Origin of the sequence: Heyndrickxia camelliae (assembly GCF_002844575.1) — a bacterium.
Taxonomy (GTDB): domain Bacteria; phylum Bacillota; class Bacilli; order Bacillales; family Bacillaceae_C; genus Margalitia; species Margalitia camelliae.
Genome location: NZ_PIQO01000027.1, coordinates 1 through 52,206 on the forward strand (window position 1 = coordinate 1; position 52,206 = coordinate 52,206).

At 35.5% G+C, this 52,206-nt stretch carries 45 protein-coding genes, 1 tRNA gene, 1 pseudogene, 1 riboswitch and 1 other annotated feature; of the genes and pseudogenes, 5 read left to right on the plus strand and 42 right to left on the minus strand.

Annotated features, from left to right (window positions below; translation table 11 throughout):
- Nucleotides 1–35: 35 nt before the first annotated feature.
- The 4 genes from CWO92_RS22220 to CWO92_RS22230 all read right to left on the minus strand — a co-directional run bounded on the left by CWO92_RS22220 (nt 36) and on the right by CWO92_RS22230 (nt 1,490).
- Nucleotides 36–200 (minus strand): YqaI family protein, encoded by a 165-nt coding sequence (locus tag CWO92_RS22220; RefSeq protein ID WP_101356397.1) that lies wholly within the window; start codon nt 198–200, stop codon nt 36–38.
- A gap of 127 nt (nt 201–327) precedes the next feature.
- Nucleotides 328–459: a hypothetical protein gene (locus CWO92_RS26395; protein ID WP_268877616.1), complete on the minus strand. Its 132-nt coding sequence runs from the start codon at nt 457–459 to the stop codon at nt 328–330.
- On the minus strand, nt 456–1,217 hold the full coding sequence (locus tag CWO92_RS22225) for a phage antirepressor KilAC domain-containing protein (protein WP_101356398.1): 762 nt from the start codon (nt 1,215–1,217) through the stop codon (nt 456–458). The genes CWO92_RS26395 and CWO92_RS22225 overlap by 4 nt, the downstream gene beginning before the upstream one ends.
- Nucleotides 1,218–1,241: 24 nt before the next feature.
- Entirely contained in the window at nt 1,242–1,490 is a 249-nt protein-coding gene (locus tag CWO92_RS22230; protein WP_101356399.1) for a helix-turn-helix domain-containing protein, read from the minus strand.
- A 156-nt stretch (nt 1,491–1,646) separates the two neighbouring features.
- Here CWO92_RS22230 and CWO92_RS22235 point away from each other — a divergent pair, with 156 nt between their 5' ends.
- Nucleotides 1,647–2,279, plus strand: coding sequence for a LexA family protein (locus CWO92_RS22235; protein WP_101356400.1), 633 nt, complete (start codon nt 1,647–1,649; stop codon nt 2,277–2,279).
- Between the two features lie 64 nt (nt 2,280–2,343).
- The gene (locus CWO92_RS22240) at nt 2,344–3,738 is read left to right on the plus strand and encodes a recombinase family protein (RefSeq protein WP_101356401.1); all 1,395 of its coding nucleotides are present in this window, start codon (nt 2,344–2,346) and stop codon (nt 3,736–3,738) included.
- 30 nt (nt 3,739–3,768) lie between these two features.
- On the opposite strand, the pseudogene CWO92_RS22245 reads toward CWO92_RS22240, so the two are convergent.
- The 7 genes and pseudogenes from CWO92_RS22245 to CWO92_RS22275 all read right to left on the minus strand — a co-directional run.
- A pseudogene (locus tag CWO92_RS22245) lies at nt 3,769–4,143 on the minus strand (UPF0758 domain-containing protein); the annotation flags it as partial.
- Between the two features lie 42 nt (nt 4,144–4,185).
- The gene (locus CWO92_RS22250) at nt 4,186–4,749 is read right to left on the minus strand and encodes a Maf family protein (RefSeq protein ID WP_101356402.1); all 564 of its coding nucleotides are present in this window, start codon (nt 4,747–4,749) and stop codon (nt 4,186–4,188) included.
- 118 nt (nt 4,750–4,867) lie between these two features.
- A complete protein-coding gene (locus CWO92_RS22255; RefSeq protein ID WP_101356403.1) occupies nt 4,868–5,857 on the minus strand; it encodes a hypothetical protein in 990 nt (329 codons plus the stop codon).
- Between the two features lie 106 nt (nt 5,858–5,963).
- Nucleotides 5,964–6,722: a prepilin peptidase gene (locus tag CWO92_RS22260; protein WP_199256922.1), complete on the minus strand. Its 759-nt coding sequence runs from the start codon at nt 6,720–6,722 to the stop codon at nt 5,964–5,966.
- Between the two features lie 134 nt (nt 6,723–6,856).
- Nucleotides 6,857–8,557, minus strand: a complete 1,701-nt coding sequence (locus tag CWO92_RS22265) for a sensor domain-containing diguanylate cyclase (protein WP_101356404.1) — start codon at nt 8,555–8,557, stop codon at nt 6,857–6,859.
- Nucleotides 8,558–8,670: 113 nt separating this feature from the next.
- Nucleotides 8,671–9,951, minus strand: a complete 1,281-nt coding sequence (locus tag CWO92_RS22270) for a bifunctional folylpolyglutamate synthase/dihydrofolate synthase (RefSeq protein WP_101356405.1) — start codon at nt 9,949–9,951, stop codon at nt 8,671–8,673.
- A gap of 73 nt (nt 9,952–10,024) precedes the next feature.
- Entirely contained in the window at nt 10,025–12,670 is a 2,646-nt protein-coding gene (locus tag CWO92_RS22275) for a valine--tRNA ligase (protein WP_101356406.1), read from the minus strand.
- Nucleotides 12,671–12,726: 56 nt separating this feature from the next.
- Nucleotides 12,727–12,964: a binding site (T-box leader), on the minus strand.
- A 194-nt stretch (nt 12,965–13,158) separates the two neighbouring features.
- Between CWO92_RS22275 and CWO92_RS22280 the strand changes: the two genes are divergently transcribed.
- Nucleotides 13,159–13,350: a YszA family small membrane protein gene (locus tag CWO92_RS22280; RefSeq protein ID WP_101356407.1), complete on the plus strand. Its 192-nt coding sequence runs from the start codon at nt 13,159–13,161 to the stop codon at nt 13,348–13,350.
- 86 nt (nt 13,351–13,436) lie between these two features.
- On the opposite strand, the gene ysxE is transcribed toward CWO92_RS22280, so the two are convergent.
- The 8 genes from ysxE to hemA form a co-directional block, all read right to left on the minus strand.
- Nucleotides 13,437–14,468, minus strand: coding sequence for a spore coat protein YsxE (gene ysxE / locus CWO92_RS22285; RefSeq protein ID WP_101356408.1), 1,032 nt, complete (start codon nt 14,466–14,468; stop codon nt 13,437–13,439).
- A 259-nt stretch (nt 14,469–14,727) separates the two neighbouring features.
- Nucleotides 14,728–15,960 (minus strand): LysM peptidoglycan-binding domain-containing protein, encoded by a 1,233-nt coding sequence (locus CWO92_RS22290; RefSeq protein ID WP_101356409.1) that lies wholly within the window; start codon nt 15,958–15,960, stop codon nt 14,728–14,730.
- 408 nt (nt 15,961–16,368) lie between these two features.
- Nucleotides 16,369–17,658 carry a glutamate-1-semialdehyde 2,1-aminomutase gene (hemL, locus tag CWO92_RS22295; RefSeq protein ID WP_101356410.1) on the minus strand — a complete coding sequence of 430 codons (1,290 nt, stop codon included), beginning with the start codon at nt 17,656–17,658 and terminating at the stop codon, nt 16,369–16,371.
- A 21-nt stretch (nt 17,659–17,679) separates the two neighbouring features.
- A complete protein-coding gene (hemB, locus tag CWO92_RS22300; RefSeq protein ID WP_101356411.1) occupies nt 17,680–18,657 on the minus strand; it encodes a porphobilinogen synthase in 978 nt (325 codons plus the stop codon).
- Complete coding sequence (locus CWO92_RS22305; RefSeq protein WP_101356412.1) at nt 18,658–19,443, minus strand: uroporphyrinogen-III synthase; 786 nt, start codon at nt 19,441–19,443, stop codon at nt 18,658–18,660. It lies immediately after the preceding gene.
- Complete coding sequence (gene hemC / locus CWO92_RS22310; RefSeq protein WP_101356413.1) at nt 19,440–20,375, minus strand: hydroxymethylbilane synthase; 936 nt, start codon at nt 20,373–20,375, stop codon at nt 19,440–19,442. Before hemC ends, CWO92_RS22305 begins: the two co-directional genes overlap by 4 nt.
- 12 nt (nt 20,376–20,387) lie before the next feature.
- On the minus strand, nt 20,388–21,221 hold the full coding sequence (ccsA, locus tag CWO92_RS22315; RefSeq protein WP_101356414.1) for a cytochrome c biogenesis protein: 834 nt from the start codon (nt 21,219–21,221) through the stop codon (nt 20,388–20,390).
- Nucleotides 21,222–21,226: 5 nt separating this feature from the next.
- Nucleotides 21,227–22,579 carry a glutamyl-tRNA reductase gene (gene hemA / locus CWO92_RS22320; RefSeq protein WP_101356415.1) on the minus strand — a complete coding sequence of 451 codons (1,353 nt, stop codon included), beginning with the start codon at nt 22,577–22,579 and terminating at the stop codon, nt 21,227–21,229.
- 258 nt (nt 22,580–22,837) lie between these two features.
- Between hemA and CWO92_RS22325 the strand changes: the two genes are divergently transcribed.
- Entirely contained in the window at nt 22,838–23,320 is a 483-nt protein-coding gene (locus CWO92_RS22325; RefSeq protein ID WP_101356416.1) for a LiaI-LiaF-like domain-containing protein, read from the plus strand.
- Nucleotides 23,321–23,455: 135 nt separating this feature from the next.
- Here CWO92_RS22325 and yihA read toward each other — a convergent pair whose 3' ends face one another.
- From yihA to CWO92_RS22420, 19 genes are all read right to left on the minus strand, one after another.
- Entirely contained in the window at nt 23,456–24,037 is a 582-nt protein-coding gene (gene yihA / locus CWO92_RS22330; protein WP_101356417.1) for a ribosome biogenesis GTP-binding protein YihA/YsxC, read from the minus strand.
- The gene (lon, locus tag CWO92_RS22335) at nt 24,034–26,358 is read right to left on the minus strand and encodes an endopeptidase La (RefSeq protein WP_101356418.1); all 2,325 of its coding nucleotides are present in this window, start codon (nt 26,356–26,358) and stop codon (nt 24,034–24,036) included. Before lon ends, yihA begins: the two co-directional genes overlap by 4 nt.
- 363 nt (nt 26,359–26,721) lie before the next feature.
- The gene (lonB, locus tag CWO92_RS22340) at nt 26,722–28,389 is read right to left on the minus strand and encodes an ATP-dependent protease LonB (RefSeq protein WP_101356419.1); all 1,668 of its coding nucleotides are present in this window, start codon (nt 28,387–28,389) and stop codon (nt 26,722–26,724) included.
- A gap of 230 nt (nt 28,390–28,619) precedes the next feature.
- The gene (gene clpX / locus CWO92_RS22345) at nt 28,620–29,882 is read right to left on the minus strand and encodes an ATP-dependent protease ATP-binding subunit ClpX (protein WP_101356420.1); all 1,263 of its coding nucleotides are present in this window, start codon (nt 29,880–29,882) and stop codon (nt 28,620–28,622) included.
- Between the two features lie 442 nt (nt 29,883–30,324).
- Nucleotides 30,325–31,611, minus strand: coding sequence for a trigger factor (gene tig / locus CWO92_RS22350; RefSeq protein ID WP_101356421.1), 1,287 nt, complete (start codon nt 31,609–31,611; stop codon nt 30,325–30,327).
- Between the two features lie 168 nt (nt 31,612–31,779).
- Nucleotides 31,780–32,787, minus strand: a complete 1,008-nt coding sequence (locus CWO92_RS22355) for a tetratricopeptide repeat protein (protein WP_101356422.1) — start codon at nt 32,785–32,787, stop codon at nt 31,780–31,782.
- Between the two features lie 889 nt (nt 32,788–33,676).
- Nucleotides 33,677–34,621, minus strand: coding sequence for a glycoside hydrolase domain-containing protein (locus tag CWO92_RS22360; RefSeq protein WP_101356423.1), 945 nt, complete (start codon nt 34,619–34,621; stop codon nt 33,677–33,679).
- A 968-nt stretch (nt 34,622–35,589) separates the two neighbouring features.
- Nucleotides 35,590–35,666, minus strand: a tRNA-Arg gene (locus tag CWO92_RS22365).
- A gap of 173 nt (nt 35,667–35,839) precedes the next feature.
- Nucleotides 35,840–36,349, minus strand: coding sequence for a metallophosphoesterase (locus CWO92_RS22370; RefSeq protein ID WP_101356424.1), 510 nt, complete (start codon nt 36,347–36,349; stop codon nt 35,840–35,842).
- A 15-nt stretch (nt 36,350–36,364) separates the two neighbouring features.
- Complete coding sequence (locus CWO92_RS22375) at nt 36,365–36,982, minus strand: XTP/dITP diphosphatase (protein ID WP_233270098.1); 618 nt, start codon at nt 36,980–36,982, stop codon at nt 36,365–36,367.
- Nucleotides 36,969–37,727 carry a ribonuclease PH gene (gene rph, locus CWO92_RS22380; RefSeq protein ID WP_101356425.1) on the minus strand — a complete coding sequence of 253 codons (759 nt, stop codon included), beginning with the start codon at nt 37,725–37,727 and terminating at the stop codon, nt 36,969–36,971. The genes CWO92_RS22375 and rph overlap by 14 nt, the downstream gene beginning before the upstream one ends.
- 258 nt (nt 37,728–37,985) lie before the next feature.
- Nucleotides 37,986–39,026: a GerMN domain-containing protein gene (locus tag CWO92_RS22385; protein WP_437177571.1), complete on the minus strand. Its 1,041-nt coding sequence runs from the start codon at nt 39,024–39,026 to the stop codon at nt 37,986–37,988.
- Between the two features lie 105 nt (nt 39,027–39,131).
- Complete coding sequence (gene racE / locus CWO92_RS22390; protein WP_101356426.1) at nt 39,132–39,941, minus strand: glutamate racemase; 810 nt, start codon at nt 39,939–39,941, stop codon at nt 39,132–39,134.
- A gap of 10 nt (nt 39,942–39,951) precedes the next feature.
- Nucleotides 39,952–40,410, minus strand: a complete 459-nt coding sequence (locus tag CWO92_RS22395; RefSeq protein ID WP_101356427.1) for a MarR family winged helix-turn-helix transcriptional regulator — start codon at nt 40,408–40,410, stop codon at nt 39,952–39,954.
- A 168-nt stretch (nt 40,411–40,578) separates the two neighbouring features.
- Nucleotides 40,579–40,803 carry a helix-turn-helix domain-containing protein gene (locus tag CWO92_RS22400; protein WP_055739090.1) on the minus strand — a complete coding sequence of 75 codons (225 nt, stop codon included), beginning with the start codon at nt 40,801–40,803 and terminating at the stop codon, nt 40,579–40,581.
- 181 nt (nt 40,804–40,984) lie between these two features.
- The gene (locus CWO92_RS22405) at nt 40,985–41,431 is read right to left on the minus strand and encodes an acyl-CoA thioesterase (RefSeq protein WP_101356428.1); all 447 of its coding nucleotides are present in this window, start codon (nt 41,429–41,431) and stop codon (nt 40,985–40,987) included.
- A gap of 185 nt (nt 41,432–41,616) precedes the next feature.
- The gene (sdhB, locus tag CWO92_RS22410) at nt 41,617–42,384 is read right to left on the minus strand and encodes a succinate dehydrogenase iron-sulfur subunit (RefSeq protein ID WP_101356429.1); all 768 of its coding nucleotides are present in this window, start codon (nt 42,382–42,384) and stop codon (nt 41,617–41,619) included.
- An 89-nt stretch (nt 42,385–42,473) separates the two neighbouring features.
- Nucleotides 42,474–44,225 carry a succinate dehydrogenase flavoprotein subunit gene (sdhA, locus tag CWO92_RS22415; protein ID WP_101356430.1) on the minus strand — a complete coding sequence of 584 codons (1,752 nt, stop codon included), beginning with the start codon at nt 44,223–44,225 and terminating at the stop codon, nt 42,474–42,476.
- Between the two features lie 164 nt (nt 44,226–44,389).
- Nucleotides 44,390–45,019, minus strand: coding sequence for a succinate dehydrogenase cytochrome b558 subunit (locus tag CWO92_RS22420; protein WP_101356431.1), 630 nt, complete (start codon nt 45,017–45,019; stop codon nt 44,390–44,392).
- Nucleotides 45,020–45,344: 325 nt separating this feature from the next.
- Between CWO92_RS22420 and CWO92_RS22425 the strand changes: the two genes are divergently transcribed.
- Complete coding sequence (locus CWO92_RS22425) at nt 45,345–45,809, plus strand: YslB family protein (protein WP_233270096.1); 465 nt, start codon at nt 45,345–45,347, stop codon at nt 45,807–45,809.
- A 37-nt stretch (nt 45,810–45,846) separates the two neighbouring features.
- On the opposite strand, the gene CWO92_RS22430 is transcribed toward CWO92_RS22425, so the two are convergent.
- The 4 genes from CWO92_RS22430 to CWO92_RS22445 form a co-directional block, all read right to left on the minus strand.
- Nucleotides 45,847–47,079 carry an aspartate kinase gene (locus CWO92_RS22430; RefSeq protein ID WP_101356432.1) on the minus strand — a complete coding sequence of 411 codons (1,233 nt, stop codon included), beginning with the start codon at nt 47,077–47,079 and terminating at the stop codon, nt 45,847–45,849.
- Nucleotides 47,080–47,204: 125 nt separating this feature from the next.
- A riboswitch (Lysine riboswitch) is annotated at nt 47,205–47,389 on the minus strand.
- A gap of 65 nt (nt 47,390–47,454) precedes the next feature.
- Entirely contained in the window at nt 47,455–49,227 is a 1,773-nt protein-coding gene (uvrC, locus tag CWO92_RS22435) for an excinuclease ABC subunit UvrC (protein ID WP_101356433.1), read from the minus strand.
- 57 nt (nt 49,228–49,284) lie between these two features.
- Nucleotides 49,285–49,599, minus strand: a complete 315-nt coding sequence (gene trxA / locus CWO92_RS22440; RefSeq protein ID WP_101356434.1) for a thioredoxin — start codon at nt 49,597–49,599, stop codon at nt 49,285–49,287.
- A gap of 216 nt (nt 49,600–49,815) precedes the next feature.
- On the minus strand, nt 49,816–52,020 hold the full coding sequence (locus CWO92_RS22445) for a heavy metal translocating P-type ATPase (RefSeq protein WP_101356435.1): 2,205 nt from the start codon (nt 52,018–52,020) through the stop codon (nt 49,816–49,818).
- Nucleotides 52,021–52,206 lie beyond the last annotated feature (186 nt).

A 52,206-nucleotide genomic window follows, 5' to 3' on the forward strand; every position in this document is an offset into this window, starting at 1 on the left:
TTGTTCATTAACTGTAATATCCATCATTTTCCCTCCTATTCCGCAGTTTTAAATTCAAATCCACATTTTTCAATCAAGTAATCTTCCAAATGTTCCTCTAAAATTGTTTCACCATTGACTGGATCGATAACTATTGAATCACCAACAAGGATTTCATTTCCGAAATAATCTATACCGGCATGTTCTGGTTGCTTGTCCAAAGACTCCTATAATTTGAGAAATAATCTCTGGTTTATTCACTTTCCTCACCTCCTAAAAATTGATCACTTACCATAATGCTTATCAATGCTACTAATAATGTGAAGAAATATAGAGTAAGGAAATAGTTCATTTTGGTACCACCTGCTCTTTCTTCTTTTTTTCCTCTGCTAAAATACGAGGAATGGAAGTTCTTAAAAAGAATTTTGCCATTTCTTTTTTAGTTTCTTCGCTAATCTGTGGTGGAATGACTTTTATCATGCAACATCTTCTCTTTCAATGAGTGGTAAGATCCCAACGCTCCTTAATAATTCATAAATGAAAAGTCTACCTTTTTGAGTCCATTTTGTATGAATTTTTGACTTTTCTTCATCGATAACATGTGTAGTAGTTTGCGTATATCCTTTATCTTGATATTTGGAATAAAGCAACCAGACTCCACCTTGTTTATATTGGACTCCCAATTCATGAAGTTTTTTGTTTAATGTTGGTGCCCCCAAACCATAATCCTTTGCAATCTGGCTTACAGAAAGTAATGATTTATTTTGTAAAACTAAATCATAATAAGTTGCTTTAGGTTTCAATTCGTTTACTTGTTGAGAAAGAACAAGATTTTCTGTTTGAAGTTTTTCGTTTTGTTCCACTTGTTCCACCAATTGTAAAAGCGCTTCTTTATAATTAGTTGGTAGTTTATAAGAGTTATAAAGTTGCTTTTCCATTTCCTCAAACTTAGTTACGTATGCAGCTGTAAAAAGAACACCTTTTTCGCCAGTAAGTTTGTTTGCTACCATATCGCACCCTTTTCGAGTAAGAAAGTAACATGGTAATTCTCGACCAGTTGAGTCTTGATAAGTATTTTTGATAAAAAAATCCACTGAACGCATTTTTGCGTTGAGTAAAATTTCCACATATCCATCAATGCTTCTTAACAAATCTGAATGGCGTTTACCTATCATTTTCGCAACATCTCGGCTATTCGCTAAGAGGTTACCTTGTATGTTTACAACATTTAAACCCATAGTATTCCCTCCGATATAATACCTTTAAACGGTAGTGTATCTCAAAAATTTTTCATCCTCATCATAATTTCCATCATCCACATTTGGAAGGCGAATTAAATCCTCAGGTACTCCATAAATTTTTGCTGCCTTTCTTAGAATGTGACCAGGTATTGCTGTCTTCCCTTGTTCGTAATTTCTGAGAGTTTTTGCAGTGATTCCTATTTTCTCTGCGGCTTCTTCTTGTTTTAATTCTGCATTTACTCTGGCTGAAGCAAGTGATATTTGAAACATTTTATCAACTCCTTTCCTTATTTCTATGTTCCAAATATACTACCGTTAAACGTTAGTGTCAATACTAAAAAATAAAAAAATACTTTAAAACGGTACTTTTTATCTTTACATTCCTACCGAAAAACGGTATATTAAATAGGAAAGGAGGTGGACAAATTGAACGATTCACAAAAATTAAAGAACGTTATGTCACAAAATCTAAAAAAACACCTAAAGAGAACTGGAAAAACTCAAACTGACTTAGCGAAGGACTTAAATTTTCCTGAAATGACCGTATCAAATTGGATTAATGCTAAAACATATCCAAGAATCGATAAGATTCAATTAATGGCAAATTATTTCGGGATATCTCGATCTGATTTAACAGAAGAAAAGCCTGAGAATATTTATACGACTAATCCACAGTTAGTGTCTATCCCTATTTTAGGAACAATTGCTTGCGGCGAACCAATATATGTTTCTGAGAATTTCTCAGGATACAGATATGAGTCAGCTGAATTAACGCCAAGTGGTAATACCTACTATTTGGAAGCAAAAGGAAATTCCATGGAACCTACCATCCCAAACGGAGCTTTAGTTTTAATACGTGAACAAAGCGATGTAGAAAATGGAGAGATTGCTGCGGTTTTACTTAATGGTGATACAGAAGCTACGTTGAAGCGTATAAAAAAACAGGACGGCTTTATTATTCTAATGCCAGATAACCCTACTTATGAACCGATTATTGTCTCTGAATTGAATCCAGCAAGAATAATTGGAAAAGCCATAAGGTTCACAGTAGATCTTTAAATTTCTAACGTTAGCAATTTAATTGGCGGGTAGCTCCCGTCTTTTTAATTAGGAGTGAATAAAAATGACAGTTGGTATTTATGTTCGAGTTAGTACAGAGGAACAAGCTAAAGAGGGGTTTTCTATTTCCGCACAGCGTGAAAAATTAAAAGCGTTTTGTAAGGTGCAAGATTGGAATGAATATAGGTTTTATGTAGACGAGGGAATATCTGCAAAAGATATGAATAGACCCCAGCTCCAATTAATGTTAGACCATATAAAAAAGGGGGTTGTGGATGTTGTATTAGTATATCGTCTTGATCGACTTACAAGATCTATTATAGATTTGTACAAGCTACTAGATATATTCGATAATAATAATTGTAAGTTTAAGTCGGCTACAGAAATGTATGACACTACAACAGCAACCGGTCGAATGTTTATTTCGTTAGTTGCATTGATGGCTCAATGGGAGCGAGAAAATCTAGGTGAACGAGTTCGCATGGGTCAAATCGAAAAGGCTAGGCAAGGAAAATATAGTGCTAAGGCTCCATTTGGTTTTGATAAAGATAAAAATGATAAATTAGTTATTAATGAAGATGAGAAACAGATTGTGGATGACATGGTTGAGAAAATCAAACAAGGATACTCTATTCGACAGTTAGCCGATTATCTTGATAATAGTGGGTTTCCTCCAATCCGAGGATATAAATGGCACATAGCCTCAATATTAACTATCCTTAAAAACCCTGCTTTATATGGTGCTACTAAATGGAGAGATGAAATTATTGAAAATACTCACGAGGGAATTATGACAAAAGAAGAATATGAACATCTTCTTCAAATATTAAGCGAAAGACAAAATAAAAAGAAACGAAAAGTAAATTCATTTTTTGTGTATCAAATGAAATTGATTTGCCCCAACTGTGGTAATCACCTGACAAGTGAAAGGCAAACTTATACCCGTAAAAAAGATGGTCACATAACTGAACATAATCAATACCGCTGCCAAGCATGTGCTTTAAATAAAAGAAAGGCCATTAGTGTGAGTCAAAAGAAAATAGATGCAGGCTTTATCAAATATATGAGGGATTTATCCTTTACTTCTATGCCAAAAGTAGAGAAAAATGAAGAGTCAGAAAAGGGCGTTTTAATAAAACAAATTGAAAGAATAAAAAGACAAAGAGAAAAGTACCAAAAAGCGTGGGCAAATGAATTAATGACTGATGATGAGTTTGGGGATCGAATGAAGGAAACGAAAACTGCATTAGAAGAATTTGAAGAGCAACTAAAACAGATTCAACCAGTAAATCAACAAGTTGATCATGAACATATAAAGGAAATTGCAAACAACTTTAATTTAAACTGGCTGAACCTAACAGATAGAGAAAAACATCAGTTTTTAAATTTATTTGTTAAGGAAATACACTTTGAGAAAGATGGATTAAACGTTGAAATAACAAGGGTTTTCTTTTACTAATTTTTTTAGTATTTATGTAAAGTATAGTCAGACAAAATGCTCCTGTGCTAAAAATCTCATATCATTCATCACAAAATTAGCCCCATCTTCAGGGCTTCTTATGACGTACCTATCATCATAGGAGAGGTTAGCAATACGTCTGCCTAATTCAAAAGCAGCCAAAATCTGAACAGCCTTGGCCAATCCAATGCCTCTTATGTTCATTATTTCCTCAAGTGATGCATCTTTGAGAAGGTGCAGCCCCTCGAATTTCTTTAACAAACGATTTGCCATTTGGATGACTGATTCTTGTTTTGTGCCAGTTCGAAGCAAAATTGCAAGTAACTCTTGATTCGATAAACTGCTTGCACCATTTTGAATTAGTCGCTCTCGCGGCCTTTCATCTTGCGGAAAATCCCGTATCATTATTTTTACCTCCTTTTAGACGAGCGTCTATGGAGTTAAGTTTCAAAAAAATTTATTTTCTTTTAAAAAACGATTCAATCTGGAAATAGGTAATCCAACGACATTAAAGTAATCCCCGTTAATTCTCTTTACCAAGAGAGAACCTAGTCCTTGAATACCATAGGAACCCGCTTTATCGAATGGTTCACCGCTATCCAAATATTGATCAATTTCTTCTGAAGTTAACTCCCAGAACATTACATCTGTTTTTTCATAAAAAGAATATGGTTTCTCCTCATACATAATTGCTACACCTGTATAAACGGAATGTTGGCTTCCAGATAAACTCTCCAGCATTTCCTTAGCCATTTTTCTGTCCTTCGGCTTTCCAAGAATTTTTCCGTTATTTACTACAATCGTATCTGCTCCTATGACAATTTCATTTTTGTATTGATTCGCAATGACAACAGCTTTTCGTGTTGCTAATTCCATTACAGCTTCTTCGGGCGATAATTTTTCAGTAAGTTGTTCATCGGCATTACTAGCGATAGTTTCAAAGGGGATTTGTAGTTTTTGGAGAAGTTCCTTTCTGCGAGGTGATTGTGAGGCTAATATTAGTTTTGGCATGACTCTTTTCCCTTCGTTATGAATTTTGGAGATACATCCATTTTTATCCTATCAAAAAAGAAGGTCATTCTCAATGGGATTGTCCATTAAAAAGGAGGATAGAAATAATCTATCCCCTTTACAACTCACTATATTGTTTTAAAAATGATAGCAAGGCTTGTTGCGCACTTATTATTTCATTTTTATCTCTACTTTTTTGAAAACTCAATAGATGTTGATAGCATTCTTTTTGTGCAGTAAGCAGTTTTTTCAACTCGTTACTTTTAAAATTCTTAAGTCCTGCTACTTGCTTATATTGTCTTTCAATTTTTGATAGATTATCTGAGTTCATGCTAGAGGTCAGATAAGCATTAGAGGCTTCTCTCGCTAATAATTGAAATAGAGAACCGGTTTGTTCAGCAAACGTTTTTTCATCCTGTGAGGAAACCTCTATTTTTTTTTCTGGAAATGTTAATTGTTTCGCATATACTTGTACATCTTGTTTTTTTTGCTCCACAGCTAATTGTTTAGCTGCTGCTAAGTTATCTGCAACCCCAATAAAAACATACTGCTTGCTTTCAAGAGGAATAACAACCGTTGGTAATCCCTTGCTCTTTATTTCATTCGCTGGTTCTGTTGCATCATCATATACCCCACCTTGAATAATGGAGGTCGATAAAGCAGGAAGATTAACATTTTTCTTTTGTTCTGCGGCTGCTCCAGTAGGGATAGCACCCGAATTATTTCCAATAGATTTTTGTGAAACTCCTTCCGTCTGGTGGGCAATCACCTTCAACATAATAAATCCAAATAAGATGCCAATCGAAATGGCCGTTGCAGCAGAAATAAAAATAGTTAGATAATGAGAACCGGAATTTTTTTTGAATAGTTTACCTGTTTTTGTCTTCTCAGGAGATGGTTCATAATATATTTTTTTAAATTCGGGAATTGAATTTTCTTCTACTTCAGGCAATACCCACTCAAATTGATCATCCTCTGAAACTTTTTCCGTTGCCGCAGCCGTTTCCGCCTCATTTGCATTCCACTTATGTATCGCAACCTCCTCTTTAAATGGACGCTCATCACCATTAATTTTAATTTTTATTTTGTTTGCTGGTTGCTTGTCCATTTTTGTCCCTCCCGCTCACGTATTTGTTAAATGCTAACACATACCATATAAAAAAGAACAAGACTTTTGTCGTCTTGTTCCAGAAGGTTTTCGTCAAAATTTTTATTTATACTATTTTAAAGAAATTTAAATATAAAGATATGATTGAATCAGAATATAATAGACTTATAATTGCCCCAACACCTATAAAAGGTCCAAAAGGAATCGCTTTTCTTTTGGAAAAACCAATTATCATTAAAATTATTCCAAATATCGCACCTAAGAATGTCGATAATATAAAAGTTGTAAAAACCCCTTTTACTCCCAATGCTAATCCAACAACAAAAAACAGTTTGATATCTCCCCCACCCATTGCACCTTTACTAATGACAGCAATGATGAGAAGCAATAAAAAAGCAATAATTGCACCAACATACGGATTCCACCACGGCTGCATTGGGTAAAGAATTCGAAGGATGGTAAACAAGATAGAAAATATTATCAGAATTCTATCTGGAATAAGCATGTAGACGATATCTGTTACAAAAATAATCACCATTAATGAGACTAATAACAATGCAAATAGTAATTGAACACTTAAACCGAATTTAAAATATGAAAGTAGAAAAAGAAAAGAAGTAACCATTTCAACAAACGGATACAAAAATGAAATTCTAATTCCACATGAATGACATCTTCCTTTCAGAAAAAGATAGGAAAAAATCGGGATTAACTCAAACCATTTAAGCCGATGCTTACACGCGGGACAGTGTGATCCTGGAAACATGATTGATTCTTTTTTCGGAACCCTTATTCCCACAACATTAAAAAAAGATCCTAAAATAAGGCCGAATACAGTTAAAAATGTTATTATGATTCCATTCATGTAATATATCATTTACTCCTTTTTAATAGCTTCATAATCTTATATGTATATTTACATGTAAATATTTATTCTATTATTACTTATTTTTCAATTTGAATAAAAAAATCAACTCTAATTCCAAATGAGTTGATTTTTCATTTCACATACTCCGCAACTCGGTTCTTCCCTGCTCTTTTCGCGCCAATATATAATGCTCGATCGGCGTGGCGAATCAGTGCTAAAGCTTCGTCAGCGTCGAAAGGGGCCACAGCTACTCCGATACTAACGGTGATTGGCACCTCGACTTCGTCCATATTTTCATCTAGAGAATTTTTAAAAAGAAATGGGCGATTAGCAATCGTTAAACGTAACAATTCTGCAAGACGTAATGTATCATTTTTATTCGTATCTTTTAGTAGAATAACAAATTCCTCGCCTCCGTAACGTGCAACAATTCCACGATTGCCGATCAAGCCTTTTATACGCTTAGCCATCATTACGAGAATATCATTTCCGCTTTGATGTCCGTATGTATCATTAATCTTCTTAAATGAGTCAATATCCAGCATAATCAAAGACAATTCTTTACGAATGCCTTTATCAAGAAGTTTAAATTCATCTGTTAATAAATTATCAAAATAACGATAATTGTAAAGCTTTGTTAGTGGACAATGCTCGCTATTTTTCCTTGTTTGCTCATAATGTCTCGCATTGGAAATGGCGACAACGAAATACGAACAAAGGATATCCAATATTGGCAGCTGATATTTTTCATATTGCCCTGTTTTAGTGGAGGCCAAGAAAAGAACAGCTTCCACTTTCTTATTTTTAAAAATTGGTACGCATAAAACACTTTCTACATTTTCAGGCATATAACCGTCGGCAATATTTTCCCATTCTCCTTTACTATTAAAGAAAACAGGTTTTTCAGTTGCCCACACTAATCCGCTAATACCCTCATTTTTCCTGATAGGTGGAATCATATTGGGCATTTGAATCCCATTTTCCATTCCGCGCAAAAGCACCAATGTATCGTCCTTTACATCCAAAATGTACGCATAGTCGACCGTTAAAGTTTGTGAAAGCTTTTGAATAAAAATATCCATGACTTCTTTCACCTCTAACGTTTCATTTAATTGATGACCAATTTCTGCAGCCTTAAGCAAATAATCATTAATTCTTTCGGAGGAATTATATAGTCGGACTACATAACCAAATCCCATAAATGGAAGGGCAATTAATAAGAAGCCAATATATGATAGCTGGTCATTTAAATAATATAGAATAATACTTAGTGGCACTACAATACATATAATTAATAATTCCCATAATACATCTAAATCAAATAGACCGCTTTTCTTTCCAAAAAAGACGTTGGAGAAACATATAATGATATGGTTAATAAGGACATTTGCAATCGCATAAACAATAATTGGGACAATATTGGCATGCATGGATGTTAAACCTATTTTTCCCCCTATCGCAAAATAAATAATTCCGCTTAAAAGGGACATACAAAAAAACATGACGGAATTAAATGGATATCGATATCCATCATCCTTTTTCACTTTTTGGGACAGTAATACGATACTGATAGAGAACTGGGTCAAAATGAGTTCAAAGAATAATCCATACGATAAGAATCCCGCCATTGTTACCCATTGAAAGAAGTATATTGGGGTAGAATTAATGTTAATCGGAAAGTATGAAACAATACCTGCTAATACGCAAAAAGCAACAATAACAGTAATACTTACCGGATTCGGAGGAAAATATAGAAAAGTAAAGTAAGTACCGGCTGGCACTATTAATAACCAAAGTAAAAGATTAATAGAAAATCTTCTATTTACTTTCATTCCTTCCCTCCTCCATTTCTCCCGGTTAATTAGTCATAATGTTCTAAAATATTTTACCAAACAGTAACTAGAATGTCACTATTAAAGCGATATCCTAGTTTCAAAATAATAACCTATAAAAACTTCTTCAAAAATGGTTTAATTTCTGTTAAAAAGTAGAGTGATCCGCATATAATTAACATTTCATTTTCTGCTAAACTCTCTATCAAATCAATTAGGATTGGCTTCCAGTCTTCAAATGCTGTTGTATTTTCCATCAAGCTTAACTCTGCAAGTTTTTGTGCCGTTTCTACTCGCGGTGAATGAAATTGTGTAAAATAAAATTCCCCATCTAATTTCCGCAGTTCTTGAAACATCTTGGTCAATTCTTTATCACGTAATGCCGCAAATAAAACTTTTTTCTTTTTGTCTTTATAACGTTCGTTTATGGTCTTAACTAATACTTCAACACCTTCTGGATTATGGGCACCATCTAAAACAATTAATGGATTGTTTTGCACTACCTCTAACCTTCCTGGCCAGAAAGCTTTCCGTAACCCGTTACGAATATGTTCTTCCTTGATGTTAAGCTGAAGAGTTGCCATCGTTGCTAATGCAGCATTCTTTACTTGATGTGCACCTAACATTGTAATAACAAGATTTTTTAGGAATAGATTTCCCTTGTTAAAAGTAAACCTTTCCCCAGTTTCAACAGGATTTCGATCAGTCATGTAAAAATCTTTATGAATAATTATCGCATCGGCCCCTACTGCATTCGCTTTATTAGTAATCACAGCAAGTGCTTTTGATTGTTCAACACCAGTTATTAATGGAATACCACGTTTAATAATTCCTGCTTTTTCAAAAGCTATTTTCTCAATCGTATCCCCTAAAATATTAATGTGATCTAAACCAATATTTGTTATTATAGTTAGAATTGGTTCTAAGATATTTGTGCTATCCAATCTGCCGCCAAGACCAACCTCAAAAATACAATAGTCCATTGGATTCATTCTGGCAAAATAATAAATTGCCATTGTCGTAATGACTTCAAATTCTGTTAAGGAGCCAAGATCCGTTGTTTCCAATTCTTCCGTTACTGGCTTGATAATGCGAACTAACTCCAGCATTTCTTTATCAGAGATGGGAATACCATTTATACTAATGCGTTCATTAAATGTTTCGATGGATGGAGAGGTAAAAGTACCTACTTTATAACCTGCTTCATTTAAAATGGAACGTATGAATGTAACCGTTGAACCTTTCCCATTTGTTCCTCCTACATGAATGACCCTCAAATCCTTCTCAGGTGAGCCTAATCTCTCCATCATCCATCTCATTCTTTCTAAACCCGGTTTCATTCCGAATGTTAATCTTGATAATATCCACTCTAAAGCTTCCTCATATGTATGCATGTCTTTTAGCACCTTCTTTTGAAATAGATGGAAGACGAACCCCTATGTGATTCGCCTTCCAATTTTTCACTTATTATTCTCCCTTTAATTCAGAAATTCTGGCACTTACAGCAGCCTGTTTTTCTAGATAATCTTTTTCTTTTGCACGCTCTTCTTCCACTACCTTTTGCGGAGCTTTGCTTACAAACTTTTCATTGCTTAACTTTTTCTGTACACGCTCTACTTCTTGATTCCATTTTTCCAATTCTTTTTCCAATCTTGCCAGTTCTTCTTCGATATTAATTAAGCCCTCAAGCGGCAAGAAGAGTTCCGCACCCGAAACAACAGCTGTCATTGCCTTATCCGGAGCAGAAATATCGATTCCAGTTACCAACTCCTCTGGGTTACAGAAACGTTCAATATACGCAGTATTATTATTTAACGTCTCTAGAACTGTTTCATCCTTCACTTTAATAAATAGTTTAATTTTTTTACTTAGTGGAGTATTTACTTCCGAACGAATATTACGTACAGAACGAATAATTTCCACCAATAGCTTCATTTCATTAGCCGCTTTTTCATCATGGAATTCAAGATTAATTTGCGGCCAGCTTGCAGTGGTAATAGATTCTCCTTTATGCGGGAGATTTTGCCAAATTTCCTCGGTAATAAACGGCATAAATGGATGAAGCAAACGCATTGTATGATCAAGGACAAAAGCCAAAATAGATCTTGTTGTCTTTTTAGCAGCCTCATCTTCACCGTATAAAGGAAGCTTCGCCATTTCAATATACCAGTCGCAGAAATCATCCCAAATAAAATTGTAAAGTGCACGGCCCACTTCGCCAAACTCATACTTATCAGCGAGCTTGGTTACAGTTTCAATAGTCTCATTTAATCGCGTGAGAATCCATTTATCTGCAACGGATTTTTCTCCACTTAAATCAATTTCCTCATAGGTTAATCCATTCATATTCATTAACGCAAATCGGGAAGCATTCCAGATCTTATTAGCGAAATTCCAAACCGATTCAACTTTTTCGATACTAAAACGTAAGTCTTGGCCAGGTGAACTTCCTGTAGCTAAGAAATAGCGGAGTGCATCGGCACCATACTTGTCGATAACATCCATTGGGTCGACACCGTTACCAAGCGATTTACTCATTTTTCTTCCTTGATCATCTCGAACAAGTCCATGGATTAATACATCCTTAAACGGTCTTTTTCCTGTAAATTCTAGTCCTTGGAAAATCATTCGTGAAACCCAGAATGTAAGTATGTCATAGCCCGTAACTAATGCATCTGTTGGATAATAACGTTTATAATCCGCAGCATCTTCATTCGGCCAGCCCATTGTCGAAAATGGCCATAATGCTGAACTAAACCATGTATCTAGAACATCATTATCTTGTTCCCAATTTTCAAGGTCTTGCGGCGGCTCTACATCAACATAGATTTCTCCTGTGTTCTTATGATACCAAGCTGGAATTCGGTGCCCCCACCAAAGCTGTCTGGATATACACCAATCGTGGATATTCTCCATCCAATATAGATAATTATTTTCAAAACGTTCCGGTACAAAATGAACCTTGTCTTCCTTCTTTTGCAGTTCGATTGCTGCTTTTGCTAGAGGTCCCATTTTTACAAACCATTGTGTAGATAGATATGGTTCAACAATGGCATTACTGCGTTCCGAATGTCCAACAGAGTGCATATGCTCTTCAATTTTAAATAATACCCCAAGCTCCTGAAGGTCTTTTACAATTTGCTTACGGCATTCAAAACGGTCCATACCTTCGTATTTACCAGCATTCTTATTCATCGTACCGTCTTCATTCATAACTAAGATACGTGCAAGATTGTGGCGGTTGCCAATTTCGAAGTCATTTGGATCATGCGCAGGAGTAATTTTTACAGCGCCGGAACCAAACTCCATATCTACATAGTCATCACCAACAATCGGAATTTCTCTGCCAGTAATCGGTAAAATAACTGTTTTTCCAATTAAATGTTTATAACGATCATCATCCGGATGTACGGCAACAGCTGTATCACCGAGCATGGTTTCTGGTCTTGTAGTAGCTATTTCAATTGTACCGGAACCATCTGCAAGTGGATAATTCATATGATAAAAAGCACCTTGAATATCCTTATATATAACCTCTATATCAGAGAGGGCTGTTTTCGTCGCCGGATCCCAGTTGATGATATATTCTCCTCGATAAATAAGTCCCTTTTTATACAAAGTAACAAATACTTTCTTCACTGCTTCTGATAATCCTTCGTCCAGCGTAAATCGTTCACGGGAATAGTCTAAGCCTAGTCCTAGTTTAGACCACTGCTTGCGAATAAACGTCGCATATTCCTTTTTCCATTTCCACGCTTCCTCTAGGAATTTTTCACGGCCAAGATCATAACGGCTTTTGCCCTCTTCTCGAAGTTTTCCTTCTACTTTTGCTTGGGTAGCAATTCCTGCATGATCCATCCCTGGAAGCCATAAAACATCATAGCCTTGCATTCTTTTCATTCTTGTTAAAATATCTTGTAATGTGGTATCCCACGCATGACCTAAATGCAGTTTACCTGTTACATTTGGTGGCGGAATGACAATAGTGTAAGGCTTTTTCTCAGGGTCATCCTTTGCCTCAAAAAACTTTCCATTAATCCACCAATCATATCGACCTTCTTCAACCGCTTTCGGATCATACTTTGTCGACATCTTTAATTCATTTGCTTCCATTTTGTTTCCTCACCTTCCTAAAAAGTACCTTCTGAAAAATAAAAAGCTCCCTACGTCAAAAGGACGAAGGGAGCGGATTCGCGGTACCACCTTTTTTCACAGACATGTTTAACATTCAATGTCTGGCACTTAAACATCCATAACGGCTCTTCACCGGCTTCAATTACTTATACGTTCACTGAAGCTGCTCATGGGCGACCTTCTGATTTGTCTAAACTTAGGAAATCTTTCAGCAAGCGATTTCCCTCTCTTGAAGTCGACTATAATCATACTCTTCCCAATCAATGCTTTTGATTTTATTTTTTTCTATATAGTATCGAATTTTATTGGTTATAGTCAATTATTTTTTCCTATTTTCATAAAAAATATTCCTATCTTTCTCATAAAATTGCATCCCACCCAAATAAGGCATGTTTCCATCTAGGCTAATGCACCATTTCTTGATTTTCTCATACATTATATGGTATCAAGATGTGGAAGGTGAGGAGATGAAAAAAAAGTTAAATCAATACACATTTCAATCATGGATTAAAACATGTAAGGGAATTTGCAAACAATTGATTATTCCCTTTGCTATTTTCCAAGGTATTCGCACCATACTCATTCCTACTACCTTTGATGTTTTACTTTTAGCACTTTTTATTTTAATTGCCCTTGCTTTTTATTTTGAATGGTTTTAAAAAAAGCGGATGGGCAGCTGATAGACACATGAGCTGGACATTAACTATTTTAGAAAGGTAAATAACCCAAACCTCTTTCATATTAGTTAGGTTTGGGTTTTCGTTTCTGTCATATTCATTCTATTTTCCATTTCATTCATTCTAACCACAACATATTCTGTATTTTTGAGCAGCCAATAGTGACTTTGCAGTTCTTTCACAAATTTTATCTCTGCTTTTTTTGATCTTTGTAAACGATAATCTTGGACCGTTTTAAAAATAGGTCCTGGATAAGCTAAATAACTTAAAAATAATAGTTTCTCGTCTTCCTTAAATGAAAAATGTCCAAAATAAGTGTATATCCAATCAATACATTCATCAAAACGTTTTGGGTATGTTTGTAAGGTCCTCGCTAAAAACGGTAAAAGATCTTGTATTGGGGAAGCAATTTTGGAGTTTTCAAAATTAGTAAAATAGCCGTATCCTTTGTCATCATATAGAAAATGTTCCGTGGATATTTTTCCATGTGTAATGACGGTTCTGCCCGTTGTTAATTCCTTTGATGTCTCATACCATTCTTCGAGCTTCCTCTTGGAAAAGTCGAGTGCCCTCATTATATCGTTATAAAACATACAAAATAAAAATTCAAAAGGCGACATATACCATTTCTTTTCACTGGTTTCTAAAAACTCGGTTAAAAATTCCTCTTCTCTTTCCCATTGGTCCATTGTATTTTCGAAATGTGCTTTTCTCTCTTCCGCCTCTATTTGAATATTTTTCAACGATAAGGTATGCAATCTAGCAAGTTCTCTAAACATTTTTTGATGTTTTTCATTTCGATCTTCTTTTTCCTCATTTGAAAGCCAAGGCATTAAATAATACAAATAATTTTGCATGAGAATCGCATATCTTCCATCCATCGTTGGGTATATTGGGACAATTCGATTATAACCTCGTTGATATAAAACTTGAACATTGCGGACAAAGTCAACACCATTTTGAGGAAGAATCTTCTTTAATGCATATATTCCATTGTCCGAATATACCTTCCACGTTTTCCCATACTGTTCTGTATATTTTACTCTTATACCATATTGGTTTAATATGGCGGTTATTTCATCATAAGATGAATCTTTCATTTCACCACCTGCTAAAAACAAATGCGGAGGAGCTTATCCGGTACACGGACTGCCAAAAAATAGACCTGAAAGTCCTTTAGCCGTGGGCTACTTACGCTCGACACAGCCTATACTTCATAAAGTTATCCACATTGTTGGATTTTGTCATTTTGAAAAAATAAAACCTGTGCAATGTACTCAGAAATAGTTGGTTATTTTTTCTTTTAGAATAGAAGGTGAGGATTTAATATATACCCACCTTCTGTTATCTCATAACCTTTTATTTTTTTCCTGCGTAAGATGGAATATATAAGACTTGACCTTCGGAAACACTCTGATTTGTTTCCATATGGTTCATCCTTAATATTTGCTGAACACTAATATTGTATTTTTCAGCCAGATAATCCAAAGTCTCCCCAGATTGAACAATACACATTCTGAGTTTTGCAGCCTTTTCATCCTGTTTTCTTGCAAAGAAATCAGTAAGGGAGATCGATTCATATTTCTCTTTTTTCTTCTTCTTTTTATTATTATCTGTTGCTTCCAATTCTTCTACTATTGTTTCTTCCTCAACGGAAACCTCTTCATACTGCACATTAGGAGACTCATCCTGCACTAACTCTATCTCCATAAAAGAGGAAGAGGAAGATTCTTCTTCTAGTACATTAGCCTTTTTCTTCTTCTTGCGTTCTAATGACTCATCTAATAATGATTGTGAAAACTCGTAAGAATTGAAGGAATTCTCATGTTCTGGCTGTGTCTGATGTACATCAAAGGCTACGGAAGGGCCTTGTTCAGTGGTACTGTACTCATTCTCATTTGGAACCTTTCTAACCTCTACATTAAAAGGTTGATATAATTCCTCTTCCTCTTTATTTTCCTCCTCTTCTTCTGCCTCCTGATAATCAGCAGTATCATTACGGGATAGGTTATAAATTGGAATTAGTTCTTCTTCTTCCTGATTGTGTTGCTCTTTCTCAGATTGATAGGTAGAATCATCTTCCTCATCATCTATCTCATCATCTTCTTTATCATCTGATTGATTACGAAAGACTGGCTCTGCCTCTTCTACTGATGTATATTCCTCTTCATTTTGTAACCCATAGATAGTCAAATCAGCATTAAGTTTCAAACAAAGATCATCAAGTAAATCATAATCAAAGGAGTCTATCGATACGTCCAAATTTGAAACATCTTCCACCTTTTCTTTTGGTATGGTTATGTCAACAGGAAATTGATGATTAAATTCATAAACCCCGTCTTGATCACGGTATTCTAATGTATGAACATATTTTTTTTGCCAAGAAAAATCTTCTTCCTCTACAGTTTTTGCATTATTTCTAAACTCTCCACTTAAAAATAAATTTCCCTGAATTACAATATATTGTTCCTGTTCTTGAATCGTAATATGAGGATCTAAAGAAATGGATAAGAGCTCTTCTACTTCCTGTCCCCTTTTAAACCAAACTGATTCCTCTAATGAAAATCGTAAAGACGATTGATTTTCGGACAAAGCGGCTTCCTCCCTTCAATTCCTATAAACAACTAATTCATTATGTCATTAACACTCTATGATAAAAACATACAAAATATGAATCTTATCAAGGGCTCTTTTTCTTAAACTTGTTGATTTAAATGAAAAATCGTATAATCATAACATTCAAGTAAAGATTAATACCCCCAAAGATGAGACAATTTAAAACAAACGGAAAGCAATTAAACAACTAATCAAAAAACTTTATAACAAACATATTCAGCAGTGTTACAGATTATTACTAACAAAAAGAGGCTGGGACAAAACGCAGTGAAAATCAAAAAAACGCATGAAATCAAATTTAAAAATCTTGATTTCATGCGTTTTTGCTTTCGTAGATTTAACCAATTTCAATGATTTTTTTACTTATGTCCCAGCCTCTTTCCATTATCCCCGAATAGTGCTAAAAGTTTTTTCGGCAGCAGCAATAGTTTTTTCAATATCTTCATCCGAATGTGAGGTAGATAGAAATAGACCTTCAAATTGTGATGGAGGCAGAAATACTCCATTTTCAGCCATTTCTCGGTAATAAGCTGCAAACAATTCTAAATCGGAAGTTTTTGCTGTATCATAATTAATTACATTTTCATTTGTTAAAAAGATTCCAATCATAGATCCCGCACGGTTAATTGTGTGAGGGATATCATATTTTAAGGCTGCCTGATGCAAGCCCTCCTCAAGCTTATCTGCTTTTCTAATAAATTCTTTATAAGAATCAGGAGTTAATTGAATCAAGGTTTCATAGCCGGCAGTCATTGCAAGTGGATTTCCCGACAATGTACCAGCCTGATAAATAGGACCGCTTGGTGCTATTTTTTCCATAATTTCAGCTTTTCCACCAAATGCACCTACAGGAAGTCCCCCCCCAATAACTTTTCCTAAGCAGGTTAAGTCCGGAGTTACTCCAAAATATCCTTGTGCACAATGGTAATCAACACGGAAACCGGTCATTACTTCATCGAATATTAATAATGCGCCATATTGGGTTGTTACCTCACGCAAACCTTCTAAAAATCCTGGCTGCGGAGGCACGACTCCCATATTACCTGCAACTGGTTCCACAATAATGCAAGCGATGTCTTCACCAAATTGTTCAAAGGCAGTACGTACGGCTGCTAAATCATTATATGGAACAGCAATGGTATTGCTGGCGATACCTTCAGGAACACCTGGGCTATCCGGCAAACCTAGGGTTGCAACACCAGACCCAGCCTTAATTAATAAGGAATCGCCGTGGCCATGATAAGAGCCCTCGAATTTAATAATTTTGTTTCGGCCTGTATATCCGCGGGCAAGTCTTAATGCACTCATCGTTGCCTCTGTACCAGACGAAACCATTCTCACAATTTCAATAGAAGGTACTCGTTCTTGAACTAATTTAGCCAGCTTATTTTCTAATAAGGTAGGTGCACCAAAACTAGTTCCATTTTCTGATGCCTTTTTAAGAGCTGATACAACTTGCTCGTTAGCGTGTCCTAAAATTAAAGGACCCCATGATAATACGTAATCAATATATTCATTACCATCAATATCATAAATTTTGGAGCCTTTACCACGTTCCATAAAGATTGGATCCATTTTTACCGATTTAAAAGCGCGAACAGGGCTATTTACACCGCCCGGCATAAGCGTTACAGCTTCTTTATAAGCTTTTTTAGAGTTTTCAAATGAACGCATTAATCTCTCACCCCATCATCCTTATTCTGCAAGCCAACGTGCTGCATCTTTGGCAAAATAGGTAATAATCAAATCGCAGCCTGCACGTTTCATGCTAGTCAGCATTTCTAATACAATTGTTTTTTCATCAATCCAGCCATTAAGTGCTGCACCTTTAACCATAGAATATTCTCCGCTAACATTATAACCAACAACAGGCAAATTAAATTCATTTCTCACATCACGCACAATATCTAAATAGGACAAAGTTGGCTTAACAATAAGAAAATCAGCACCCTCATCAACATCTGAATGTGCCTCTCTTAATGCTTCCAAGCGGTTCGCAGGATCCATTTGATAGGTTTTTCTGTCCCCAAATTGTGGTGCACTGCCTGCTGCATCACGAAAAGGACCGTAAAATGCTGAAGCATATTTTACTGCATAAGACATAATGGGAACATCTTCAAAGCCTGCCTCATCCAATCCTTTTCGTATTGCTGCTACAAAACCGTCCATCATATTAGATGGTGCAATGATATCCGCGCCTGCTTGCGCTTGGCTTACTGCTGTTTTTGCAAGTAGATCAAGACTTGGATCATTTAGTATTTTTCCGCCTTCAATTACACCACAATGACCGTGATCTGTATACTCACATAAACATGTATCCGCTACGATAATTACTTCTGGATAATGTTGCTTAATAAAGCGTGTCGCTTCTTGCACAATACCGTGATCATGAAAAGCTTGTGTACCTATCTCATCCTTCTCCACAGGTATACCAAATAATAAAACTGATTTAATGCCAAGAGATACTACTTCATCCATTTCCATTTTTAAGTTATCTAAAGAAACTTGATCCACACCTGGCATAGATGGTACTTCTGTTTTTATATTTTTACCTTCAACCACAAAGATTGGATAAATAAGATCGTCTACATGTAATTGTGTTTCACGAACTAATGCTCTCATATTTGCTGAGGTGCGCAATCTTCTGTGACGTTTAAACTGCAAGTCTTTCATTTATATTTCCTCCCGTTTCATGTTTAATTTACATAAGCAATCAATCATATCATCAACCGTATAGCTTTCAGGACTTGTTGAAACGGTCCACCCATATTCTTCGATTGCTTTCTTCGTAACTGGTCCGATACTAATGAACTCAATCCTTTTTACTTTATTTAAAAGCTTTGGTTCCTTTGCAATCTCCATAAAATGGCGTACAGTTGACGGACTTGTAAATAACGCAAAATCCAGTTGAATATGTTCAAGTAAGGATGCTAGTCTTTTTCTACTTTCTACAGGAAAAATAGTATCATATATTATCCACTCATCCACAAGCCAATGCTCCGACTTTAAAGATTGCGCGATTGTGTCCCTAGCAAGATTCCCTTTAGGAATTAATACTTTCTTTGCATGTGTATTAGCGTCTCGAAACTCCTTGGCAAAATCATCTGCTGAAAATAATGTGGGAACAAAAGATACTTTGATATGATGTCTTTCTAAACTCTCTTTTGTCTTATCACCCACAGCAGCAATTTTCGTTTTAGGAGAAAGAAAGATATTTTGATCAGCAAGATGCTGAAAAAAGAATTCAACCCCATTCTGACTAGTAAAAATAACCCAGTCATACTGGTTTAAATTATTTAAGTATTCTCTTCCTCGGGGATCCTTCCCTTCACGAAATGCAATAAGAGGTATTAAATAAGGTTCTCCTCCTAATTTCCCAATCTTTTCGCTTAAATCCTTCCCTTGTTTACCGCTGCGAGGTATAAATACTTTTTTTCCCTTTAGCGGTAAAGGAATCATGATGGATCAAGCTCCTTTTTTACCTGATCAATCAATGATTTGGCGCCTTGTGCAATTAACATATCCGCTACCTTTTCACCTAACTTGATAGGATCATCTCCGATAGCTGTTTCTTTATAGATTGTTTTTCCATCTGGTGAAGCAACTAATCCAGTTAAAGAAATACTTTGGTTATCAAATAGCTTTGCAAAACCGGCAACCGGTACCTGACAACCGCCCTCCATTTTATGAAGAAATGCCCGTTCAGCGGTCACTGTAATAGCTGTTTCATTTGAATTTAATTTCGCCAGTTGTTCTAGTAGCTCTTGATCATCTGCACGACACTCAATAGAAAGTGCTCCCTGCCCAACAGCAGGCAAACAAATCTCCGGATCCAAATATTCTGTAACGACATCAGTACTCCAGCCCATTCTGGATAAGCCTGCCGCTGCCAAAATAATGGCATCGTAGTCATCTGTTTTAAGCTTTTCAAGTCTGGTATCAATATTTCCGCGTATCCACTTAATTTCAAGGTCTGGACGCTCTGCTAAAATTTGAGCACCTCTTCGCAAACTGCTTGTTCCAATTACCGCACCTTTAGGTAAATCTCTTAGAGTCATATAATCTTTCGAAATAAGCACATCGCGATGATCCTCACGGTTCGGAATACATCCTATTGTAAGTCCTTCCGGTAGAATTGCCGGCATATCCTTCATACTATGTACTGCCATATCGATATCTTTATTTAGCATTGCTTGCTCAATTTCTTTTACAAAAAGTCCTTTCCCGCCGACTTTTGATAACGTAACGTCTAATATTTGGTCACCTTTCGTAACGATTTCCTTCACTTCAAATTCAAAAGGAACCCCCAGTTTTTTTAATTGGTCCGCAACCCAATTGGTTTGCGTCAAAGCAAGTTTGCTTCGCCTTGAACCGATAATAATTTTTCTCATCATTGTTCCTCCCTAAGAATACCAAAAATGAAAAGCTGACAATCTGCTAACTAAGAAAAAGTTAATTAATACAATAAGAAACGCCGCAACATTTAAATATGCTAAATTTTTGCCAAACATATTTTTTCTTTCATGAAAATAGATGATTATGCTGTAAATGATTAATAGAATAAAGGAGCCAATAATTTTTGAATCATACCAATGAAAATGATGTAATTTTATTAGCGCCCATTGAAGTCCTAAGATTAAACTTAATAATAGCATTGGTACACCAACTAAATTTAGAATATAGGACATTTTCTCTAGTTTTGCCAGATCATTTAAACGCCATAACCTATGTCCCCATTTCTTCTCTTTCAATAGCTTATATTGAAGTAAATATAGTGCTGAAAATACAAAAGAAAGAGAGAATGCAACATAAGAGAGTATTGCCATTGTAATATGTATAAGCAATAATTCAGAAATAAGCCTTTCACTCATTGTTTCAGTAGGCATTTGAACTGGAGCAAATGTGTGAATGGCCATAATAATAAACCCAATTATATTGATAAAAAACACCGTAAAATCTACACGTAATAAGCGATTAATGACAATGGATAGAGTTAGCAGTACCCATGCATAGAAATAGAGTCCTTCAAATATTGTGAGGACCGGAAATCGCTTCGTATGGATGATATACAGAAACAAAAAAATTGTTTGAAGTACCCAAACAATTGAAAGTAACCAGAAGGCAAATTGGTTTGCCTTCCGATTTTGTTGTAAGAAATCAATAAAGTAAAGTAAGATACTTACCGCATAAAGAATAATCATGCCCTCATGCAATCTAGTCATCATGATTTCAAACATAGCTTTCACCTTTGAATAATTGCGGGTGAAGGATGTTGACTTAGCTTAAGAGGCGTATTCTCAGCAAGTAAAGTATTCTCAGTTTCCAATGCTGGATCTTGAATATTAAAGATTCTTTTGAATAACGCAAGCTGTTGTTGAGCATTTGGTTCAGCAGCAATTTCCTTTGCTTGCGTAATTGGGTCTTTCAAAAGTTGATTGACAATACTTTTCGTATGTTTGCTCAATATCTTTTTCTCACGTTCCGTTAAGTTAGGCATTTTTCTTTCTATGCTTTTCAACGTTTCAGATTGAATTGCCAACGCTTTTTCCCTTAAGGCAGTTATAACAGGAACTACCCCAAGCATGTTAACCCATTGATTGAAATGTACAATTTCCGCTTCAATCATCATCATAATCTTTTCCGCTGCTTTTTTCCGTTCTGCAAGATTTGCTTCAACAATTCCTTCTAAATCATCTATATCGTATAGGAATATATTCTCAGCCTCAGAAATTTGCGGATCAAGATCCCTTGGAACAGCAATATCCACCATAAACAGTGGTTTGTTCTTGCGCATTTTGTTAACAGAATCCATCATTTCTTTGGTAATGACATAATCTTTTGAACCAGTGGAACTGATCAAAATATCAGCTTCTACAAGAGCGCATTGCATTTCCTGAAGAGACTTAGCCGTGCCGTTGAAACGCTCTGCAAGATTTTGTGCCTTTTCAAACGTTCGGTTAATAACCGTTATGTTCGTTGCTCCACTGCCATGAAGATTTTCGATTGCTAGTTCGCCCATTTTACCCGCTCCAACAATAAGAACGTGCTTATCTTTTAAATCGCCAAATATTTTCTTTGCAAGTTCTACCGCGGCATAACTGACAGAAACCGCATTGGAGCCAATCTCTGTCTCGGAATGACCCTTTTTGGCAAGCGTTATTGCTTCTTTAAAAAGATGATTAAATATAGTCCCAGTCGAGCCTGCTTCTTGTCCAGTTAAAAAGCTATTGCGAACTTGTCCAAGAATTTGCGTTTCTCCTAATACCATTGAATTTAATCCGCATATCACTTTAAACAGATGCTCAATTGCCCCGTCCTGTTCATATATAAATAAGTATGGTGAAAACTCATCTTTATCCATGCGAAACCATTCGGCTAGGAAATCCTTTATGTAATATCGGCCGGTATGTAACTGGTCGACAACAGCATAGACTTCTGTCCGATTACAAGTAGAAACAATGACATTCTCTAAGATACTTTTTTTGTTCTTCAAGGCTGTCATTGCAGATTGTAATTCTTCCTCATTAAAGGAAAGTCGTTCCCGAATTTCCACAGGGGCTGTTTTATAATTTAAACCAACCGCTATGATGTACATAATAAGAGACCCCCCGTAACATCAACCATCACAATTAATTATAAAAAATCAGTAATTTGACTTATATATAAATTTCATTACTATTATAACACGTACGAAATTCATTGCTTTTAAAAAATGTGAAAAGAAAATGAATACTATGATATGATAAATTAGAAAAGCGTAAACCACACGCCTATCGGCTAAAATTAAGTTCCATATGTACAGTATCAAATATATACAGGATAATCAAGCAAAGTGGTTGAAAGTAGGATATGTATGAAAAATCAAAAAGTATTTGCTGGAATTATTTTATTAGGATTTGGATTCTATTTTTATCTTTCCCAAAATCATCTTGAATTATTTAAAGAATATATCACTTGGCCATCCCTTTTAATCATTATTGGAATTGCCTTTTTAATTCAAGGCTACAAAGGAAAAAATTACGAGGTCATTCTGCCTGGCGTCATTTTTATTGGTTTCGGATTACATTTTCATGTTGTTCATAAGTTATCGATTTGGCCAAATAATATGGGAATATTCCTTTTAATTATTTCACTGGGTTTTCTATTGCAGTATCAGAAAACACGTAATGGACTTTTTCAAGGAATGCTCTTTCTTGTTCTTTCTATTATCCTTCTTTTTTATGACAAAGTAATTGGCACCATAGATCTGTTACAAAATGGCGCAGCGAACTTTTGGAAGTATAGCCCCATCGCCCTAATTGTAATTGGGTTAATCCTTTTAGTGAAGAAAAAGTAAAAAAGGCTGGGACATAAGTAAAAAAATCATTGAAATTGGTTAAATCTACGAAAGCAAAAACGCATGAAATCAAGGTTTTTAAATTTAATTTCATGCGTTTTTTTGATTTTCACTGCGTTTTGTCCCAGCCTCTTTTTACATTTTCCTAGTAATTGCTTGCCATGCGGCATCTTTTCCTTCCCCTGTTTCAGAAGAAAAAATGATTATTTCATCATTTGGATCGAATTCAAGTGTTTCCTTCGTTATTTTCAAATGTTTTTGCCATTTTCCCTTTGGAATTTTATCTGCCTTAGTAGCAATGACAATACAAGGTAGTTGATAATGCTTTAAAAAATCATACATCATTCTATCATCAGCTGTTGGAGGATGGCGCAAGTCAACAATTAGAATAACCGCTTTTAGCTGCTTTCTGCTTGTAATGTATGTTTCAATCATTTTCCCCCAGGCCGCTCTTTCTTTTTTCGACACCTTAGCATATCCATATCCGGGAACATCAACAAAATACAAGGATTCCTCTATAATATAAAAGTTTAATGTTTGCGTTTTACCAGGCTTGGATGAAATCCTCGCTAGTGCTTTTCTATTCAGCATCTTATTTATAAACGATGATTTTCCAACATTTGATCTACCCGCTAAGGCAAACTCTGGTAAATTCCCTTCCGGATATTGTTCCGGTTTAACAGCACTTATCACAATCTCTGCATGATTTACTTTCATTCACTGTCACCTACTAAAGCGATATTAAGTACCTCGTCGACATGGGTAACAGGGAAGAATTGCAAATCATTGCGAACACTTTCCGGTATATCATCTAAATCTTTCTCATTATCTTTCGGAATAATAATTTTGGTCAATCCTGCCCGATGTGCACCTAATGATTTCTCTTTAAGGCCACCGATTGGAAGAACACGTCCACGTAATGTTATTTCTCCCGTCATTCCAACTTCCTTTCGTACCGCTTTGCCGGTTAAGGCGGAGACTAACGCAGTGGCTATTGTAATCCCTGCAGAAGGACCATCTTTTGGTACCGCTCCCTCTGGGACATGAATATGAATATCATAATGTTCATGAAAATCTTCCTCAAGCTGCAAATCCTTTGCCTTGGACCTTACAAAGCTGAAGGCAGTTTGAGCTGATTCTTTCATAACATCTCCTAATTTTCCCGTTAAAACAAGTTTGCCTTTTCCAGGGGATAGAGAGACTTCAATTTGCAACGTATCGCCTCCGACCGTTGTATATGCCAGACCTGTAGCAACCCCTATCTGGTCTTCCAGCTCTGCTTGCCCATATCGGAATCTTTTCCTTCCTAAAAATTCTTCTAGATTTTTATCAGTAATAATAACTCGTTTGCGATCTGAGGAGACAATAATCTTAGCTGTTTTTCTGCAAACCTTTGCTAATTCTCTTTCCAGACTGCGAACTCCTGCTTCTCTAGTATAGTAACGTACTATGTTCTGTATACTTTCATCACGGATCTGTAATTGCCCCTTCGTCAAACCATGTTCCTTCATCTGTTTCGGAAGCAAATGGTCCTTGGCAATATGAATTTTTTCTAATTCTGTATAACCAGCAATAGAAATTATCTCCATTCGATCCCGTAGTGGACCCGGGATCGAACCAAGATCGTTCGCAGTAGTAATAAACATAACCTTCGATAAGTCATACGTTTCTTCAATATAATGATCACTAAAGCTATGGTTTTGCTCAGGATCCAATACTTCAAGCATTGCTGCAGACGGATCCCCACGGAAGTCATTAGACATTTTGTCAATTTCATCCAATAAAAAGACAGGATTAATGGTACCAGCTTTTTTCATTCCTTGAATAATTCTCCCAGGCATAGCGCCCACATAGGTTCTTCTATGACCCCTGATTTCTGATTCGTCTCGGACACCGCCAAGTGAAACACGTACAAATTTTCTTCCTAAAGATTCTGCTATAGATCTAGCTAAACTTGTCTTTCCCACTCCGGGAGGACCGGCTAAACAAAGGATAGGACCGCGCAGAGATTCTGTAAGTTTCTGAACAGCGAGATATTCTAATACTCGTTCCTTTACTTTTTCTAGACCATAATGCTCCCGGTCTAATATTTGTTCAGCTTTTGTAATATTAAGATCATCTTCTGTTGCCTTTGACCATGGCAATGAAATTAGCCATTCCACATAATTTCGAATCACAGAACTTTCCGCAGAACTAGATGGAACTTTTTCATACCTGTCTAATTCTTTTAATGCTGTCTTTTTAACATGTTCCGGCATTCCTGCTTGTTCGATTCGTTCCGTTAAATCGGCAACCTCACCTGTTTTACCTTCTTTATCGCCGAGTTCTTTTTGGATCGCCTTCATTTGTTCTCTTAAATAATATTCTTTTTGTGTGCGTTCCATGGACTTTTTGACCCTTTGTCCAATGCGCTTTTCAAGATTAAGGACTTCCTTCTCATTATTAATGATTTGAATGACAGAATTCAGTCTTTCTTTAATATCAATTGTTTCTAAAATCGATTGTTTTTGAGCCAGCTTTAATGGCAAATGCGAAGAAATGATGTCAGCCATTCTTCCAGGTTCTTCAATATCTGATACAGTCGCAAACGTTTCTGCAGATATTTTTTTCGATAATTTTATGTATTGTTCAAAATAATCTAGAAGTGTTCTTGTTAATGCTTCTGTTTCTGCATCTTTTTCTTCCGACTGTTTTAAAATTTGCAACGAAACGGCATAATAACGGTCCATATCGTAGAATTTTTCTATTTTTGCACGATCTAGCCCTTCCACTAAAACACGTATCGTTCCATTAGGTAATTTCAACATTTGCTTCACTTTTGTTAATGTTCCGACTTGAAAGAGATCGTCTTGAACTGGTTCATCTATCGCTTCATCTTTTTGTGTTGTCAAAAAGATTAAATGGTCATTCATCATAGCCTCTTCTAATGCCTGAACGGAATGATCACGTCCCACATCCAAATGAAGGACCATTGTTGGGTACACTAGCAATCCTCTTAATGGAAGAAGAGGAACAGTGTGTTCTTTTTTCTTTGTCAAATTGTGCACCTCCAAAAAGTAAATCTCTTATCAGGTTATGTCACCTGATTGTTTTATTTTCGTTTGGCTCCTTATATTTGTACAGTTTCATCGACCAAAACAACATAGTGTAGTAAGGAATCCTTCCTGGTGAATCTTTTTACAATTCTATCGTATTTGCTTGCCAGTGTCCATTTACGAGAATGCATTAGAACGGAGATTTTTCATTTTTATGTTTTGTTAAATTCGATAATATATTTCCCTTAGTAGTATTTAATATATTAAAATATTTATGAAAAAAATCGGCATCGAAGGCCGATTTTCCTTAATATTTCATCATATGACCGTCAGGCTTGTAAGGTCACGCTACAATAAAGCTAAGCTTTATACACTCTTCTTTCCCATTTGTTCCAATGAAGGCGGAAGATGAGCTTCTTTTTCAAAGCGGTCCATTAATGCCACGCTTAACACTTCCTCTAATTTAGTAACCGGAATAATCGATATTCCTTCCATCTCATGAAAGATTGTTTGCATGTTTTCTGCAGGAATAATAACCGTCTTCGCTCCAGCATGTCTTGCTGCCCTTACTTTTGCCACTACCCCACCAATCGGTTTTACATTTCCATGGATAGATATCTCACCAGTCATAGCGACAGCATTATTTACTGGAATTTTATAAATAGCGGAGTATATTCCTGTAGCCATTGCAATTCCTGCCGATGGCCCGTCAATAGGAATTCCACCAGGAAAATTAACATGTATATCGTATTGATCGGCTGGTACTCCCATTGTTTTTAATACTGTTATGACATTTTCAATGGAACCCCGCGCCATACTTTTCCTTCTTATTTGCTTCCCTTGTCCGCCGATACTTTCTTCTTCTATAATCCCAGTAATATTAATACTTCCTTTATCCTTTGCAGGGATTACGGTAACTTCTATTTCGAGAAGAATTCCGCTGTTTGGCCCAGTTACGGCAAGTCCATTTACTAAGCCGACTTTTGAGTGATCACCGATTCTCTTTTCCAATCTTGGGGTAAGTTGACTTGACTGAATAACCCATTCAATATCTTCATCTAAAATATGCAATCTTTCTTCCTGAATAGCAATTCCAGCTGCAATTTGAATCATATTGACAGCTTCCCTACCATTTCTTGCAAAAGAAGACAATATTTCGAGACCTTTACTAGAGATAGAAATATTCACCTTTTGGGCAGCTTTCTTAGCTACCTTAATAATTTCCTCTTGATCTAGTTCCCTAAAGAAGACTTCCATACAACGTGAGCGGATTGCAGGCGGAATTTCATTAGGTGTTCTAGTAGTTGCCCCAATTAAACGAAAATCAGCAGGTAATCCATTTTGGAAGATATCATGAATATGGGAAGGAATTTGTGTATTTTCAGCACTATAATATGCGCTATCAAGAAATACTTTTCTATCTTCTAAAACCTTTAATAATTTATTCATTTGAATCGGATGTAATTCTCCAATTTCATCGATAAATAAGACTCCGCCATGGGCATTTGTCACTGCACCTTGTTTTGGCTGTGGAATTCCTGCTTGCCCCATTGCTCCTGCACCTTGATAAATTGGGTCATGAACAGAACCGATTAATGGATCAGCAATACCGCGTTCATCAAAACGTGCAGTAGTAGCGTCTAATTCAACAAATACCGAATTTTGTTTAAATGGGGACTTTTGATTTTTCTTTGCCTCTTGTAAAACGAGACGTGCTGCAGCGGTTTTACCAACCCCTGGCGGTCCATATATTATTACATGCTGAGGATTTGGACCACATAAGGCGGCTTTAAGTGCTTTTATTCCATCTTCTTGTCCGACGATATCATCGAAAGTGGATGGTCTTACCCGCTCTGCTAATGGTTCCGTTAACGAAATAGCTCGCATTTTGCGAAGCTGATCCATTTCCTTTTTTGATTCTCTATCAATAGAAATTTTTTGGGTCTTTTGACTTTTTAATAAGTTCCAAAAATAAAGTCCTATAATGATCCCAAAGAATAATTGTATTAATAATGCAATCCCAGTCCAGCTCATTGTATTCCCTCCAAGACACGAATTTCCAATTTCTACAGCAACTTGCTTGAAGAAATTTTTATATATGCTAGTATCTCCGTGACCTTAAGGGAATAAACCCATTTTTCTTTAGCTAATTTTTGTAAGAAGATTGAAAAAACTAGTCAAGAAATGAACGACTCTTGACTAGTACCTTACAAACCTTTATATCATTTTTATCTAGTTACAGCACCTATCGGCTAGTTTCTATTTTATGCAGATTTCTCATTTCCTAACATCACTGTACCATCCTCTAAGACAAGCTTTGGAGGTTCATTGTTAAGAACTGCTTCCTTTGTAATAATACATTTTTTAATATCATCCCTGGATGGTAAATCAAACATTACATCCAGCATGAGGGTTTCAATAATGGATCGAAGTCCACGCGCACCTGTTTTTCTCTCAATTGCTTTTTTCGCAATTTCGATTAACGCCTCATTATCAAATTCAAGCTCTACATTATCAAGCTCAAGCATTTTCTTATATTGTTTTACTAATGCATTTTTTGGCTTAGTTAAAATTTCAATTAATGCCTCTTCGTCAAGTGGCTCTAAACTTGCAATGATTGGCAGACGACCGATAAACTCTGGGATTAATCCAAAACGAAGCAGATCTTCTGGTAATACTTTGGACAATACTGCTTTTTCCTCAATATCCTGTTGCTTTGTTTCTCCGCCAAAACCAATAACTTTTTGCCCAAGGCGTCGTTTAATAATTTGTTCGATACCGTCAAAAGCACCGCCACAAATAAATAGAATATTTGTTGTATCAATTTGAATGAACTCTTGATGAGGATGTTTACGTCCCCCTTGAGGCGGTACACTTGCTACAGTTCCTTCTAAGATTTTTAACAATGCTTGTTGAACACCCTCACCTGAAACATCCCTTGTAATAGAAGGATTTTCAGATTTTCGAGCGATTTTATCAATTTCATCTATATAGATAATGCCTTTTTCTGCCTTTTCCACATCATAATCAGCTGCTTGAATTAATTTTAAAAGAATGTTTTCAACATCTTCTCCAACATAACCTGCCTCTGTTAAAGATGTTGCATCCGCAATGGCAAATGGAACATTAAGAATTCTCGCTAATGTTTGTGCAAGCAATGTTTTTCCGCTTCCAGTAGGTCCAATTAAGCATATGTTACTTTTGGCAATTTCAACATCATCAATTTTACTATTAGAATTGATTCGTTTGTAATGATTATAAACAGCAACTGCTAAAGATTTTTTTGCTTTATCCTGTCCTATTACATATTCCTTTAAGATTTCTCTGATTTCCTTTGGCTTCGGGATATCTTTATATTCTACTTCTTCCTCGGTACCAAGCTCTTCTTCCACTATTTCCGTACAAAGCTCAATACATTCATCACATATATATACACCTGGTCCAGCAACTAATTTTCGAACTTGATCTTGCGTTTTACCACAGAAAGAACATTTTAATTGTTGCTTTTCATCGTTGAATTTGAACAATGAGTTTCACCCCTTAATTTATCGTCTGTAAATTTTAATATGCTTATTACTTAGTGTTTCCTTACATTAGAAAATGATTGATTGGACATTTTTTCATTTGCTATCCTAGCAACTGGCATAACCAACATTCTCAAATATGTAACGATTTTGTTTTGCCCCCTATTCAAGGCAAAATTGTTATGTATTGCATTGTATCATATTTTTATGTAAGACAGGAAATGATAAATCTTATTAAATTATTATTCGCCGCGATGATGAAAAAATCCTACTTACTCCAGATTTTCCTGAAACATTAATTTATATTCGGTTATGTATACAATTTTTTGTTTGTATGTCTATTTTATAAAATATTTTTATTTATTTTTATAAAACAAGGCACGAGTATATTCGCGCCTTGTTTTTTATTATGTGTTAGGTAATATATGTTATTTTGTGATTGGTTTTATGCTACTGTTTTAGCATTTTCGACAAGAAATTCAACAGCTTTACGAATTTTTACATCGTTTTTCACTGTGTCTAATCCACCAATTGCAGTCTTAATTGCTTCAGCAGACATATTATACATTTCCGTCATTTTATTAATTTCTTCTTCTGCTTCCTCATCAGAAACTTCAATGTTCTCTGCATTAGCTATTGCTTCAAGAGTTAAATTGATTCTAACACGCTTTTCAGCATCTTCTTTCATTTGAGCACGAAGCGCTTCTTCATTTTGACCAGAGAATTGGAAGTATAATTCAAGATTCATGCCTTGCATTTGAAGACGTTGTCCAAATTCTTGAACCATACGATCTACTTCTGTATTAATCATTGCTTCAGGAATATCCATTTCTGCATTTTCAGCTGCTTTTTCAACAACTGCATCTTCTAGAGCATGTTTTGCTTGATGTTCTTTAGATTCCACTAATCTTTTCTTTGTTTTTTCTTTAAGATCAGCAAGTGTTTCTACTTCATCATCAACATCTTTTGCAAACTCATCATCTAAAGCTGGAAGTTCTTTTCCCTTAATCTCATGAACAGTTACTTTAAAAGTAGCTGGTTTTCCTGCTAATTCAGCTGCATGATATTCTTCTGGGAATGTTACTTCTACTTCTTTTTCTTCTCCAGCTTTTGTACCAACTAATTGGTCTTCAAATCCTGGAATGAAGCTTCCTGAACCAAGCTCTAATGAATAATTTTCAGCCTTGCCACCTTCAAACGCTTCTCCATCTACAAAGCCTTCGAAATCAATCACAACAGTATCACCATTTTCGGCAGTTCCGTCTTCTTTGATTACTAGCTCTGCTTGACGTTCTTGAAGAGTTTTTAATTCATTTTCCACATCTTCATCTGTCACTTCAGTATCTTGTTTTTCTACTTCTAAACCTTTATATTCACCAAGTTTAACTTCAGGTTTAACTGTTACTGTTGCTTTAATGATTAGTTCTTTTCCTTTTTCCATTTGCTCAACATCAATTTCAGGACGATCCACAGGGAAAATTCCTGTTTCGTCAATTGCATTCGCATATGCATCAGGAAGAATAATATCAAGAGCATCTTGGTATAATGATTCTACACCGAAACGTTTTTCAAATAAACTGCGTGGAATTTTACCTTTACGGAATCCAGGAATATTTACTTGTTTTACCACTTTTTTAAATGCAGCATCTAAACCTTTGTTTACTGTTTCTGCATCAACTTCAATAGTTAGAACCCCTTGGTTCCCTTCTAACTTTTCCCATTTTGCTGACATACCTTTCCCTCCAACAATCTATATTTGATTTTAATAATTGGTTTCAATAGATAAGCTACTTACACATGTTAACCCTATCCATTTTTAAATAGAAAAAAGAAAAATGTTGAAAATTATACAATACAACCATTACATTATAACATAGGTTTTGCCTGTTTCAATATAGAGCTATAGAATAGGCAAAGAAATTTCTTCTAGATGATGAAGAAATGTAAGGCAATTGTTTAGATCTGCAGCCATAATTTGATAATCTTCACTCATTTTTTCTATATTGATTGATTCTCCATATAGCTCGTATCCTAATGTATGATAGCCCGCCATCCACATCTTTACATTAGCGGGTTTTAATTCAAACGGATACAATAAAAAAAAGTGTTTATCTAATATTGTTTTAATTTGTTCGTACATGGATGGATTTTCCTGCTCCAGTCTTTTTTGCAGTTCCTCCATTAATTCCATATAAAAGGGAGTTTCAAACAAAGCCGGTATCTCCGTAGGAACTACCTCATTCTTATAATGAAATTTCTCTATTAAAACTTTTTTCTCAATTCCATGTTCCTTTAAAAGATTGAGAATCATCGTTTGAATAAAAGGATGTTGTTTGGAATCGCTAAGACGGTCGGTTAATTCTCCGACATATGGATGAATATTTACATTCATTAGCCCTGCAATTTCAAGTATTTGGTCTTGAATATTTGTGGACGTCAGAATTTTATCATTTTCTTGGTTGGTTAGTAGGTTTTGTATTTCAGTATCGGATCTTTTTTGGCTAAATTGAAGCAATTTTTCATAGTGCTCCAGCTTATCATGGGGGACTTCTTTTTCTTCAATAAGAGCATTTATGGTTTCAGCCGCAATTTTATATTCTTTCAGTTGGATTAATACCATTAGATAAATATCGATTATTTCAAAATATTCACCAATTCCTCTATTCAACATATCTTCACATAAACTCTTTGCATCCAAATAATTTCCCATTTCAAAAAAAGCGACAAGTAATGCAGTTTCGATTTCTGCACTGTCAGGACTAAGTTCCTTTGCTTCCATAAGCAATTTAGCAGATGCTTCAAAATTCTTGTTTTCTAATTGTTCTATTCCCATCGTAAGAAGTCGTTGGGGTAACCCTGGAAAATAAATAACATTTTCTTTTTTAACAAGTCTTTCCTTCTTTTTCATACTTGTTACCGCCTTTATCAGAATCGAGGAATAGTGTAGCATGATAACTAATATTTTTCAAAACACATAAGAATTTATGCACTAAAAAAAGCCTACCACAGGTAAGCTGGATATATGCACTAAGAATGGTGTTCCAGGAGGATGTTAAATTTCACTCACTGTGAAAATAGTACAGCGCAGCTTGTATAAGTAGTGCTCCTATAACAAGAAAAGAATAAAGAACGTGAAAGATATTTAAGCGATCGTTCAAGAGCTAGCAGTTTTATTCTTAACCAAGCTGAATTAGACTATTACATTAGCACAAATGAAAATGCCCTTATTGAAGAAGAGGAGCATTTTTTTCTTTATAAGTTTTATAAAAGAATATGGTTTTTTGTTAAAGGATTTATGATAAATAGTCTAGAATATCACACTAAAGACTTACAGAAGGTTTTAACATGAATACTCTAAAATATGAATATTAATTTAAAATGATTCACAACATCTTATACTTCCATTTTAAGGTTGAAAGGATGTTGTAAATTTTGAAAAAACAAAAAGCAAGCATTAATTTGGTTAGCAATAGCAATGGTTTTATTAGTTTTTTGGTTTTTCAAGGGAAATAGTATACTTGGATGGTTTGAATAAAATTAATGATTTTTCTTGACTAACTACTGAGTAATACATTAAGGGAGGAATTAGATGGCATTTAGTGTATTGGGATTGATCATAAATATTTGTATTTGGGGATTCGTTATTTTTCTAATTTATAAATTAGCAATGAGACTGAGAAAAAAACATTAGGGGGATTAGTAAAAGAAAGATTAGCCCTCCTATATGTTAGAAGGGCTCCATTGACTTTGAGTGATTCTAGGCTGTAATTAATTTGTGTGAGACAATCAAAATATACCTACTTCACCCGTAGCTTTTGGCCAATTTTTATTAAGTATTCATTATTAAGCTTATTCCACCTTTTAATATCTGTTTGGGTAGAACCATATTTTAAAGCTAGTTCCGATACTGTATCTCCCTTTACGACAATATGATACACTGGCTTGGTTTTAGTTTGCGTATTAGCCCCTACTGGAACGACAATGGATTGTCCGATTTGAAGCTTATTAGGATTCACTTTTGGATTAAGCTTTTGTAGTGTACCATGTTCCCATTTATTCGCTACTTCCAAATCCCAGAAAGTATCTCCACTTTTTACTTTATATTTTTCGGTTTTAGGTGCAGTTGGCTTTGAGGTCGAAGGCTTATCATTTGACTCAGAAGTTTTACCCCATGCTCCAATATCAGACTTTCGAATCTCATCTAGGTCTACTGCAACACCAGCCAAAGTAGTATCAATTTTATATTGGTACACATGTGTGAAATCAGCTTTCTTGCCGTCGCTCCACCCATATGTTTGGAAGAAATAATCTACTGCTTTTTTATCCTGTAAATATTCCATAACATAATAGGATCCATATGCTCCAACTTTGTAATCTTCTAATGTAGCATTCACAGCTTTGAAATAAGTCAAAATCTCATCAAAATCACCTTGGAGGGCATCGTAATCTACTGTAAAATAGATGACAGACCCTTTAGGTTGTCCAAGTGCTTTTGCAATTTTCTCTGCTTCCTCAGCATCAGATTTTCCCTGTGTGGCTGTAAAATAACTACGTTTTGTTGGATTTGATTCAAATATACTAAAGATCTGTAAACCCGCCGCTTTAACAGCGGAAACTTCTTCTTTCGTTAGACCCTTCCATCCTTGATTCAAATAGCGACCAACATGTGTAACCCCTTCTTTTGCTAGTGATTTAGCAGAAGAGGCAGTTAATTTTGTTGCACAATCAATACCTTTTGCCACTTCTCATCGACTCCTTTTTTATTATTAAATGTAAAATTGAAAGCATTGGTAAAGACTTTTCGGTAATTAAATAGCAACTATTTAAAATGCTCATACTCACCTTTGTTATCCTGACTCTGTCGAATAGGTTTGTAGTTTGTTAGTTATGACATGAGCAATATTTTTTGTTCCACTATATAAACTGTTGCTCAAGGTCCTATCATTAAACTGACAATAATGCATTGTTTAAGACTTACACCCATAAGAACATCCATTACAATACCGAACATAACTGCTATAGGGATATAAATCGGGAGAGCCAAGACTGGAACATGCGAGATATCTAGTAATTTTTTATATTTCTTGCGATTTTTACTTGGGTTAAAGGAAGAAAAAAATTACTACAGCTGCAGTCCACCTTAACAGAGAAAGAGTGCACTAAAGAGGAATTTAACGAAATTGAGAGATTTAAGGAAGAAGGAATGTAGGATATATGTATGAGGCATTTCTTTCAAAATGATTTATCCAAGACATATCTGTGCATGAAGTTTTTCCATCTGGTGGCGACATATTGGAACAGAGTTTAATTACAAATGGAAAACAAGAATTAAAGGCAAGATCATGCGGGTGATGAAAACTAAGCAAAACAGTACAAGCCCAAAAAGATGGAATTAAAAATTCAGATATGTAATAGCTGAATACTTATGAGTCATGAGGATTTTCACAAAAAGCATCAGATAGATTTAAAATAAATATGGAATGTACAAATTTGTAGATGGTAAGAAGCTATGTTTGTTAACAAATGAAAGATTGTATAACATTTAAGTGATGAGTTTCCAAAAACGAGGAAAGACTTGTGTTTAAAAAACGATTGATACTAATTGAATTCATAAATACTGCATACACATAAAAAAACACCCATAAATATCGGTACATCAACATTTAAGAGCGATTTGCTTTTTCACTAATCTTAATTAAAATTTAGGTAATGGCGTCCCAGGAGGGATTCGAACCCCCGACCCACAGCTTAGAAGGCTGTTGCTCTATCCAGCTGAGCTACTGGGACATATAATCAGTTTTTCTCCAATATGATTNCTGGGACATATAATCAGTTTTTCTCCAATATGATTAAGACATTTTTAATTATATTTCTATATCCTTTAGATGTCAATACTTATTAGAAGGTATATTATTAAATATTTCCTATTGCAGTAAAAACTTACTGCAATAGGATTATTTTTATAAAACAAATTGATGTCTTAATGGAAGTAGCTCTTGATGATTGTGCGTAAAAAATTTCGTCGTAATCTGATTATCCACTTTCTCAATGATAGCATATGTTTTTTCTGTTCGTCCACGCGGCATAAAAATGCTTCCAGGGTTTAAAAATAATGTTCCATCTATTATTTCCGCTCCCAATGCGTGAGAATGACCGAAAAAGACGAAATCTGCACCTACCTCCTTTGCTTTATAGGAAAGATTCATTAACGTCATTTTCACATTGTAATGATGTCCATGAGTAACAAATATTGTATTTCCCTTAATATTTTCTGTAATATCAAGAGGGTAAGAACGATCGTAATCACAATTTCCTCTTACACTGATATAACCCTGCATCTCATCACTGTCCGCGGATAATTCCGAATCCCCGCAGTGAATCATTGCATCCACTTTATCGTGATATTCCTTTTTTAACTCCACTAATTCACTTGTTAATCCATGACTGTCGCTTACGACTAGCAACTTCATTCCCCATCATCCTAATCAATTTAGTATATCCTCAAGCAAAGAAATAAGTTTTTGAATAGCCTTGGCACGATGACTTATAAGATTTTTCTCTTCGGAAGACAATTCGGCCATCGTCTTACCTTTATCTTTTATCAAAAATATAGGATCGTATCCAAAACCATGGGTCCCGCGTTTTTCTTTTAAAATTTCTCCTTCACATGTACCGGAAACGGTTATAGTTTCTTCACCCGGAATAGCTAAAGCGATAGCACAATAAAATCTCGCTGTTCTCTTTTCCTGGGGTACTGTTTCCATTTCGAAAAGGAGCTTCTGAATATTTGCCTCATCATCTTTTTCCTCACCTGCAAACCTTGCAGAATAAATTCCCGGTCTTCCATCTAAAGCATCTACTACTAAGCCGCTGTCATCTGAAATAACCATTGTGTGGAACTGCTTCGATATGGATTCTGCTTTTATTATTGCATTTTCTTCAAAAGTAATCCCAGTCTCTTCAATATCGGCAACATCTGGAAAATCAAGCAAGGTTCGTACTTTTATATCATATGGAGAAAACAATTTTTCAAATTCTTTCGCTTTTCCTTTATTTTTGGTTGCTATTATAACTTGTTTGTTCTCTTGTTTACTCATTTTCATGCACATTTCCTTCTATTTTTAAAGAAATTTCACCAAGTGCTTGCTTTTGAATATCAACGAGTTCTTTAATCCCCTTTTGGGCAGCTTCTAATAATTGTTGAAGCTCCTGTACGGAAAAAGTGGCTTCTTCTCCTGTACCCTGTAACTCAACGAATTTCCCATTTCCGGTCATGACAACATTCATATCTACATGAGCGCTGCTGTCCTCTGCGTAATTCAAGTCTAATACAACTCCAGCTTCATCTAAAATTCCTACACTTGTTGCGGCCAGATAATCGGTTATTGGAAATTTCTTAAATGCTTTGGTTTCATAAAGATTGTTTAATGCTAATGTCATGGCAACAAAAGCACCTGTAATAGAGGCTGTTCTCGTTCCCCCATCAGCCTGGATAACATCACAGTCTATCCATACTGTTTTCTCGCCTATCTGTTCTAAATCAACTACCGCTCGTAATGCCCGCCCAATTAGTCTTTGTATTTCCATTGTTCTTCCTGACACTTTTCCTTTTGAGGATTCACGAATATTTCTTTGTTCCGTAGCTCGAGGAAGCATGGAATATTCCGCTGTAATCCACCCTTTTCCACTGCCTCTCATAAAAGGAGGAACCCTATCTTCAATACTAGCATTACAGATAACTTTTGTATCACCTACAGTAATAAGTACTGAGCCTTCTGGGTGCTTTAAATAATTCGTTTCTATATGTATTGGCCTTAATTGTAATGTATCTCTGCCATCTGTTCTCAAGTATGACAACCTCCTTCTAATCTCATAAGCTAATTTGGTATAGATCGGTAAAATCCAAATACAAATTATTACCTGTCGCTTTTCGTTATATAGGCTAAACTTTAGGGCATTTATTTTATAAATGGTTAACTAAATAAGGATGTGATAAGTTCTCGTTGTCAAAAGCGAACATAGTTTAAAGTAATGGGCCTACATGAAAGAAGAGGTGGCAGTAGCCAACCCCTTCTGTACATTCTCTAGTATATCAAATATTTGTTATTAAAAACTACCTGTGTTTACTTTTTCAGGTCGAGTGACCGGTTTGGCCAGAGATTTTCCTTGTTCATCGACTAGTTTAGTGCTTCCATTTACTTCAATCGAAACTTTTTGAATATCTGGCAATTCTGTAAGGGAAAGAACTAAAGGATCTAAGACCTCTTCGGAAATTTGTTTACTTTCAAAGCTGCTAATAATCTCTTCATTAAAATTTAGCGTTACCTTACCATTATCTACTTTTGGATCCGATAATAATTGAACATCAGAATTAAATGCCGTGAGAAGATTCGAATTCTTTGGTCCTTTTGCTAACGCACTTACAATTGCTTTTATATCGTTTGTTTCGGTATTGGAAATACGTTTTGTTACCGGAACATAATATACTTCACCCGCATTATTTTGTGATGGATAGTATACAGTTAAAGGATGTGTATTGGTAATATCTACAACTCCTGAGGCATCTACATTGATTCCATCTTTTCTTGTCATTCCATTTGGATTTATGGCTGTCCCATTAACTGGCATTTGTGAAAGTTTATGCCCATTTATTTCAAGTTCTACTCTTTTAACTGTATTAAATGAAGTAAGCGTCCAAGTAATGGATTGAAGAATTTTTTGTTCGTCTTCCGCTTTGTATTTTTTGAAATCATTGGAGAAGTCAACAGTTGCAACTCCATCTTTAATATCCACATCTACATCGGTATTTGCAGGTAACACTGCTTGAAAACCATTAGGAAGTAGTTCTTCCACAGGTCCACCTTTCACCAAATATTGGAGAGCTTGTTTAGCTACACTAGTGCTTTTTGGCAACGGAAGTGTTTGAGCTACTACATATCCATTTTTGTCCAATAAATAAAGCTCCGTCATGACTGCATTTTCAGTAGCCTTATTATTTGTTTTCACTCCTGTTTTTTCATTATAAGAAACTTTTTGAGGCGGATCAATTTGCTCTTTCTTATCGCTGTTAAACAATCCACAACCAGATAAATACATACTAGAAGCCAGTACCGTTACCACAATCGTGTTTTTTACTTTCTTAGACACTATGATTCCCTCCTAAGGACAGTTTGTACTATTATCTATACGAGCTATCCGAATAAATTAGACCGGATAAAAATAAAAAAGAAACCATAAAAAAGAAACCATCTATTAATAAATGGTTTCTCCTAAATAAATGGTTTCCACATGGTCAATCTGCTGCTCCAACCAGTCTGAAGCAATTGCAGAAAACATTTTATCCGAACCAGTTGTAAAAAATTTATGTTTTGGAGGTATACATGCATCCGTAAAAATATCATGGAAATAAAGAATTGTACTGACCTCTCTAGCTGTCTCTTCACCTGAGCTGATAATTTGTATATGTTCCCCTATTGCTTTTTTGATTAGCTTCTGCAATAGCGGATAATGGGTACAGCCTAATATAAGGACATCCATGTCAGCATTTTTAATAGGTTCAAGTGATTCTGAAACAATTCTTTCCGCTATAGGTCCATGATATTCTCCACTCTCCACTAAAGGAACAAATTTTGGACATGCCAATGAAGTAACTTCAACACGCCTATTAATGGACCTTAATGCTTTCACATAGGCTTCACTTTTGATGGTCCCAATTGTTCCGAGAACACCTACTTTAAAGTCCTTCGTCACTTTCAAAGCTGCTCTGGCACCTGGATAGATAACACCAAGCACTGGTATTTTTACAATGGATCTTATTTCATCTAAAACTACTGCAGTTGCAGTATTGCAAGCAATAACAAGCATTTTTATATTGTGTTTTAACAGGAAATTTGTCATTTCCCAAGTAAAAGCTTTTACTTCTTCTGCGGGACGGGGACCATATGGACAACGTGCAGTATCACCAACATAATAAATAGTTTCATTTGGCAACTGCCGCATAACCTCTTTAACTACAGTAAGGCCCCCAACCCCCGAATCAATAATACCAATTGGTTGTTTCAAGCATCTCGCCTCATTCTGTCTTCATTTCATGATGTAATTTAATAAGATTTTCTTTTAGTAATAACACTTCATCAGACGAGAAGTTTTTCAATACATCCTGCAAATAGAACTGTCTTTTTTTAATCACTTCATCTATCATATTTTTTCCCTTGTCAAGCAAGTGAATTCTTACGACACGTCGATCATGTGCGTCTTTCACTCTTACAACAAGTTCACTTTTTTCCATTCGATCAATTAAATCTGTAGTTGTACTAAAAGCTAAATACATTTTATTAGACAATTCCCCTATTGTCATATCCCCTTCTTCAAATAACCATTGCAAAGCAACAAATTGAGGTGGCGTAATAGTATAATTACTAAGAAGTTCCCGCCCCTTTTGTTTAATAATGGCAGCAATATATCGAAGATCTTTCTCTATTCTCGCAACAATGTCTATATCATGTTTTATTATATCACTCTCATTAATCATTTCTTCAGCAAACCTCCAATCAACAAATAAACTTCCTAAAAATATTGTCACCTTTTTTAATTCAAATTTCAAGAAAGATTTATGTATTACTTTTTGGGGAGCATATTATTTTTTTCGAATAGAGATAACCCATAAACAAAACCGACTGCCATTAGCAGTCGGCTTTGTTTAAAGCTTAAGCTCTCCCATGCGAAGTAGTTCTACCACAGCTTGAGAACGCCCCTTGACTCCAAGCTTTTGCATGGCATTGGAAATATGATTTCGAACTGTTTTTTCACTGATAAACAATTCGCTTGCAATTTCTTTCGTTGTTTTGTCTTGGACTAGCAGTTCGAATACTTCTCTTTCTCTTTTTGTAAGCAGCGGTTTGTGTGTGAATTCGTTGTCCTTCAACTATTGTAACCCTCCTTGCCTTCGCCAGCTTTAAACCGCGGGGATGGGTATTTTGATTGTCAGAATATCATATGTGAAAGAAATAATGAGAGTGACATTTGAAGACAACGAAAAAAAGAAAAAAAGAAAAATGTGCTATTTTCTTGGTATTTCAATGTGCGCAATCATTCCATATAATTATTTAGGAAAACATTAGCTTTTGTTTTTCATTTTCTTCCCATGGTACTCCTTTTCCAGTTACCGTAGACATTTGAACCATTGTACCTCTACCTACTAGGCATACATCATCTTTTTGGTTTACTGCCATATAGTGAAGATCAACGGAAGAATTCCCCACCTTTTCAGCTTTTACATAGAGCTTAAGCTTATCGCCAAAAAATATCGGCTTTAAATAATCACACTGTAAATCAGCAACAACAGGTATTGCACTGTGGTTAGAAAGCCATTCACCCATAAACCCTTTTGCATTTAAAAACTCAATTCTTGCTTCCTCAAAATAAGTAAAAGCAACCGTATTATTTAAATGTCCAAACATATCGGTTTCTGAAAATCTTACGGAAATTGGATGAAAAAATGAAAATTCTTGTTTCCATGCTGCAAAATCTTCAATGTATGAGATCTTCTTCATTATAATTTCTAGCCTCCTTAAAAAATGAATGAATGTTCATTCTTATTCTTTCATTATAACTAGAAAAAACAAAATGAAAAAGGAATTTTTTGAAAATAATATAAATGTAAAAAGGGTCTTCAGTGATAACTGAAGACCCTTTCCCAAGTACCTAACTTATTGAAAGGCACTTTTGTATATGAATATTAGTCAACCATATGGTCGCTTCCAAAGAAGTTTTTAAACATTTGGAAAGTAGCTGCACGGTTTAATGAAGCAATGGATGTAGTTAAAGGAATTCCTTTAGGACAAGACTGTACACAGTTTTGTGAGTTACCACAATTTGCAAGCCCGCCGTCTCCCATGATTGCTTCTAAACGTTCGTCTTTATTCATTGCACCAGTTGGATGAGCATTGAAAAGACGTACTTGTGATAACGGAGCAGGTCCGATGAAATTAGACTTACTATTTACATTTGGACATGCTTCAAGACATACACCGCAAGTCATACATTTAGATAACTCATAAGCCCATTGGCGCTTCTTCTCTGGCATACGTGGACCTTCCCCAAGGTCGTAAGTACCATCAATTGGAATCCATGCTTTGACCTTTTTCAAGGAATCAAACATGCGGCTGCGGTCTACCTGAAGATCGCGAACTACTGGGAATGTACGCATTGGTGCAAGGCGAACTGGCTGTTCTAACTTATCAATAAGAGCGGAACAGGCTTGTCTTGGTTTTCCATTGATCACCATAGAACATGCACCACAAACCTCTTCCAAACAGTTCATATCCCAAGTAATTGGAGTTGTTTTTTCACCTTTAGCATTAACCGGATTTCGGCGTATTTCCATCAATGAAGAAATCACATTCATATTTGGACGATACGGAATTTCAAATTCCTCCTCATAAGGCGCTGAATTCGGATTATCTTGACGTGTAATGATAAAACGTACCGTTTTTTGTTCACTCATCCTTATTTCTCCTCTTTCTTTTAAGTATTGTCCCGTTCACGAGGCTTTATAAGGGATACATTAATATCCGCTATTCCTTTTATGAGATATTAATGTTTTTTCGTATAGTCACGTTCGCGAGGCTTAATTAATGAAACATCAACATCTTCATAGCTAAATGTAGGAGTATTGTTCGCAGCATCATATTTAGCTAATGTTGTTTTTAACCAATTTTCATCATCGCGTTTAGGGAAATCTGGTTTGTAATGCGCACCGCGGCTTTCGTTACGGTTTAATGCACCGATTGTAATAACACGGGCAAGCTGTAACATATTTTGTAATTGACGAGTAAATGCAGCAGCTTGGTTACTCCATTTTGCTGTATCATTTACATTGATATTTTTATAGCGTTCCATCAATTCAAGAATCTTGTCATCCGTTTTTTTCAATTTGTCATTATAACGAACAACGGTCACATTCTCTGTCATCCATTCGCCAAGTTCTTTATGAAGTACATAAGCATTTTCTGTACCATTTAAGGATAGAATATTATTCCATTTTTCCTCTTGTTCTTTAACTGCCTTATCAAAGATAGAAGAAGATAAGCCATCTGTACTAGTTTCTAATCCTTCAATATAGTTAACTGCTTCAGGGCCTGCTACCATACCACCATAAATAGCGGATAATAAAGAGTTTGCACCTAAACGGTTTGCACCGTGTTGAGAGAAGTCACACTCACCACATGCAAACAATCCTTCAATACTAGTATGTTGTTTGTAATCAACCCATAATCCACCCATTGAATAATGAACAGCAGGGAATATTTTCATTGGTACTTTATGTGGATCTTCACCAACAAATTTTTCGTAAATTTCAATGATACCACCAAGCTTTACATCTAGCTCATGTGGATCTTTATGTGAAAGATCAAGGTAAACCATGTTTTCACCATTGATACCAAGCTTCATATCTACACAAACATGGAAGATTTCACGAGTTGCAATATCACGTGGCACAAGGTTACCATATGCTGGATATTTTTCCTCTAAGAAATACCAAGGCTTACCATCTTTATATGTCCAAATACGGCCACCTTCACCGCGAGCTGATTCACTCATTAAACGAAGCTTGTCATCTCCAGGAATTGCTGTAGGATGAATTTGTATAAATTCACCATTTGCATAAGTTGCACCTTGTTGATAAACAATAGATGCAGCAGAACCTGTATTGATAACAGAGTTTGTAGATTTACCGAAAATAATACCAGGTCCACCAGTAGCCATGATAACTGCATCTGCTTCAAATGCTCTGATTTCCATTGATGTTAGGTTTTGCGCTACGATACCACGGCAAACCCCTGCATCATCTTGGATAATCCCTAGGAATTCCCAACCTTCAAACTTATTTACTAGTCCAGCAACTTCATGGCGGCGAACTTGTTCATCAAGAGCATATAATAGCTGCTGGCCAGTAGTAGCCCCTGCAAATGCTGTACGATGGTGTTGTGTACCACCAAAACGTCTAAAGTCTAATAATCCTTCAGGTGTACGGTTAAACATAACACCCATACGGTCGAACAAATGGATGATACCAGGTGCAGCATCACACATTGCCTTAACTGGAGGCTGATTTGCTAAAAAGTCTCCACCGTAAACTGTATCGTCAAAATGGATCCAAGGTGAATCTCCTTCACCTTTCGTATTCACTGCACCGTTTATTCCACCTTGTGCACACACTGAGTGAGAACGTTTTACTGGTACAACAGAAAATAAATCCACTTTTTTTCCTGCTTCTGCTATTTTAATTGTTGACATCAAGCCAGCTAATCCACCGCCGACTACGATGATTTTCCCTTTACTCATCGTGACTCACTCCTTTTTAAAACTACAAAAACCGATATTAGAATCCCTACTAAATTACTTTATAACTAAAAGTAAGTAGGAGGTTCCGTTCTTTTGACATTTAAAAATCATATTTGTTAGAAAAATGATTTCTCACAAAATTTGTGGCATCCGTTCTTTTTTCCTTATGCAAACCAGCCAGGATAAACAAATGCAAAAATTGCACGTAAAGCAATAATTGTCAATATCACAAACACAACTAACATTACGTAAGAAGAAATTTGTTGTGAACGAGGTGATTGTGTAATTCCCCAGCTAACGCAGAATGACCATAAACCATTAGAGAAGTGGAAAATAGTCGCAACAATTCCGATTATGTATACAATGACCATAACTGGATTTGATAGAATGTTTTCCATCATGTGGAAATCTAGTGTTTCTTGTCCTAATGCAATTCGGATACGAGTTTCATATACGTGCCAAGCAAGGAAAATAAACACGATGATACCAGAAACACGTTGTAATAAGAACATCCAGTTTCGGAAATAGCTAAGTCTGCTTACATTATTTCTTGCTGTGAATGCAATATAGAATCCATAAATTGCATGGAACAGCAGCGGTAAATAAATTAAAAAGATTTCAAGGAAAATAAGGAACGGCAGACTTTCCATAAATGAAACTGCATGGTTAAAAGATGCCTCACCACGAGTTGCAAAATGGTTCACTACTAAGTGCACAACTAGGAATGCACCAATAGGAATAACCCCTAGCAATGAATGTAATCTGCGGTTTAAAAATTCACGATTTCCGGCCACAATTTACCCCCCTTAGATTTAGAGCGTGCATAGCAAAATATTCTAAAAAAATATCAAATTTCATTTTCCTTACTATGCATCAAATTTTATGCTTTTATGTGACATAACCATTTTACTCCCGCTATTCATAAGCGTCAAGGAAACGTATACAGAAAAAAGTCGAAAAATGTTCATAATGTTTAACTTTCGTATTCATATATTGTAAGGATGTTCGAAATAAGCAATTATACCTAAATGCAATATTTGGTTACGATTTTGTAAAAATTTTTTATCAAACTGAAGGTTATTTTTGTATATAATATCCTTATAGAAAGAGGGGAATAACTTGAGAGCGTCATTACAATTAGAAGAAGAAAGCATGGAAAATACAGAGCAGTTGACAATTCCTGCCTTTGGATATGAATTAATGAGGGAAGTGTTGATCCCTGAGATACTTGGGAAAGAGACACCTGAAATTTTATATTGGGCAGGCAAGCATCTTGCGAGAAAGTTTCCTCTAGTATCAATGGATGAAGTTATTTCTTTTTTTGAAGAAGCCGGCTGGGGACACCTAAAAGTAATAAAAGAAGAAAAACACGGCATGGAATTAGAAATTACAAGTCCGCTTATTTCCCGACATTTACAATTAAAAACAGATGGTTGTTATAAACTTGAAGCGGGATTTTTAGCAGAACAAATTCAAACGCAAAAAAAAGTAAGGACAGAAGCATATGAAGAGGTTATGAAAAAAACGCAATCGATTCGCTTCATTCTCCGCTGGGATTTAAAAGACTCAATTCCCAATAGCTGAATAGTAATCAAAAAAAGCCTAAATTAGGCTTTTTTTATTAGCTAACTCCCTGCTCTACAACATCTAATTCGAATGTTGTATGCAAGCTTTGCGCTGCTTTTATCATATGAGATTCCTCAATAACAGTAGAGACTTTTATTTCAGATGTACTGACCATTTTTATCTGAATATCATTCCTAGTTAAACAGTCAAACATTTTTGCCGCTACTCCTGGATTTGAAATCATTCCAGAACCGATGATTGACACCTTTGCAAGACCGGATTCATATTCAAAGTGATCAAAGCCAAGTTCTCCTTGCTTTGCTTCTAGTAATTGAGTTGTGTCCCTTAAATCTTCGTGCTTGATGGTAAATGATAAATATGGATTCTCCCCAACAGTATGATTTTGAATAATAATATCTACATCTATATTGTTATTGGCTAAAGAAGTGAAAATTCCAGATAAATTTGTTATTTTGTTCTTTAAACCAAATACGGTTATTCTTGTGATTTCATCTTCAAATGCTACTCCACGGACAACTAGGCCTTTTTCCACTTGAACTTCCTCCTCAATTATCGTTCCAGATTCCTCTTCCATGCTAGAACATACTTCCAACGGCACCTTATAATTTTTTGCAAATTCTACGGCTCTCGAATGAAGTACACCAGCCCCAAGATTTGCCAACTCTAACATTTCATCATACGATATAGCACTTAGTTTTCTTGCAGATGGAATATATCGCGGGTCAGATGTAAACACTCCTGTAACATCTGTGTAAATCATACATTTATCCGCATGTAGTGCGGCTGCCAACGCTACTGCAGTAGTATCGGATCCGCCTCTACCTAAAGTAGTAATTTCGTTATGATCGTTTATACCTTGAAAACCCGCAACTACAACAATTCGATTTTCCTTTAAATATTGTTGTATTCTCATTTGATCAATATTTAAAATTCTAGCATTGCTATGTACATTTTCTGTTAAGATTCCTGCCTGCCAGCCAGTCAAAGAAATAGCCTCATAGCCTGCCTCTGCCAGTGCAATAGCTAATAAAGAAATCGTTACTTGCTCTCCTGTTGATAGAAGCATATCCATCTCTCGCTTACTTGGATATGGAGATAACTCTTTAGCGAGGGAAACTAACTGATCAGTAGTTTTCCCCATTGCGGATACAACGACGATTACGTCATTTCCTTTTTTCTTTTCTGCAATTACTCTTTTTGCCGTATTTTTAATTCTTTCAATTGTTCCGACAGAAGTCCCACCAAATTTTTGTACAACTAGACCCAATCTTTTCGCCTGCTTTCCAATTATTATCTGAAACGAATACTCGCTTTCTACGCAGAGATAAAAAAAGAGCAATGAGAAAGATATCTCAATGCTCTAGTGAAAACGTAAAAATACGACAATCACAACTGCGAGATAGCTCTCCAAGATGTTTATCATACACCTTGACAATCCTACACTTATTCAATGCAGAACCAGCAGAAACAGAAAATGAGTCTATTTCCACTTCGGCAAAACTTCCTTTCGTAGCTTTTCATTGAAACTCATTTTTCTCCAAGCTCTTACTAATAAGTTTTGCTCCTCTATCACTTTTATTATGAAGGTGATAAATGATTCAATTTTTTAAAATTATACCATATCAATTATATTTTGACTATACTAATTTTCCAGTCTTTCTTTCAAAACTTCCGCTATATTTCGCGGGATTCCAATTTCTATAAATTCTTCAACATCAGCCTCTTTCATCTTTTTCAGAGATCCAAAATGACGTAAAAGCTGTTTTTTTCGTTTCTCCCCTATACCTGGGATATCATCGAGTGATGATTGAAAAGCGGACTTGCCTCTGAGTTGGCGGTGGAAAGTGATAGCAAATCGGTGAACCTCATCCTGAATTCTTTGCAGTAAATAAAATTCTTGACTATTTCTCCCTAACGGAATAATTTCCAGTGGATTCCCATATAACAGTTGTGATGTTTTATGCTTATCATCTTTTGCGAGGCCAGCAACTGGTATATCTAGTCCAAGCTCATTTTCTAATATATCCTTTGCGGCTTCTATCTGTCCTTTTCCGCCATCAATAATAATCAAATCCGCTAACGGCAACCCTTCCTTTAATACCCTTGAGTATCTTCTTCTAATCACTTCGCGCATGGACTCATAATCATCTGGCCCTTTTACCGTTTTTATTTTATATTTTCGGTATTCTTTTTTTTCAGGCTTTCCATCAATAAAAACAACCATGGCGGAAACAGGATCTGTACCTTGTATATTCGAGTTATCAAATGCTTCTATTCGATAAGGTGTATATATACCCATTACGCCACCTAGTGATTCAACTGCTTTTATTGTTCTTTCCTCATCCTTTTCAATTAATGCAAATTTTTCTTTTAGAGCAATAGCTGCGTTTTTTTCTGCTAATTTAACTAAATCTTTTTTGGGACCAATTTTGGGCTGAATAATCTTCACTTCTAATAATTGTTCCGCAAGCTCTTTATCTACTTCTTTTGGAATTAGGATTTCCTTCGGTTTAAAGTGATTTGAAAGAGAATAAAATTGCCCCATAAAGGTTAAGAATTCTTCTTCTGGTTCATCATAAGTTGGAAATAGAGAAACATCCCTTTCTATTAACTTGCCTTGCCTGATAAAAAAGACTTGAACACACATCCAGCCTTTATCAACGGAATAGCCAAATACATCTCTGTCTGTAAAATCAGTCATCGTAATTTTTTGTTTTTCCATGGTTGTTTCTATATGCGTAATTTGATCACGGAACTCTTTTGCTCTTTCAAATTCTAGGTTTTCAGCAGCCTGCTCCATTTTTTTTGTTAGCTCTATCTTTATTTCTCGGTAACCGCCGTTTAGAAATTTAGTTATATCATCGACCATCTGCTGATAGGTTTCTTCTTTTACCTCATTTACACAGGGAGCAAGACACTGTCCTAAATGATAATATAAGCAAACTCGATCTGGGAGTGTTGAGCATTTCCGCAATGGGTAAATTCTATCTAGCAGTTTTTTTGTTTCATTTGCAGCCTGTACATTTGGATATGGACCAAAATATTTACCTTTATCTTTTTTCACTTTTCTTGTAGTTATCAAACGGGGATGTCGTTCATTGGTTAGTTTAATGTATGGATAACTTTTATCATCTTTTAACATGACATTATACTTTGGATCATGTTTCTTGATGAGATTTATTTCAAGTAGCAATGCTTCTATGTTCGAAGAAGTTACAATATATTCAAAATCCTCAATTTCACTTACTAATCTTTGTGTTTTTCCATCATGCGAACCTGTGAAGTATGATCTAACCCGATTCTTTAGGATCTTCGCTTTTCCCACATAAATGATGGTCCCTTGGCGATCCTTCATTAAATAGCATCCTGGTTGGTCCGGTAGGAGGGCAAGCTTATTTTTGATCATTTCATTCATGTCTTTCACCTTTCAAAAAATCCGAGTCATAGGACTCGGATTTCTTTTACTTATTGATTAAGCATGTTTATTAATGAACTCCACTAATGCTTCTTTTGGTTGATAACCGATTACTTTATCAACTTCTTTTCCGTCTTTCATTAAAATAAGCGTCGGAATACTCATTACACCATATTTACTTGCCGTTTCTTGATTTTCATCTACATCTAATTTAGCGATTTTTACTTTATCGCCTAACTCACCATCTATTTCTTCCAATACAGGTGCAATCATTTTACAAGGGCCGCACCAAGTTGCCCAAAAATCTACTAATACTAAACCTTGGCCTGTTTCGGCAGCAAAGTTTGCATCTGTTACATGTGTAATTGCCATAATCACTTGCCTCCTAATATTAACTTTAAAGAAAGTATACCATCCTAATCTTAATCATGCTAATGAAAAGTTTCGGTTAAGGCCTCTTTCCTATTATTTTGTAGATAAAACTTATTAATACTCTGAATTGTATTTAGATAAGTAACGCTATAAAAAAGCAACATTCTTTATTAAAATTCCCGACCCATTTTTACGTTATGCATGAAACACAACCACTTATAAAGGTATCTTTTTTAATCGGAGCGAATTTAATACTACAGAGACAGAGCTAAATGCCATTGCCGCACTAGCGAACCAAGGAGATAATATCCCAAGTGCAGCTAGTGGAATACAAATAATATTATATATAAATGCCCAAGAAAAATTTTGCTTAATATTTCTCAATGTTTTTTTGCTGATTTCTATGGCATCCACTACACTATTTAAATCGCCATTTAAAATAGCGACATCACCTGTCTCCACCGCTATATCAGTCCCTGTCCCTAAGGCAACCCCAACATCTGCCACTGATAGTGCTGGAGCATCATTAATGCCATCTCCTACCATGATTATGTGGTTACCAGATTTTTGTGCGGCTTTTATCCAATCCGCTTTCTTCTGAGGAGAAAACTCTGCCTCAAAATTTTTTATCCCCACTTTTTGAGCAACGTTTTTCGTTGTAATTGGATTATCCCCTGATAGCATGACAAGGTTAAACCCTAAACGTTTTAGACGGTATATTGCCTTGGCAGAAGATTTTTTTATTTCATCTCTTACAGCAATTATTCCATGTATACCATCATCAATAGAAACAAGCATCACCGACTTTCCTTCTTGTTCTAATTTTTTTGCGTGCTCAAAGTATGGATTATACTTTGCCTTTTGATGTTTTTTAAAATAATGAACATTGGCGATTTTTATTGTTCTATTCATGACAACACCTTGTACACCATATCCGAACATTACTTCAATTCTTTCTGCCAATGGTATATCGGAGATCTTTTTTTCAATTGCTTCTGCGATGGAATTGCCAATTGGATGATTGGCTCCCTTTTCGATAGAACCGACAAGCTGTAAAAATAAGGTGGAATCCATATTTCTCACCAATATATCTGTGACTTGCGGCTTGCCCACCGTAATAGTTCCTGTTTTATCTAGGACAACAATATTATTTTTACTTAGAAGTTCAATCATCTTTCCTTCTTTAATAAGGATTCCAAGCTTTGCCGCCTGTCCACTCCCAACCATAATAGACATTGGTGTAGCTAAGCCTAATGCACAGGGACAGGAAATGATCAGCACAGCTATCGTCTTCTCCAGCGCTGCGCTAAGGATACCTGGATCCAGTATAAAATACCACAGCATAAAAGTGATAAATCCAAGCACCAGTACAATTGGTACAAAGATGGAAGTGAAACGGTCAGCAATTTCTTGAATAGGTGGCTTAGATAATTGTGCATCTTGTACTATATCGATGATTTTCGATAAAACGGTTTCGGAATGTTTTTTTATTGATTTAATTTGAATCACGCTATTCAGATTTACTGTTCCTGCGTATACCTTATCTCCGTATTTCTTTTCGACTGGAATACTTTCCCCGGAAATCATCGATTCATTTATCATCGTCTGACCAGTTATCACTTCACCGTCAATTGGAATTCTTTCTCCTGGCCTAGATAAAATAATATCACCCGGAACGATATCTTTTATGATTTTGCGAACCTCATTACCATTTTCTAAAATTATTGCTGTATTTACTTTAAATTTATTTAAGGAATCAATGGCATCTAATGTCTTTCTTTTTGTTTTTGCCTCCACCCATTTTCCAATTAAAACAAATGTAATAATCAATACACTTGTTTCAAAATGAAGATGAATGGGATGGTCTTTAAAATCCATATTTAATGAACGAACCGTAAGATAATGACTGTAAAAATAAGCAGAGGTTGTACTAATGACTACGAGTACATCCATGGTTGTCCCTCTATTTTTTATAGAATTCCAAGCACCTTCATAAAAAGGAAAGGCAATAATAAATTGAACTGGTGTGGCTAATGCCAGCTGAAACCACGGATTTAAAAAAATACTTGGCAAATCTACCTTTATCCAATCAGCTTGTACAAACATTGTTAAAACTAAAGGGAAGGCAAAAAGAATAGAAAAAATTACTTTCCATGTTAAATAATTAATTTCAGCATCTTTTTTGTCTTCATTTATTCCTTTTTGTGTGATTAAACTTGGAATATAGCCTAATTTATTGATCCTTTCAAGTATCATGCTTTTATTGATAGTTTCCGAGTCGTATACTATTCTTCCTCTTTCAGTAGCCATATTTACGTTAGCATCGAAGACTCCGTCCAGTTTTAATACAGACTTTTCAATTCTTCCCGAACAAGCACTGCAATACATTCCCTTTATGTCGAGATGTATTGTTTCAATCATACTTATCACCAGCTTCTTTTCGTCCATTATTAATAAATAGTTTATTAAAAGATTTTCCAGGTAGAACTGATGCTTGAAAATGATTCATGAATATTAACTTATTGCTAGGAGAAGAAGGAAATAATCTGCATGCACTAATCAGAAATATATTAAATAAAAAGAGGCTGGGACATAACTAGCTTCAAA

Excerpts from the sequence above, each read along its gene's own strand:
- CWO92_RS22325 (WP_101356416.1), top strand. The coding sequence starts at position 22,838 with ATGAAAAATCAAAAAGTATTTGCTGGAATTATTTTATTAGGATTTGGA.
- CWO92_RS26395 (WP_268877616.1), bottom strand. The coding sequence starts at position 459 with ATGATAAAAGTCATTCCACCACAGATTAGCGAAGAAACTAAAAAAGAA.
- CWO92_RS22255 (WP_101356403.1), bottom strand. The coding sequence starts at position 5,857 with ATGGACAAGCAACCAGCAAACAAAATAAAAATTAAAATTAATGGTGAT.
- tig (WP_101356421.1), bottom strand. The coding sequence starts at position 31,611 with ATGTCAGCAAAATGGGAAAAGTTAGAAGGGAACCAAGGGGTTCTAACT.
- CWO92_RS22445 (WP_101356435.1), bottom strand. The coding sequence starts at position 52,020 with ATGATTGAAACAATACATCTCGACATAAAGGGAATGTATTGCAGTGCT.
- hemL (WP_101356410.1), bottom strand. The coding sequence starts at position 17,658 with ATGCGTTCATTTGAAAACTCTAAAAAAGCTTATAAAGAAGCTGTAACG.
- CWO92_RS22270 (WP_101356405.1), bottom strand. The coding sequence starts at position 9,951 with ATGCATACATATGAGGAAGCTTTAGAGTGGATATTATCAAGATTAACA.
- CWO92_RS22260 (WP_199256922.1), bottom strand. The coding sequence starts at position 6,722 with ATGAATGGAATCATAATAACATTTTTAACTGTATTCGGCCTTATTTTA.
- sdhA (WP_101356430.1), bottom strand. The coding sequence starts at position 44,225 with ATGAGTAAAGGGAAAATCATCGTAGTCGGCGGTGGATTAGCTGGCTTG.
- yihA (WP_101356417.1), bottom strand. The coding sequence starts at position 24,037 with ATGAAAGTAAATCATGCAGAGATTGTGATAAGTGCTGTTAAACCGGAA.
- CWO92_RS22375 (WP_233270098.1), bottom strand. The coding sequence starts at position 36,982 with ATGAAAATGAGTAAACAAGAGAACAAACAAGTTATAATAGCAACCAAA.
- trxA (WP_101356434.1), bottom strand. The coding sequence starts at position 49,599 with ATGGCAATTACACATGTAACAGATGCAAACTTTGCTGCCGAAACAGGC.
- CWO92_RS22230 (WP_101356399.1), bottom strand. The coding sequence starts at position 1,490 with ATGTTTCAAATATCACTTGCTTCAGCCAGAGTAAATGCAGAATTAAAA.
- CWO92_RS22265 (WP_101356404.1), bottom strand. The coding sequence starts at position 8,557 with ATGAAAGTAAATAGAAGATTTTCTATTAATCTTTTACTTTGGTTATTA.
- CWO92_RS22250 (WP_101356402.1), bottom strand. The coding sequence starts at position 4,749 with ATGCCAAAACTAATATTAGCCTCACAATCACCTCGCAGAAAGGAACTT.
- lonB (WP_101356419.1), bottom strand. The coding sequence starts at position 28,389 with ATGAGCTGGACTGGGATTGCATTATTAATACAATTATTCTTTGGGATC.
- CWO92_RS22275 (WP_101356406.1), bottom strand. The coding sequence starts at position 12,670 with ATGGAAGCAAATGAATTAAAGATGTCGACAAAGTATGATCCGAAAGCG.
- CWO92_RS22305 (WP_101356412.1), bottom strand. The coding sequence starts at position 19,443 with ATGATTCCTTTACCGCTAAAGGGAAAAAAAGTATTTATACCTCGCAGC.
- CWO92_RS22395 (WP_101356427.1), bottom strand. The coding sequence starts at position 40,410 with ATGATTAATGAGAGTGATATAATAAAACATGATATAGACATTGTTGCG.
- uvrC (WP_101356433.1), bottom strand. The coding sequence starts at position 49,227 with ATGAATGAAATGATCAAAAATAAGCTTGCCCTCCTACCGGACCAACCA.
- ysxE (WP_101356408.1), bottom strand. The coding sequence starts at position 14,468 with ATGAAAGATTCATCTTATGATGAAATAACCGCCATATTAAACCAATAT.
- CWO92_RS22280 (WP_101356407.1), top strand. The coding sequence starts at position 13,159 with ATGAAAAAAAAGTTAAATCAATACACATTTCAATCATGGATTAAAACA.
- ccsA (WP_101356414.1), bottom strand. The coding sequence starts at position 21,221 with ATGTTTGAAATCATGATGACTAGATTGCATGAGGGCATGATTATTCTT.
- hemA (WP_101356415.1), bottom strand. The coding sequence starts at position 22,579 with ATGTACATCATAGCGGTTGGTTTAAATTATAAAACAGCCCCTGTGGAA.
- CWO92_RS22240 (WP_101356401.1), top strand. The coding sequence starts at position 2,344 with ATGACAGTTGGTATTTATGTTCGAGTTAGTACAGAGGAACAAGCTAAA.
- CWO92_RS22225 (WP_101356398.1), bottom strand. The coding sequence starts at position 1,217 with ATGGGTTTAAATGTTGTAAACATACAAGGTAACCTCTTAGCGAATAGC.
- CWO92_RS22355 (WP_101356422.1), bottom strand. The coding sequence starts at position 32,787 with ATGAAAAAGAAGGAAAGACTTGTTAAAAAAGAAAATGTTATTTATTTT.
- hemC (WP_101356413.1), bottom strand. The coding sequence starts at position 20,375 with ATGAGAAAAATTATTATCGGTTCAAGGCGAAGCAAACTTGCTTTGACG.
- CWO92_RS22370 (WP_101356424.1), bottom strand. The coding sequence starts at position 36,349 with ATGAAGTTGCTAGTCGTAAGCGACAGTCATGGATTAACAAGTGAATTA.
- sdhB (WP_101356429.1), bottom strand. The coding sequence starts at position 42,384 with ATGAGTGAACAAAAAACGGTACGTTTTATCATTACACGTCAAGATAAT.
- hemB (WP_101356411.1), bottom strand. The coding sequence starts at position 18,657 with ATGAAAGACTTGCAGTTTAAACGTCACAGAAGATTGCGCACCTCAGCA.
- CWO92_RS22405 (WP_101356428.1), bottom strand. The coding sequence starts at position 41,431 with ATGAAGAAGATCTCATACATTGAAGATTTTGCAGCATGGAAACAAGAA.